This is a genomic window from Acidobacteriota bacterium (assembly GCA_028874215.1).
Taxonomy (GTDB): Bacteria; Acidobacteriota; UBA6911; order RPQK01; family JAJDTT01; genus JAJDTT01.
Window position 1 is genome coordinate 11,022 of the sequence record JAPPLF010000096.1, and the last position, 57,671, is coordinate 68,692.

47 protein-coding genes, 1 tRNA gene, 1 CRISPR repeat array and 1 riboswitch (1 of these 50 only partly in view) are annotated in these 57,671 nt (G+C 62.9%); of the genes, 29 read left to right on the forward strand and 19 right to left on the reverse strand.

Going from position 1 to position 57,671, the window contains the following annotated elements:
• Window positions 1-198 precede the first annotated feature (198 nt).
• The 6 genes from OXT71_18940 (at window position 199) to OXT71_18965 (ending at window position 5,820) form a co-directional block, all read left to right on the forward strand.
• On the forward strand, window positions 199-2,250 hold the full coding sequence (locus tag OXT71_18940) for a type IV secretion system DNA-binding domain-containing protein (GenBank protein MDE2928465.1): 2,052 nt from the start codon (window positions 199-201) through the stop codon (window positions 2,248-2,250).
• Complete coding sequence (locus OXT71_18945; protein ID MDE2928466.1) at window positions 2,247-3,203, forward strand: ATPase, T2SS/T4P/T4SS family; 957 nt, start codon at window positions 2,247-2,249, stop codon at window positions 3,201-3,203. Before OXT71_18940 ends, OXT71_18945 begins: the two co-directional genes overlap by 4 nt.
• 125 nt (window positions 3,204-3,328) lie before the next feature.
• Complete coding sequence (locus OXT71_18950; protein ID MDE2928467.1) at window positions 3,329-3,517, forward strand: hypothetical protein; 189 nt, start codon at window positions 3,329-3,331, stop codon at window positions 3,515-3,517.
• Complete coding sequence (locus OXT71_18955; GenBank protein MDE2928468.1) at window positions 3,510-4,592, forward strand: zincin-like metallopeptidase domain-containing protein; 1,083 nt, start codon at window positions 3,510-3,512, stop codon at window positions 4,590-4,592. Before OXT71_18950 ends, OXT71_18955 begins: the two co-directional genes overlap by 8 nt.
• A gap of 22 nt (window positions 4,593-4,614) precedes the next feature.
• Window positions 4,615-5,499: a hypothetical protein gene (locus OXT71_18960; GenBank protein ID MDE2928469.1), complete on the forward strand. Its 885-nt coding sequence runs from the start codon at window positions 4,615-4,617 to the stop codon at window positions 5,497-5,499.
• Between the two features lie 6 nt (window positions 5,500-5,505).
• Window positions 5,506-5,820 (forward strand): hypothetical protein, encoded by a 315-nt coding sequence (locus tag OXT71_18965; protein MDE2928470.1) that lies wholly within the window; start codon window positions 5,506-5,508, stop codon window positions 5,818-5,820.
• Between the two features lie 378 nt (window positions 5,821-6,198).
• On the opposite strand, the gene OXT71_18970 is transcribed toward OXT71_18965, so the two are convergent.
• Window positions 6,199-7,095: a helix-turn-helix domain-containing protein gene (locus tag OXT71_18970; protein MDE2928471.1), complete on the reverse strand. Its 897-nt coding sequence runs from the start codon at window positions 7,093-7,095 to the stop codon at window positions 6,199-6,201.
• Between the two features lie 246 nt (window positions 7,096-7,341).
• Here OXT71_18970 and OXT71_18975 point away from each other — a divergent pair, with 246 nt between their 5' ends.
• The 8 genes from OXT71_18975 to cas2 all read left to right on the forward strand — a co-directional run bounded on the left by OXT71_18975 (window position 7,342) and on the right by cas2 (window position 16,365).
• A complete protein-coding gene (locus tag OXT71_18975; GenBank protein ID MDE2928472.1) occupies window positions 7,342-7,887 on the forward strand; it encodes a CRISPR-associated protein Cas6 in 546 nt (181 codons plus the stop codon).
• Window positions 7,884-10,856 carry a hypothetical protein gene (locus OXT71_18980; protein MDE2928473.1) on the forward strand — a complete coding sequence of 991 codons (2,973 nt, stop codon included), beginning with the start codon at window positions 7,884-7,886 and terminating at the stop codon, window positions 10,854-10,856. The genes OXT71_18975 and OXT71_18980 overlap by 4 nt, the downstream gene beginning before the upstream one ends.
• A 13-nt stretch (window positions 10,857-10,869) precedes the next feature.
• Complete coding sequence (locus tag OXT71_18985) at window positions 10,870-11,868, forward strand: type I-D CRISPR-associated protein Csc2 (GenBank protein MDE2928474.1); 999 nt, start codon at window positions 10,870-10,872, stop codon at window positions 11,866-11,868.
• Between the two features lie 117 nt (window positions 11,869-11,985).
• On the forward strand, window positions 11,986-12,531 hold the full coding sequence (locus tag OXT71_18990; protein MDE2928475.1) for a hypothetical protein: 546 nt from the start codon (window positions 11,986-11,988) through the stop codon (window positions 12,529-12,531).
• A 9-nt stretch (window positions 12,532-12,540) separates the two neighbouring features.
• Window positions 12,541-14,589 (forward strand): DEAD/DEAH box helicase, encoded by a 2,049-nt coding sequence (locus OXT71_18995; GenBank protein ID MDE2928476.1) that lies wholly within the window; start codon window positions 12,541-12,543, stop codon window positions 14,587-14,589.
• Complete coding sequence (locus OXT71_19000; protein MDE2928477.1) at window positions 14,546-15,088, forward strand: Dna2/Cas4 domain-containing protein; 543 nt, start codon at window positions 14,546-14,548, stop codon at window positions 15,086-15,088. Before OXT71_18995 ends, OXT71_19000 begins: the two co-directional genes overlap by 44 nt.
• A 4-nt stretch (window positions 15,089-15,092) precedes the next feature.
• Window positions 15,093-16,061 carry a CRISPR-associated endonuclease Cas1 gene (cas1, locus tag OXT71_19005; protein MDE2928478.1) on the forward strand — a complete coding sequence of 323 codons (969 nt, stop codon included), beginning with the start codon at window positions 15,093-15,095 and terminating at the stop codon, window positions 16,059-16,061.
• A 4-nt stretch (window positions 16,062-16,065) separates the two neighbouring features.
• On the forward strand, window positions 16,066-16,365 hold the full coding sequence (gene cas2, locus OXT71_19010) for a CRISPR-associated endonuclease Cas2 (protein MDE2928479.1): 300 nt from the start codon (window positions 16,066-16,068) through the stop codon (window positions 16,363-16,365).
• Window positions 16,366-16,497: 132 nt separating this feature from the next.
• Window positions 16,498-17,431: direct repeats of the CRISPR family, unit length 28 nt; unit sequence GTTCCTGATCCCCATGAGGGGTAATGAG.
• A gap of 56 nt (window positions 17,432-17,487) precedes the next feature.
• On the opposite strand, the gene OXT71_19015 is transcribed toward cas2, so the two are convergent.
• The 3 genes from OXT71_19015 to OXT71_19025 form a co-directional block, all read right to left on the reverse strand.
• Complete coding sequence (locus OXT71_19015; GenBank protein ID MDE2928480.1) at window positions 17,488-17,817, reverse strand: HigA family addiction module antitoxin; 330 nt, start codon at window positions 17,815-17,817, stop codon at window positions 17,488-17,490.
• 17 nt (window positions 17,818-17,834) lie between these two features.
• On the reverse strand, window positions 17,835-18,113 hold the full coding sequence (locus OXT71_19020; protein ID MDE2928481.1) for a type II toxin-antitoxin system mRNA interferase toxin, RelE/StbE family: 279 nt from the start codon (window positions 18,111-18,113) through the stop codon (window positions 17,835-17,837).
• A gap of 330 nt (window positions 18,114-18,443) precedes the next feature.
• Complete coding sequence (locus OXT71_19025) at window positions 18,444-19,106, reverse strand: LexA family transcriptional regulator (protein ID MDE2928482.1); 663 nt, start codon at window positions 19,104-19,106, stop codon at window positions 18,444-18,446.
• Window positions 19,107-19,620: 514 nt separating this feature from the next.
• Between OXT71_19025 and OXT71_19030 the strand changes: the two genes are divergently transcribed.
• The 3 genes from OXT71_19030 to OXT71_19040 all read left to right on the forward strand — a co-directional run bounded on the left by OXT71_19030 (window position 19,621) and on the right by OXT71_19040 (window position 21,091).
• Window positions 19,621-19,905: a hypothetical protein gene (locus tag OXT71_19030; protein ID MDE2928483.1), complete on the forward strand. Its 285-nt coding sequence runs from the start codon at window positions 19,621-19,623 to the stop codon at window positions 19,903-19,905.
• Window positions 19,892-20,980: a tyrosine-type recombinase/integrase gene (locus OXT71_19035; GenBank protein ID MDE2928484.1), complete on the forward strand. Its 1,089-nt coding sequence runs from the start codon at window positions 19,892-19,894 to the stop codon at window positions 20,978-20,980. Before OXT71_19030 ends, OXT71_19035 begins: the two co-directional genes overlap by 14 nt.
• 37 nt (window positions 20,981-21,017) lie before the next feature.
• Window positions 21,018-21,091: transfer RNA gene (locus OXT71_19040), tRNA-Arg, on the forward strand.
• A gap of 167 nt (window positions 21,092-21,258) precedes the next feature.
• Here the strand turns inward: OXT71_19040 and OXT71_19045 are convergent.
• Window positions 21,259-22,659, reverse strand: a complete 1,401-nt coding sequence (locus OXT71_19045) for a hypothetical protein (GenBank protein MDE2928485.1) — start codon at window positions 22,657-22,659, stop codon at window positions 21,259-21,261.
• Between the two features lie 270 nt (window positions 22,660-22,929).
• Between OXT71_19045 and OXT71_19050 the strand changes: the two genes are divergently transcribed.
• Together OXT71_19050 and OXT71_19055 are read left to right on the forward strand one after the other, a co-directional pair.
• A complete protein-coding gene (locus tag OXT71_19050; protein MDE2928486.1) occupies window positions 22,930-24,570 on the forward strand; it encodes a hypothetical protein in 1,641 nt (546 codons plus the stop codon).
• Window positions 24,571-24,673: 103 nt separating this feature from the next.
• Window positions 24,674-25,984: a PQQ-binding-like beta-propeller repeat protein gene (locus OXT71_19055; protein MDE2928487.1), complete on the forward strand. Its 1,311-nt coding sequence runs from the start codon at window positions 24,674-24,676 to the stop codon at window positions 25,982-25,984.
• 15 nt (window positions 25,985-25,999) lie between these two features.
• Here OXT71_19055 and OXT71_19060 read toward each other — a convergent pair whose 3' ends face one another.
• Complete coding sequence (locus OXT71_19060; protein MDE2928488.1) at window positions 26,000-27,097, reverse strand: DSD1 family PLP-dependent enzyme; 1,098 nt, start codon at window positions 27,095-27,097, stop codon at window positions 26,000-26,002.
• Window positions 27,098-27,278: 181 nt separating this feature from the next.
• On the opposite strand from OXT71_19060, the gene OXT71_19065 reads away from it, so the two are divergent.
• Both OXT71_19065 and OXT71_19070 read left to right on the forward strand, forming a co-directional pair.
• Window positions 27,279-28,358 (forward strand): hypothetical protein, encoded by a 1,080-nt coding sequence (locus OXT71_19065; GenBank protein MDE2928489.1) that lies wholly within the window; start codon window positions 27,279-27,281, stop codon window positions 28,356-28,358.
• Window positions 28,359-28,384: 26 nt separating this feature from the next.
• On the forward strand, window positions 28,385-29,548 hold the full coding sequence (locus OXT71_19070) for a sialidase family protein (protein ID MDE2928490.1): 1,164 nt from the start codon (window positions 28,385-28,387) through the stop codon (window positions 29,546-29,548).
• A gap of 33 nt (window positions 29,549-29,581) precedes the next feature.
• Here the strand turns inward: OXT71_19070 and OXT71_19075 are convergent, their stop codons facing one another.
• From OXT71_19075 to OXT71_19090, 4 genes are all read right to left on the reverse strand, one after another.
• Window positions 29,582-30,724, reverse strand: a complete 1,143-nt coding sequence (locus tag OXT71_19075; protein MDE2928491.1) for an aldo/keto reductase — start codon at window positions 30,722-30,724, stop codon at window positions 29,582-29,584.
• 41 nt (window positions 30,725-30,765) lie between these two features.
• On the reverse strand, window positions 30,766-32,208 hold the full coding sequence (locus tag OXT71_19080) for a DUF1501 domain-containing protein (GenBank protein ID MDE2928492.1): 1,443 nt from the start codon (window positions 32,206-32,208) through the stop codon (window positions 30,766-30,768).
• Between the two features lie 156 nt (window positions 32,209-32,364).
• Window positions 32,365-34,725 (reverse strand): PSD1 and planctomycete cytochrome C domain-containing protein, encoded by a 2,361-nt coding sequence (locus OXT71_19085; GenBank protein ID MDE2928493.1) that lies wholly within the window; start codon window positions 34,723-34,725, stop codon window positions 32,365-32,367.
• Window positions 34,726-34,756: 31 nt separating this feature from the next.
• Window positions 34,757-38,470: a carboxypeptidase-like regulatory domain-containing protein gene (locus OXT71_19090; GenBank protein ID MDE2928494.1), complete on the reverse strand. Its 3,714-nt coding sequence runs from the start codon at window positions 38,468-38,470 to the stop codon at window positions 34,757-34,759.
• A gap of 291 nt (window positions 38,471-38,761) precedes the next feature.
• Here OXT71_19090 and OXT71_19095 point away from each other — a divergent pair, with 291 nt between their 5' ends.
• Together OXT71_19095 and OXT71_19100 are read left to right on the forward strand one after the other, a co-directional pair.
• Entirely contained in the window at window positions 38,762-40,282 is a 1,521-nt protein-coding gene (locus OXT71_19095; GenBank protein MDE2928495.1) for a hypothetical protein, read from the forward strand.
• A 203-nt stretch (window positions 40,283-40,485) separates the two neighbouring features.
• Window positions 40,486-42,123: a SulP family inorganic anion transporter gene (locus OXT71_19100; GenBank protein MDE2928496.1), complete on the forward strand. Its 1,638-nt coding sequence runs from the start codon at window positions 40,486-40,488 to the stop codon at window positions 42,121-42,123.
• A gap of 33 nt (window positions 42,124-42,156) precedes the next feature.
• Here OXT71_19100 and OXT71_19105 read toward each other — a convergent pair whose 3' ends face one another.
• Window positions 42,157-42,582, reverse strand: a complete 426-nt coding sequence (locus OXT71_19105; GenBank protein ID MDE2928497.1) for a ferritin-like domain-containing protein — start codon at window positions 42,580-42,582, stop codon at window positions 42,157-42,159.
• Window positions 42,583-42,831: 249 nt separating this feature from the next.
• Here OXT71_19105 and OXT71_19110 point away from each other — a divergent pair, with 249 nt between their 5' ends.
• Window positions 42,832-43,614: an SDR family oxidoreductase gene (locus OXT71_19110; protein ID MDE2928498.1), complete on the forward strand. Its 783-nt coding sequence runs from the start codon at window positions 42,832-42,834 to the stop codon at window positions 43,612-43,614.
• A gap of 57 nt (window positions 43,615-43,671) precedes the next feature.
• Here the strand turns inward: OXT71_19110 and OXT71_19115 are convergent, their stop codons facing one another.
• From OXT71_19115 to OXT71_19135, 5 genes are all read right to left on the reverse strand, one after another.
• Window positions 43,672-44,742 carry an iron ABC transporter permease gene (locus OXT71_19115; protein ID MDE2928499.1) on the reverse strand — a complete coding sequence of 357 codons (1,071 nt, stop codon included), beginning with the start codon at window positions 44,740-44,742 and terminating at the stop codon, window positions 43,672-43,674.
• A complete protein-coding gene (locus OXT71_19120) occupies window positions 44,739-45,602 on the reverse strand; it encodes an ABC transporter ATP-binding protein (protein ID MDE2928500.1) in 864 nt (287 codons plus the stop codon). The genes OXT71_19115 and OXT71_19120 overlap by 4 nt, the downstream gene beginning before the upstream one ends.
• Window positions 45,599-46,495, reverse strand: a complete 897-nt coding sequence (locus tag OXT71_19125) for a helical backbone metal receptor (protein ID MDE2928501.1) — start codon at window positions 46,493-46,495, stop codon at window positions 45,599-45,601. Before OXT71_19125 ends, OXT71_19120 begins: the two co-directional genes overlap by 4 nt.
• An 85-nt stretch (window positions 46,496-46,580) precedes the next feature.
• The gene (locus tag OXT71_19130) at window positions 46,581-47,504 is read right to left on the reverse strand and encodes a cobalamin-binding protein (protein ID MDE2928502.1); all 924 of its coding nucleotides are present in this window, start codon (window positions 47,502-47,504) and stop codon (window positions 46,581-46,583) included.
• A gap of 104 nt (window positions 47,505-47,608) precedes the next feature.
• Entirely contained in the window at window positions 47,609-48,385 is a 777-nt protein-coding gene (locus OXT71_19135) for a diphthine--ammonia ligase (protein ID MDE2928503.1), read from the reverse strand.
• An 88-nt stretch (window positions 48,386-48,473) separates the two neighbouring features.
• A riboswitch (cobalamin riboswitch) is annotated at window positions 48,474-48,677 on the reverse strand.
• Window positions 48,678-48,775: 98 nt separating this feature from the next.
• Here OXT71_19135 and OXT71_19140 point away from each other — a divergent pair.
• The 3 genes from OXT71_19140 (at window position 48,776) to OXT71_19150 (ending at window position 53,244) form a co-directional block, all read left to right on the forward strand.
• A complete protein-coding gene (locus tag OXT71_19140) occupies window positions 48,776-50,122 on the forward strand; it encodes a BamA/TamA family outer membrane protein (protein MDE2928504.1) in 1,347 nt (448 codons plus the stop codon).
• Window positions 50,123-50,136: 14 nt separating this feature from the next.
• Window positions 50,137-51,789 (forward strand): hypothetical protein, encoded by a 1,653-nt coding sequence (locus OXT71_19145; protein ID MDE2928505.1) that lies wholly within the window; start codon window positions 50,137-50,139, stop codon window positions 51,787-51,789.
• 81 nt (window positions 51,790-51,870) lie between these two features.
• Window positions 51,871-53,244, forward strand: coding sequence for a DUF1501 domain-containing protein (locus OXT71_19150; GenBank protein ID MDE2928506.1), 1,374 nt, complete (start codon window positions 51,871-51,873; stop codon window positions 53,242-53,244).
• A gap of 110 nt (window positions 53,245-53,354) precedes the next feature.
• On the opposite strand, the gene OXT71_19155 is transcribed toward OXT71_19150, so the two are convergent.
• Entirely contained in the window at window positions 53,355-53,696 is a 342-nt protein-coding gene (locus OXT71_19155) for an RNA-binding protein (protein ID MDE2928507.1), read from the reverse strand.
• 409 nt (window positions 53,697-54,105) lie between these two features.
• On the opposite strand from OXT71_19155, the gene OXT71_19160 reads away from it, so the two are divergent.
• The gene (locus tag OXT71_19160) at window positions 54,106-55,170 is read left to right on the forward strand and encodes a 5-methyltetrahydropteroyltriglutamate--homocysteine methyltransferase (GenBank protein ID MDE2928508.1); all 1,065 of its coding nucleotides are present in this window, start codon (window positions 54,106-54,108) and stop codon (window positions 55,168-55,170) included.
• A 22-nt stretch (window positions 55,171-55,192) separates the two neighbouring features.
• Complete coding sequence (locus tag OXT71_19165) at window positions 55,193-56,098, forward strand: sugar phosphate isomerase/epimerase (protein MDE2928509.1); 906 nt, start codon at window positions 55,193-55,195, stop codon at window positions 56,096-56,098.
• Window positions 56,099-56,142: 44 nt separating this feature from the next.
• Here the strand turns inward: OXT71_19165 and OXT71_19170 are convergent, their stop codons facing one another.
• Entirely contained in the window at window positions 56,143-57,576 is a 1,434-nt protein-coding gene (locus OXT71_19170; GenBank protein MDE2928510.1) for a DUF1501 domain-containing protein, read from the reverse strand.
• A protein-coding gene (locus OXT71_19175) for a PSD1 and planctomycete cytochrome C domain-containing protein (GenBank protein MDE2928511.1) crosses the window boundary here: on the reverse strand, window positions 57,566-57,671 show its 3' portion. 3,392 nt of this gene lie beyond the right edge of the window; the window shows 106 of its 3,498 coding nt (coding positions 3,393-3,498); its start codon lies off the right edge, out of view; its stop codon occupies window positions 57,566-57,568. The genes OXT71_19170 and OXT71_19175 overlap by 11 nt, the downstream gene beginning before the upstream one ends.

Below are 57,671 nucleotides of genomic sequence, written 5' to 3' on the forward strand. Positions count from 1 at the left end.
GCGTGGGGGGTTGGGGGGTGGGGGTGGGCCCCCCCCCCCCTTTGCGGCGCCCGGGGGGGGGGGGGGGGGGGGGGCCCAAAAAACCCGGCCCCCCCCCCCCCGCCGGGGAGGTCGCTCCCATCCCAAATATCCTTGCAGGAAGGCCCGTACCAGGAAATGTCCCACGAATGCCGCGCTGACGCGCTGGAGAGAGACTCGATGAGGTGGCGTCACGTTGTGCTCATTCTGGCCGGTACGACAGCGGTGATCTGGCGGACCCGGTACGACCCCTTTCCCCGGCCCGGAGACAACCCCGTGCTGGACCTGATCGCCTATCACGACCCCATGCTGCACGCCGTGATCGAAGCCTGGCACTACGGCGCCCCCGGCGCCGCCGGCCTGCTCGCCGGACTGGTCTCGCTTTCCGTCTGGCGCGTCTGGTTCGAGCCGCAGCCCGGTGTTGGAGAAATACGAGGGTACCTGCCCGACTGGCCGATCTCCCCCGAGGACGAGGCGCCGTCCGTCGTGGTGGGCGAAGTGCACCATCCGGTGGAAGCGCGGGAGACCGCCGATCCTTCGTGGCTGGTCATTCCCGAGCGGGGCCTCTATACCGGCGTCCTGATCTTCGGGGCCGTCGGGAGCGGCAAGACATCCGCCTGTATGCATCCCTTCGCGATGCAGATCCTGTCCTGGCAGGCGGACCGGACACAGCGCCGGGCCGCCGGCCTGGTGCTGGAGGTCAAGGGCGATTTCTGCCACGACGTGCGCCGGATCCTCGACGAGGCCGGGCGGGGCGAGGACTACCTGGAGATCGGTCTGGAGAGTCCCGTGCAGTGGAACCCGCTGGATGATCCTGCCCTGGACTCCTACTCGCTCGCCTACACGATCTCGACCCTGCTCAACCAACTCTTCGGCAAGAGCAAGGAACCGTTCTGGCAACAGGCCTACACCAACCTGGTGCGCTGGATCATCGACCTGCACCGGATCCTGCCCGGACGGTGGGTCACGCTGCAAGACGTCTACCGGTGCACCATCGACGCCGAACTGTTCGCGTCCAAGATCGGGGAAGCGGAACGCTTGGCGGCCCGGGTCTGCGAGGCGCAGGCGACCATCTCCGCCGAGGACCTGTTTGCCCACAGGGACCGGTTGACCGAGTGGGACTGGGACCTCGACCAGGAGGCGGGGCAGGCCACCTGCGCCCTGGATCCGGCGCTGAGGGACCGCCTGGCCGAGACCGGCGTCACCGTTCAGACGGAATGGGCCAAGGACCGCCCCGGAGCCGAACTGCGCGAGCGGGTCGAGGCCATCGGCCGCTGGTATCGAAACGACTGGGTGGCGCTGGACGCCAAGGTGCGCACCACCATCGTCGAGGGCATCTCCGTGTTCCTCTCGCTGTTCGATCTGCCCGAGGTGGCCGCCATCTTCTGCCCGCCCCCGCCCAAGGCCCGGACCCGTTCACCGGTTCCAAAGGAGAAATCGGGGGCCGAGGAAGACGGGGAAGCCGTCCCGGATGTCCCGGCCAGCCCCATTCGCCGCCGCCTGCCTCCCTTGGGCGATCTCATCGAATCGGGCAAGGTCCTGGCCCTGAACATGCCCGCCGGCGCCAATCCGGCCCTGTCGCGCGCCGTCGGGGTGCTCCTCAAGAACGCCTGGATGCAGGCGCTCCTGCGCCGGCCCGCCCAGATGGCGCGCCGTCCCGGTGCCTACTACCGGCCGGCCGTCTTCATCTGCGACGAATACCAGGCCTTCGCATCGGTCGGCGAGGACGACCCTTCCGGAGACGAAAAGTCCTTCGCCCTGAGCCGGCAGTGCCGCTGCATCCCCATCCTGGCCACCCAGTCCATCTCGTCGCTGCGCTCGGTCCTGGGGGGATCGGAGGGCTGGCGCACCCTGATCCAGACGCTTCGTACCCGGATCTTTCTCTCGCTTTCCGACGACGCCTCGGCCCGGATCGCCTCGGAACTGTGCGGAACCGTACCCCGGATGAAACCCTCCTACACGTTCACCGAGAACACCTCCCGGCCCGAAGTCTCGCTGCTCTCGGCCCGGGCCGGGGGAGGCCGGGGCAGCATCGGCGCCAGCAAGTCCTTCCGCCAGGTCCGGGAGCCCGTGTTCCAACCCCGGGACTTCTCGCTGCTCGCCAACTACCAGGCCATCTGCCTGCCGTACGACGGCGCCCAGTCCCTGCCCGCACGGCGGGTCTACCTCAAGCCCTATTACCTGCCCAAGGAGACCGGTTACTGGCGGATGCGCGAGGAGGGCCGGATATGAACCGGGCCAGCGCCATCGAGCATCTCAAGCCCTTCTTTCCCGGACTGGAGAGCATCCTGGACGACATGGAGGTCTCCGAGCTGATGATCAACGGTCCCGGAAACGTCTGGATCGAGAAGGCCGGCCGGCTCTCTCCCCACGAGGCGCCTTCCCTGGACGCTTCGACACTTCAGCGGGCGGCCATCCACATCGCTCGGCCGCTGGGACTCGATCCGGCCGTGAGTCCCATCATCGATGCGCGCCTCGCCGACGGGTCCCGCGTCGCCATCTGCGTGCCCCCTGCCAGTCCCGAGGTGGCCATCACGGTGCGCCGTTTCGGTGGACGGGCGTTCTCCGCCCAGGATCTGGTTCGGCAGGGCGCTCTGCCCGGGAAGGTCTTCAGGTCTGCCCAGTACGTGCTGCGCAGCCGGCGAAACATCCTCGTGTCCGGGGGCACCGGCTCGGGCAAGACCACCCTGCTCAATGCACTGGTCGAGTTGCTGCCTCGTGAGGAACGGATCGTCGCCATCGAGGACACCCTGGAGCTTCGCATCGACCGCTCCAACTGTCTCCGCTTCGAGGCGGGCCAACTGGAGGAAGACGCCGTCACGATCCGGGATCTGGTCCGGCACGCCCTGCGCCACCGTCCGGATCACATCGTCGTCGGAGAGGTGAGAGGCGGCGAGGCGGCCGATCTGCTGCAAGCCCTCAACACCGGTCACGGAGGATCGCTCTCGACCGTGCACGCCAACAACGCCACGTCGGCCCTGTCGCGCCTGGCCAGTTGCGCCATGCAGGCCGGCGGGGAGATCCCCTGGGACGTGACCTGCCGCTCCGTGGTGGACGGCATCGCCATGGTCATTCACATGACGCGACGAGACGGCCGGCGATTCGTCGAGGAGGCCTTGTTCGTCAATGACTACGAGCCGGGCGAGAACCGCTGGCTCACCACACCGATCTGGGAGGAATCATGAGTGAGGAGGTCATTGTCGTGTTCTTTTACGGGGTTGCCATCGGCGCGTTGGTGACCCTCTTGGTGCGGCGGTGAACGCTCTTACTAATTATTCGGAACTTACGAAACAAGACTGGAGGTGACGCGATGACGGACAACGAGAACGTAATACGGGTGAAGACGCTGGAGGAGTTCGACCGGGAGCTCGCCCGGGACGGGGACGAGACCCTGGAAGTCCCGGCCGAGTTGGCCCGTGAATACGGCATCTTCCCGGAAGACGTGGGCAGCGAGGACCAGATCCGGCAAGCCCAGCGGGAGGCTGAAACCGATGAGTAAGAAGAATACGACGGCCGAGGAATATCACCGGCAATTCGCCGACCGGATCATCGATCAGATCAAGCGGGGCGTCGCGCCCTGGCAAAAGCCCTGGAAACCGGGCGAGCGCGTCCTGCCGCACAACCTCCACACCGACCGTCCCTACGCCGGCGGCAACAGCCTGCACCTGGCCGTGGTGGCCGAGGAACGCGGCTACTCGGACACGCGCTGGGGGACCTACCGGCAGATCCAGCTTCAAGGGGGCCACGTGCGAAAGGGCGAACGCGGCACCCGGATCCTCTCCTACCAAGACCACCGGCGCGTCGCCGTCAAGGACCCGCAAGGGCGTCCCGTCACCGACGAGAACAACCGGCAAGTCTACCGGTACGAACGCCTGCCCAAGCCCTGGATCAAGCGCTACACGGTGTTCAACGCCGAGCAGGCCAACCGGCTTCCGGCGCCCCCCGAACCGACCGAGAAGGCGATCTGGGACGCCCATCTTGAGGCCGACAAGGTCCTGAAGGAATGCGGCGTGGACATCCGCCACGTCGAGGGGGACCGGGCCTACTACCGGCTCAAGACCGACGACATCGTCCTGCCGAAGTGGAAGCAGTTTCCGTCGGCCAACCAGTACTACCAGACGGCGCTGCACGAGGTGGGACACGCCACCGGACACCCGGAGCGCATGAACCGCGAGTCGTTGATCAAAGGCGTCGAGGCCGGGTTCGGCTCCCAGATCTATGCCCGGGAGGAGCTGCGCGCGGAGATCAGCGCCATGATGACGGGCGAGCGGATCGGGGTCGGTCACGATCCCAGCCGGGGAGCGGCCTACGTGGAAAGCTGGGTCGAGGTCCTGGAGAAGGACCCCCGGGAGATCCGCCGGGCGGCGGCCGACGCGCAGAAGATCTCCGACTACATCCTGGAGCACACCCGGCAGCGTGAAGCGGAAAGAGAGCCGGAAGCCGCGAAGGACGTCGCTTCCCCGACCCCGACGGACCCTGCTCGACAACAAGACCAGGACCAGTCCTTCACGGTCGCCGTCCGGCAGGCGAGGACCGTTCCCGTTCCGTCCCGCAACATCAGCCCGAGCCGGTAATCGAAGCGGGAGGCGCTGAACGATGCTTGAGCGGACACTCAATAGAGTCCGGGTACGAAACGCCGCGACTCGCCACCCGGCTCGTCTCAGGGACGGCCACCGCCGGGAGTATGACCCGCGCGCCCGTGGCGAGCGGGTGTCCTTTCGAGAGCGGTCCGAGCGGGCGCTGGCGGATGTCGGCGTCTACCGCAGCGTCTCCTTTCGGGACCTGGCCGAAGCCCGCTTCGGCGGTCACCCGTTCACGGCCCGGCGAGCCGTGAATCGCTGGATCCGTGCCGGACTGATGCGCGAGCACAAGGCCAGGGGGCCGAAGGGTGGGACCTTCAAGGTGTTGACGCTGACCCGGAAAGGCGCCAAACAGGCCCGTCGGGCCGCCGTCAACCGGGGCCTTGACCCGAACCAGCGAACCTGGTCCGGGTTGGTGAAGCGTTCCGAACTCAGCCACGACACTGAAGTCTACCGGGCCTGTGGGGTGGAGCGGCGGCGGCTGGCCGGTCAAGGGGCCACCGTCAGGCGCATCCGTATCGACTCGGAACTCAAGAGCGCCGTCGCTCGACGTAGCGAGAGGGCACGAGTGCAGGAGGGCAAAGAGGCAGCTGACTCAACGCGGCGAAGGTTTGCTGAGGAACTGGGCCTGCCCATCGATGAGCAAGGACGGGTGCTCTATCCGGATGCCCAGATCGAGTACACGGACCACCACGGGCGCACCGGAAGGGTCAATGTCGAAGTCGCTTCCAACCAATACCGGGACAAGGCCATTCTCGCGAAGTCCGCCGCGGGGTTCGCGATCCACGCCACGGGCTCGGCCAAGGCACGGGTGCTCCGGGCGCTCAGTGGTGGGCAGGGCGAAGGAAACGACGGCACCAGAGGCCCCGCCCAGAAGGACCGGGCCGCCTTCGATCTGTAGGAGAAGATGCAAGCCTGGAGAGTCAGCGTCGGCTTGACCGTCTCCGTAACAGGGGTGGCGATTCTGCTGGTTGGTTCCCGGCTCAACTATCTCGCGCCGTACTGGAGGGTGATCCTGGCCGAGTACGGCGGGAGCATCGCCGTGCACGTGGGACTGGCTCTGGCGGCCGTCGCCGCCATCTTCTACGGGGCGGCGCGGTCCGTCGGACTCGCCGATCTGGGTCGAAAGGTGGATCTCGTCGAGCGCTCGATCCGGCGAGGAGAGGGAGACCAAACGCTCGCTCGCGCACTCCAGCGTGATGCAAGAGGCGATTGGGAATAGCAGCGCAACCGCAACTTACTCTTTCCTTTGGAGCGCGGCTCGGTTGCCACCTGCTAGGACGCGGTGCCGCAGAAAAAGCACCCGACCATGATGAGAGAGTACAGGGCGGTGGTGCTAACGGATACGAATTACGGGAACGAGCGAGATCTGGCGGAAATGGAGACGCGGGGCATCGACGGGTACGTGGCACTGGGCCAGGCAGGAAAGAAGCCTACGAAGAGCGGGGATCCGAAGACCGCACCGGCAACTTGACGGAAGGCGAAGAAGCTGACGACAACGGCGGGTCGGTCTCTCTACGCGACGCGAAATTGGCGGTCGGAAGTGCCCACAATGACGAGTCAACTCCACTTAACGGGATTGTGGTGAGTCAGAATCAACCTACGACACCTGTGTCTTATCGGAGGCCGAATGCGAAATCATCCAGATTGGAACCGACGATCCGTCGCGACGCCAGCATCGGCGCTCCGACAGCTCCTGCAACACGTAACGCATGAGTGCTCGGCGTGTCCGAACAACGAGCACACCGCGATCAGCTATGCCGTATTCGTGCTCATAGGAAAGTCTTTCCTCCTTGGACAGTTCGGGCGACAGGAAGAGTCGTCGCTTTTCGATCATCTTCCAACTCTCGTCACCTTTGATTCCCACGTAGCGTGTCCCCACGGCCCGCCAGGCTTCGATCGCACGGGCAGGAACTAAATCGACATACCGGTCGTCCACCCGGTTGCCTAACCTGTCTCGGCCATCTTCTCGGAAACCCCGAAAATGATGCCTTCCCCGAGCACGAACGATGGCTGACGGGGAGAAGGTGAACTCCTGGACCCCTGTTTTCGAGGCATAGATCAAATGGGCAGCTTCGCGATCAAGACAGGCAGCTAGAAGTTCACGACTCGCCCGTGTCGAAACTGTCGCCGAGATGGACAGATCGTGCGCGCCTCCGTTAGGTGAAGTACGGGAAAACGGGTTTCCGGGGAATTGATCGGCAAGCATGAGCATGGCGTAGGTGACTGCGGGATCCGTTACAACTGGACCCGGATCAAATTGTTCCGCTGGCACGAGACGTCGCTCAGCGGTTGGACGGTAACGAGGCAAGATCCCCAAAGTGCGCCAGTCGGAAATCAGGCTGCGAGCCGTGCGCTCCGAGACGCCTAGGAATGCCGCGACCTCGGCCGCTCGCAGATGACCACGCCAGTACAGCATGGTTTCGGCATAGCGGCGTGCAATATCGCGAACGACTGCCACAAATCCAATATTGCATCTACCCTGCAAATTTTGCAAGTTGAACCTCGTTAGTGATTATTACTAAACTGCGATTGTATTGGCACTTCGGGAGGAAGGTGAATGCGGGTGAGACTTACGGCACCGCGAGGCGTACGTTTGAGGTTTCGCTATCTCGACAGTCTACATGGGGCACTCGTGAACGCTTGGACAGCGTGCGGGGCGCGCGGGAAGCACGTCGTCGGTCCCAATGCCGGTAACTGGTCGTTCGGAGCGGTTGGCCTGGCCACATCCCGGGGATTTCTTATGAAGTCTCTGGCGATCGGAGCGGTGGGGAAAAGGCTGGAGCCAATACTAGCTCGTCTACTTCCCGAGACCGTTCGCAAGACATCGGCCAATGGCGATGTAGTGGACCTCTCGACCTGGGATGTTGCCGTCGAAGAACTTCCAGTCGTCGCTCGGCCCGGGGAAACGGCTATGCTCCCCGCGATCATGCTTTCGCCATTGGCTATTTCCGTGCGTGGCAAGAAAGGACGTTGGCACGATAACCTGATGAACGCCGGAAAAGACGTGGAAGAGGCCGCGAACTTTCGCCTTTCGCATCTGACCGGCCGACAGGTGCGCTTAAGGATCGAGCCTGACAGACTCTACCTGCGGGCTAATCCGAATCACTCTACCTTAGTCCGAACGCGCGCCGTCAGCGGTCATAAGCCCGCATTCGTGATCGGAATGATGTGCCCGCTGTTCATCAGCGGTCCAATAGAAGATCTGCGCGTGGCCTGGGCGCTGGGAATCGGTGAGAAGAACCGCTACGGATTCGGTTGCATCGGATACGCAGGAAAACGCGCATGAGCATTCCGTCCCAGGATTTCGCCCATCTGACAGCCGTCGAAGTGTACGGGGCGTTCCTGGAAGAGTGCGTTATCGCGCGTGTTTCCAACGACCGCATTGGCCCTCCGCCAAAAACCTCCGCCAAGAGAATCGATGGCCGGCCCGTTCGCTTGGTGGCAACCAGTGGCAAGGGCGGTTGGTCGAGTGATCCGGTTCTTGAAGAGCGGTGGGCGGAAAACGACAACATCAGCCTGTTGGATCACCTGCTGTCAGTGGCTCGTGGTGCACTCATGTTCTGGCTGTCAGATGCCCCTCGTCCCTGGTCGAGCGAATCGGACCTCTCTCAGATTGAGCAATTGGCGCACGCCGTCGTGTGCATCGCCTTTCTCCACGACATCGACAAGGATTTGGAGTTGCCCCGGGGAGGAGAGATCACGGTGGCTGACGTGGCCGATCGGATGGACCGCTATGGAATCGACGACTTCCTGCTGAAACGAGAAATCCGCGTCTCACCGGCCGCGATGCTCAACTACATCGAGGAGGTCGAGGGAACCCAGGCAGCCGGAAGCGCTGCCGCTCCAGACTATGACCTAAGGATCGCCGCAACATGTGCCTACATCGAATTGGCAGACAAGCTGGAGGGGAAATTCACCAAGCGGGGACCCGACGGTGGTGTCGACGGAGTGGTCGGGTCCTTACGCGACGCCAATCAGTGGCCCGTACTCAAAGACCGTAGCCTGAAGAAGTGGGAGAAGGTCGAATTCCATGACCATTTGCATGTTTTCCTTCTGGACCGCTTTCAGCGTGCGTTGTCCGCCAAGTGCAGGGAGGTCACCGGCCGACTTCCCTTGATCGAGATCGTGCACGATGGAAGGTTCTTGTGCATCATTCCCCAGGAGCAGGCAGACCGGATCAAAACGCAAGCTCTCGACACATTTCTAGAGGATCTACCGTACGGTCTTGGCTTTTCGGTGAACAACCGCTTGGCATGCGAGTTCGTTGGTGGCGCGGCTAATTGGGATGCCTGTCGTGCTGTGATGCAGCGTACGTACGACTGGCGACGGTTCGTAAACCTGTTCGCGCTTCCTAGACAATTTGCGCAGGCCCACAGCCAGGAGATCGACGATCTTTTTCACGTCGCGGGCATGAACACGTCGTGGAGCCCGCTCAACGAGGGCCCGAGCGCCACGGTCAAGCCGGCTCTCGAACATCCCGGAGGAGATTTTCACCGCCTGGACATGGAGCCCGCTCATGCGCTCGCCTTCTTAACGATCACGCTAAACCATGCCGACTTCAGGGGCAAAAAAGCAGCGCCCGACGCCGAGACGCGGGAACAAGAACTCCGAGATCTCCTTGCAGTCAAAGGGAGGGAACTACCGACGGTCGTGGCGAAAGCACCTGCGAAAGACGGGCGGGCGCGCCGTATCTTGCTGGCATTGAGCACAATCGCGGAAGTGTGGCGGCTGGCAGAAGACGATCCAATCGAAGCTCAAAGACTCCTGGATTGTGTCGTGGACCGTTCAGGTCTCATCGGACTCTGGCTGGAGGGCGCGGACGGCCGTATTGGACTCGCCGAACAGATCGAAGACGTGTCCAGCGATATTCTCGACGCGCTGTGCTCACGTTTTTCTGCGTATTTGACCGGGATTGCCGCGCAACCGTTCGACGTAGGTGCACGAAACAAGCATTGTATCCTTTGTAACGAGCCAGTCGAAACATCACGCAACGTCAAGACTGCCTCGCGGGCGCATGGCATCAAGGCTTCGGCGTTCTCGGGTCGCGACGGCCGCAACGACCATCTGGCGTCACCGTCGGGGGATACCCACCTGTGTCCAGTCTGCTTGGCCGAGTTGCAGTTGCGCCACAAGGCACAAGAGGAATTCAAGGGTAGCGGGGATCTGCCACCACTCATTTCGTCGCCCATGAGTACCGGACTCTTCGCGGGCCTTGCGTTCCAACAGGAAGACGCCGACGTGTCAATGGGGTTGAATGACCTCAATCGCCTAGACGTCAGGAAGGGCGTCGTCTATGAGGGACTGGATTGCCAGAGAAAGCGGATTCGATTGGCGCGTCTGGAGACACTGCCGAACAAGGATGCCGAGCTAGTGGCGCAACTTCGCATGACACTCAATGCTATTCAGCGGGTCGGTCGTCCTGTCCATATCTTCCGTGGGTCGCCGCACCGGCACCCGTCAATCTTTTATTCGGATGCACTGCCCTCATGGTTGGAGCGAATGCTCGGGGGCGACAGCATACGAATAGAACAGCTTCCCGGTGCGCTTTCCAGCCTGAAATTGTTCGAATACCTGGCAAACAAGCCCGGTCTGGGAATCGAGTGGGCCAGACAACTTGCTGATCCTGATCCGAACGTCAGACTCGGGGCACTCTGTGTCGCTTGGGGGTTGGCGGTAGACCGGAGGGGCGTCGGTGATCAGGATCATGCTTGGTTCGTTATCGAAACAGAAACACGCGAGCGAGCCCTGGCGCTCATCAGAAACATCGGAGGTGGACCAGTGAACCTGAAAGGCAGTGAGGATCCATTGATTCGGCTGGCCTGGCTCGCGAGTCGTATCCAGAGGCGCCGCAGTGCGCGGGACTCGACCAACAAGCAGCTTCTCTGTTGGAAGACGGCACTTGAGTTCTATCCCGGCGCAGATCGGTCGGTGAGTCAGGACAGAACGGCTCTGATCCTGGGATTGGCGGGAACGCTTGAGGAGGAGCTCGCGAGGAAGAAAGATGCGGCTGCAAAGAAGCATCGCAACGATCTTCCGCTCAGTAACGCTTGCATCGAGTTCGCAACTCACTTCGCAGACGAGGTGTGGACCAAAGTCTTTCGGTCGAAAGAACCGACATCGCAGGACCAGCGCCGGGCAGCACAAATCTACCGATTCGCCCTGCTGGAGACCTACCGAGAGCGCGGTATTCATGAGACAGGGGATGACAACCCGGATCGCGACAAGTCCAGGGTGTTGAACGGACCCACAGTATGACAAGGAGAGGATAATGATCGACAAGTTCAAGCCGTACCTCAACGACAGAGATCTCTTGGAGGAGGTGGTCGCAGCGAACGGCAGGAATACCTATCTGATGCCGTCGCGCCGCAATGCGGGGCACGTGGCCCTTGCTCTGGTCCGCGAGATCATAGCTCCGACCGTGTTCCGAAACGCGGAAGAGGAAATTACGGACATCGAAGATCGTGACGGCGTCCGCCGGGTGCGGGCAACCCCAAGCAAGTTCAAATTCGGCGAGCGCGGCCGGGGATTGCTCGTCCTGCGCGCATGGAACGTGGGCGGCCGACTCCCACAGAACCGCACTGCTGTCGGCATCCGGATGCCGATTCGGAATGCGTTCGACTTGAACACCTTGGTTTTCGGCGACTCCGCCATGTTGGGTACACGTGTACTACCGGTGAAGGCAACGGTGCAGTACTCGGACGCGCTCAGCACGGTTGCGTACCGCGACGCCGTGGGGGAAAGCTTCCACCATCGCGGAGACGAGACAGGAACCCTCTGGGACGCGGAGAAGCATAGAAATACGGAAAACTTGTTCTCTAGGCACTTCGTGCGGCCCGGCACCTTTCTGATCCAGATTCTATCCTGCAACGGTCGGCAACTTCCTCCGATCGGGCTCGATCACCTGCTGCTGAGCATCGGTTTAGCCGGATCCTACGGTGGTCAGACCTCGGTCACCGGCATCAACGTGCGTACCCATATCGCCGGAATATTCGCTGCGCGTCTAGAAGCACCAATTTCTTCGCCTTACGAGTTGCTCCGGCATTTGCCGCCGAAGTCCAACTCGGTGGAAACCCTAACAGCTGCTGTTGAGAACGTGATGTCGCAACACTACCGAGTCCACTCCGCTTCGGATGAAGCGTGCGCTTACCAACGACAGTTGATTGACGCGTTCGAGCGCGACGAGCCTAACCTACGGTCCCGCTACGAAGCTGCAGCCCCGAGGATCGCCGATCTATTCGAGCAGTACTTTGACCCGAAAAAGGCGTAAACAATGCCTGGAGCTATATTCCCGTTTCGACTGACCGCACTGTCTCCCTGGGCATGGCACGGGCTCGCCGTACCCTCCGGAACTTCGACTCTCAATGACATAGTGACCGACACGGCTATGGCGTTCGGCACGGCCACCGCACTTGGCATGGCTTCCCGATCGCCGTGTTTGCCCTCAGCACCCGACTACCGTGGGCACTTGGCCGCCTTGCCGTTCAAAACGACACTGTTTCTGGGGTATGGGAACCGGCTCAATCGGCCGCTGGCCCGCCGCCTCAACCTTGACGCCGAATGCGGCATGCCAAAGAGCGTCGACACGGCGCGCAAGAGTGGCAATATCAAGGACTACTACCACATCCAGGAAGTCGCGGCGGGTTCAGTCTTTCACGGCTGTTTTCTGCATGAGGATCCTCTCAGGATCGTGCAAGAAGCATACGGGAAACGGGCCGACCGGCTCGTCATCCGTCTCGGGCTCGGCCGAAACGGTGCCGGCCTTCTCGAACGCTGTCCCAAAGGCCATGATATCTGCCTCAACCTGCATACGGCGAGGCTATTCGATTTGGATGTCGACCTTGGCGCCGGGCCGTACCGTCTGCATAACATCCAACCCAGCCAACCCCTGGAACCGGAGATAGCATTGCAGGTTACGGGTGGCTGGTCATAGATCAAGTCGATGATCATCAGATCACACTCTGTACCGATACTGCCCAGCGGGCTGTCGCCGATGCAGGAGCGCCTCCTGCGGTCCGAGAAGCATGTTCGACTTGTGTCGGCGCCGACCGGCTCTGGAAAGACCTACGCATTTTTGCGAGCCGTCCTCGACCTGGAGACCCATGTATTGTTCATCGTTCCGACCAAACGACTGCTTCAGAACTTGATCAAGGACGCCCGCGACCAAGCTCGGAAGCACCTTGCCGAGCGCGGCTTGGATACCCTTCAGATTGACTCCTGGCTCGACGATCGAATCATCGAATGGTCTGGCAACCAAACGAGAGACGGGCGTGAGAGGCTCGCTACAACGCGGGTGCGCCAGATCCTGGACGGCGCGCATTTGGGTGGACGGGTCATCTTTGCCATACCCGAGGTGGTGGTCAAGATGATCTCCGGAATCCGGGTAACTGGGGCGGGAGCGATCAATCCGTTTCTCTACCTGCGCCGCTTCGACCACATCGTCTTCGACGAGTTCCATACAATCGATGATCGATCATTTGGCTTGGCCTGCCTGCTATCGCTGCTGGCTGTCTCGGAACGTCAGGGAAAGGTGTCGCTCCTGTCGGCCACGCCTATCGACGTCACAAAGATATTCGAACAAGTCGGTGTAGGACCGCATGATTGCGAGACGATCAGCGAGAGGCTCGCCGACGGACATCCGCCCGGGCATCGACCCATCCATGGCGACGTTTCCATCACCTTGCGCGAGTGTTCCCTGCTCGATTCGGTCCCACCGCACCTCGACGCCGTCTGCGCGTCAATCGCCGACGGTCACACCGTCATCGTGATCTATGACTCGCTGGCACGACTCAAGCTTGAGGAACCTGAATTGCGGAGGACACTGAATGCCGCCGGCATTCCGGACTCCAAGATCCTCGCGATCAACTCGATCGACGACTCGGAACGGAAACCGGGCGAACCGCGCCGTGGACGAAAATACGAAGATCCACACGATTACGACGTGCTCGTGTGTACTTCTTCAGTTGAAGTTGGCGTCACTTTCCGATGCACGCTCATGTTCACGGAACCCGGACACGGGCTCGCCAGTTTCGTGCAGCGTATTGGGCGTGTCTCGCGCGGCTCCGAAGGCGGAAGAGTCGTCGTTTCGTTGTATCGACAGCGACGCAATCGCAAAACGTGGACTCGGCGGGTTGCGGATGTCCTCGAGCATCACGACGATCTCGATGTCCGCGTATTCATCGATGAGATCCTCCGCGACGTGCGGAGTCGTCTTGAGCCCACGCGGAAGGAAGTTGAAGCCGACTTCTCGAAGGTAGGCGCGTCGGTACCATTCTACCGCCGTGCTTCCTGGCGAGGAGCCTTCTGGGCAGCCCTGTTCGTAGCTGCAATCCGGCGGACGAAGATGACCGTACAGAAGGAAGCGAGAAATCGACTTTGGAAAATCGCTCCCGAGATCGTGAAGTTTGTCGAGGCAAAGATCGGGGAAATACTGTCGGTCGGTGTAGTGAACCACAACCTGAGGCGGCAGTCCCAGCCGCACAAAAGATGGGTGAAAGCGCTTCTCGCAAGCGCTCTCACCTACCGTGAAATCGGTGCTACGATCATAGTCGTGGACCCGAACGGCACGCGCCACACGGTTACAGAATCTTTCTTGCGAAGAGCCACGGACATCCTTAACCGTCACATCGCGACCGAAACGGATGGCGAACGGATCATCCACCTCATGTCGCGACCTCTCGATGAGGAAATCAGAGCGTTCCCGGGGAAACTGCATGCACAGCGGTTGACTCTGTATGTCCCTTCGCCGATCGATGAAGGTAGCTTTTCAATATCGATCCGTGAACTGGAAAAGGGTAGCGAACAACTCAACTTGCGTTTAGTCGGCGAGTGGCGTCACCGGTTCGGTCGATTCATCCCAGGACCGGGAGAAAGTCCCCGAGATCCTCGAAAAAAGGTGATGGCAGCGGCCACCGCACTGGTCGAGAAACTCGGCAGGCCACCCCTGGATGAAGACTACGAGGATTCTTCACAAAGCGCGCTTTTTGCGTGAATTGGCTGAACAGCACGGGCTCCACGGGCTCTATTTCCAACACGTCGCGTTGTGTCGGCGGCGCGCGTGGCTTCATCTGATGGGCGCGACCCACGCCGTCTATCACGACCGAGTCCGCAGAGGACTTGCCCTTCACCACACGGAAAAGCGACCCAGCAAGGTGCCAAAGGGTCTCGGCATCGTGCCCGATGCAATTGATTTCGAGCGACGGATCGTGATCGAGAGAAAAGGCGGTGCCGGGGCGCGTCATGCAGTCTCGCGACAAGCTCTTTTCTATGCGGCATTCATGACGGGCGCCACCGGAGACCTGTGGCAAGCTGAAGTCCATATTTACGGGTCTCAGAAAAAGACGACCTACGAGTTGACCGAGAATGTAATTGGCCAGCTCATTCGTGACGCGCAGGATGCCCCTGCCCTGATGGATGGCCCTCCGCCCGCGGCACACGCCATCCCTCTGTGTGAAGCGTGTAGCTGCAATCTGATTTGCTGGGATGAGTAGCAATATGGATGTCGTCATAATCCCACGCGATGCGCGCCTGAACCGACACGAAAACGCACTCGTCGTGACCTCTGACTCCAGACGCAAGACCATTCCGCTGAACGGCATCAAGCACATCGTGTGCATGGGCAACGGTTCCATTACTATTCCCTTGCTCAAGGATATGGGGCGTCGGGGAATCCGATTTACGGTTCTCGACGCAGGCGGGCGCTTTCTCGGGGCATTCGAGCCGGAGGAGGAAACACCGTCCGGGAGGGTACGCGTGGGCCAAGCTCAATTGTTCCTGGACGAGATTGCCCGTTTGACGATTGCTCGGGCAATCGTGGGATCGCAAATAAAATCGATGCGCGGATTGTTGCAGCGTTACCGCCGCAACGGCACAACAGGTCTCGACCTGTCATTGGAAGGTTTGCAGAGCGCAATCGGTATTTCCGATGGAGCGACTAGCATTGAGATTCTGATGGGTGCTGAAGGGCATGCACGAGCGTTCCTGCACGACGCATTTGGGCGAATCTCTCCAGACGCGAAGCTGGCACGCCGCGTCCGGCGACCGCCCCCCGATCCGGTCAATTGCCTCATGTCTTTCTTCAATATGTTGCTCTATTCCGCGTGCGCGAACGAACTTGCAAAGACGCATCTTGACCGAAGCGTCTCGTTTCTCCATTCACCAGGGACAGGGCGTCGTTCGCTGTCGATCGACATGGCGGAAACTTTCAGGCCAATTCTCTCGGATGCACTTCTGCTGTCGATTTTTCGCCGCCGTCAAATTGACGAATCCTGGTTGAAACGCGCTCCTGGAGTGTGCCTACTCAGTGAGAAGGGAAGGATCAAAGCGACCGAACGTTTCTGGTCACGCATCGAGGAACGACATGGAAATCTGACCCTTCGCCAATTGATTCACCGGCAATGTCTTTCGCTAGAGCGCGAAGCGCTAGGCATCGGGCAGTTCAGACCATTCATGTGGAGAGGGTGATCCTGTGTTCGTGATAATCACCTACGATGTCCCCGCCAAAAGAACGGGGATTTATAGAAAGCTCCTCAGAGAATTTCTGACACACGAACAGGCATCCGTGTTTATGGGTGACCTGCCTGAGTCTGAGATTCTCAGAATGGTGGCCAAGATCTCTGAGAAGATAGGCCCTGATGACCGTGTGCTGAAGCTCGTTTGTCGAAATCGGCACAACGTCGAAGTGTGCCGACTCAGCAAAGAAGCCCTGGGAGGTCAGATGCGCGAGGAGAGGGACAACTGGCATGGTAATAACTGGGCACTTGTCTAAAATCCCGAACGTTTGCGCCTGAGGATGAAACTGGCACCGGTCCAGTGTCCAAGCGCAAATTTTTGCCCAACGGCCAGCATTTCATGTTTAGTTTATAGATCAGCGTGTACGAGAGTCCTTAGAGAATAAGGGGTTCCTGATCCCCATGAGGGGTAATGAGCATTGATCGTGTACCCCTTTCGGAGCGACTACTAGAAGTTCCTGATCCCCATGAGGGGTAATGAGAACCGGTCCAGTTCGAGCAGCCGGTCCAGCTCTTCCTGTTCCTGATCCCCATGAGGGGTAATGAGCTGTAGTCCTGGTACGAGACCGGCGTCTGCCCGGTGTTCCTGATCCCCATGAGGGGTAATGAAACCTTGCCGACCATCGCCCTGTACGCGATCAACAAGGTTCCTGATCCCCATGAGGGGTAATGAGTTCTTTTTGCGGGTTCTTCTTACAACGGGCAGTTGGGTTCCTGATCCCCATGAGGGGTAATGAGTTCCTCGCCTCCGCTCTGCTCTGGCAGATGCACAAGGGTTCCTGATCCCCATGAGGGGTAATGAGGTTTGTACTGTCTGCTCCTTCATGCGTTCCTCCTCGGAGTTCCTGATCCCCATGAGGGGTAATGAGTTCGGCGCCCTGGACGGCGCTATAGCGTTGCTTATTCGGGTTCCTGATCCCCATGAGGGGTAATGAGATGTGGGCAAGAGTAATCAGAATCGCCCCCAACATAGTTCCTGATCCCCATGAGGGGTAATGAGTTTATTCTTACAAGACGCCATGTTCTCAAAATCTGACCGTTCCTGATCCCCATGAGGGGTAATGAGCTCCGTGTGGTCGCCCTTCAGCCGTGCGTTGATCGCGTTCCTGATCCCCATGAGGGGTAATGAGGTGACCGCCGCCTGGATGAAGCTGGACACCGGTTGAGGTTCCTGATCCCCATGAGGGGTAATGAGTTCTGCCTGGTCGCCATGATCGTCGCCGAGAACCGCGTTCCTGATCCCCATGAGGGGTAATGAGGTGACTGCCGCGAGGCGGCGACGAGCAGGTTCCGTGGTTCCTGATCCCCATGAGGGGCAGTCAGTCTTCTCAGACTGACTGCCCCTCATTCTATCCGTAATTGCCAAGGCGAGGATACCCTCACCTCGGACCGTCTACCATCGGCGGCCGAGCGATGTCTACCGATTGTGGCTCGTAGCGCTTGACATCGATCTCATCCTCTCGTGCTTGCGCCTGGGCGACATCATATGCCGCCTGTAGCCGTACCCAGGTCTCCGTCGTTGAGCCAAAAGCCTTCGCAAGTCGGACCGCCATGTCGGCTGAAATACGGGCATGGCAATTCACCAGATTCGAAAGTGCCTGGCGACTGACGCCGAGGATCCTTGCGCCTTCGGTGACGTTGAGGCCAAGCGACTCTAGACAGGAAACACGCACGACCTTGCCAGGATGCGGCGGGTTCTTCATAGGCATATCGACTTCCCCTTCATTTAATGATAGTCGATCAATTCGACATCGTAGACATCCTCGCCTTCAAAACGGAAAATGATTCGCCAGTTGGCTTTCACGGTCACGGACCAATAGCCTCTCAGCTTGCCTTTGAGGGCATGCAGCCGGTATTGCCGAAGTCGCATCGCTTCAGGAGACCTGGCGACATCAAGCTGGGCGAGCATGACTTCCACCCGATCATGCAGATCGGGACGGATGAGGCTGCGGTTTCCGCGTTCGTAGAAACGCTTGAGCCCACGATGTCGGAAGCCTCGTATCATTTAGAGAATGTAGAGTGTCTAGCGACACTTGTCCAATAGATGCTGGTGCCTCTTTCTGCGAACCATCTAATCATTTGATGTGCCGGGCTCTTTGTGAACTTTTTTGAGTTTCCGACCGTGATGTGGCCAAACGGCGGTGAGGTAACGATTGCTTCCGGATCGCCACTACAAAAAAGGCGGCGCACCTCATTGAGAGTTACGTGTTTATCAGTCATCTAACGAGTTGCCCAACCATCCGTGGCACAATTATCCGATGGGGCTGCTCCATGACACTGCCGCCAGGAATTTGGTAGGCTCCTCCTAACCCAAAATAGCCGGAACCGAAAACAGTCACAGTTCCCTGGCCATCCACTTGACTTCGCCGATCACCTCGGCCTCGCCCCATGGCTCAGGCTCCCAAGCCGGGTGATCGCTGACCAGTAGCCAGTTGCCTGAATCGTCCTGCCCGGCTCGCTTGACCACCAAGCCATCGCTCTTGCGAACCACGAAGATGTGCCCGTTCAGATGTCGTTTTCGGCTGTGGTCGACAAGGATCACGCAGTTTTCCGGCAATGTCGGCTCCATCGATTCACCCGTAACGCTGATGACGCTGCATCGGTCGGCGACAAGACCTTGCCGAGACAACCATTCGTGCCGAAAGTAGGCGTAGGCCTTCACGTCTTCGTCCAGATCCAAAGCTCCACTGCCGGCTGCCGTCCAAAGCCGTCGCACCGGTACGGGCCGGGCGCCGGGGAGTTGGCGGACCTCCGCCGTAATTCCCTTGATCGAGAGTTCTGCCGACGGCGTGGGGTCATCCGTCAGGCCGACCAGATAGTCGAGGGAGACGCCCAGCTTACGCGCGGCCTTGACGGCCCCATCCAGTAGCAGCGCCGAGTGTCCCGATTCCACATGAGAAATCATCGTCTGGTCGTAACGATCACCCAGCGCAACCGCGAGATCCACCTGCCGTAGACCGGCCCGATTGCGAGCCGCCGCCAATCGTTTTCCCAGCATGGCGGTCAATCTAACAGATTAAGATTTTTCTTGACGGATGAAACCAACTCATTTATTGTCTATCTATGAAACGAGTTCATGTCGTTCTCCGGCTCCGGGCTCGTATCGCCGCTCTGAGCGTTCCTCAACGAATGCCGGGAACTCTCCTCCGACTTCGAGAAGCGGATCACGGAGGCTGTGGATCTTCTGGAGGAAGCCGAAAGGGCGGCACGGAAAGCCCGCGATCGGGTGCTGGAAGGACACGGGGCGTGATGGCTGCCTTGGACGAACGCTGTGCCTGCGGTGAATTCGCGAAACTAATGCCCCGTCCTGATCCGCTTCGTCGCAGCCCTAAACAAGCGTGGGTCGGTCCGCCACCGAAGGTACGCCTTGGGGATGAAGTATCTCGATGAGACTCCGGAGCATTTACGAGGATCCAAAACGACCCATGCTCAGGTCGGCGACTTCCGGGATCTGAGTTCGCTTTGTGGCGGAGGCCAAGACCACGACGCTCTCGCGTGAAGGAACAGGCGTCATGATGATCGGCAAGCCGGTCGCACTGATCCAGGTGCCCAACCGGAGGCTCTTCAGTGTTGCGGCCGCTGCCCAGTACCTGGGGAAGGCCATCGGCACGGTTCGCAAACTGGCCGATCTGAACATCATCAAAGCCAGAACCGAACTGGACACCGCCGGACGGCGCCGTCGCGTCTTCGCCCTGGAGGATTTGAACGCCTACGTCGATTCTCTGGAGCCGTGGTACGATTCGCCGCATGGCGAAGAGCCCGGATCCAGAAAGGAGGAGAGAGATGGGCATCTATAAGGCAAAGGATCGCCGTGGACGACAACGATACGTCGTCAGCAAGTATTGGCCGAACGGATCCGGCCGGCTCAGAATGTATGCTCCCAACTACCGGAGTGCGAAAGCCCTTCACACTCGTGTGGAGGCCAGCATCCTGGACGGCACCTGGGAGCAGCTCAAGCAGGAACTGTCCGGCGGCAAGCGGGAAGTTTGGACGGTGCGTCGCTTCTACGAGCGTTTTCGCGAGGAGTATTGCAAACCTCGTCTGCGCTCCTGGCGGCGCTACGAACTCTCGTTCAAGAGCCTCAACACCGCGCTTGGACACATTCCCCTGAAGGAGTTTCAACGCAAGGACCTCCACCGTTACGTCGCCAAGCGGAAGCGGCAGGTCAAGCCAGCCACGGTGAACCGTGACATCGCCGCCATCAGCAAGCTGTTTTCCTACGCGCTGGAGTGCGGGGAAATCGACACGCATCCACTCGTTCGGTTCCCCAAGCTGAAGGAGCCCAAGAAGGTCTTCCGACCCTTGACGGTCGAACAGTTCCGGGACTTGGTTGACGCGGTGGACAACCCGTACATGCAAGCCATGATCGCGGTGATCGGCGAGACGGGGATTCGGAAAGGAGAAGCTCTATCGCTCACGTGGAGCCGGGTGGATTTGCGCCGTGGATTACTGTGGGTGGAACTCACCAAGGACAACGAGCCGAGGGAGATTCCGCTGTCGAAGTACGCCACCAGATACTTGGCCGGACTAGTACGCTACCTGCACACTCCTTACGTCTTTGTCAATGCCCGGACCGGAACAAGATGGGCGAATCCGACCAAACCGCTACGGCGTGCTGCCGACCGGGTCGGACTGAAGTTGGGTTTTCACGATCTGAGGCGATTCCGCTGTAGCCAGTGGCTGATGCACGGGGTGGACGTGAGAACGGTGCAGCAATTGATGGGGCACTCGGACATCAGCACAACGATGCGCTACGCAGGATATGTCAGTTCGCATGCGCTTCAGAGCATTCGAGAAGCACAGGCCGCCGAAGATTCACAAAGACAACAGGCAACAAACAGGCAACGGTTAGGAAGTCGGACGGATGGCTAGAGGGAAAATTCGGGTAAACTATTGAAAAGTAAAGGATGCGCCCGTAGCTCAGCTGGACAGAGCAACGGACTTCTAATCCGTGGGTCGGGGGTTCGAATCCCTCCGGGCGCGCATTCCCCGCCGGGAGCACGGCGGAAAGAAAGCCGGCGTTCCCCTCAGGAGCTGCCCCACCGGCCCGGTAGAAAAAGGAATGGAGCGGCGATTTCCAATCGCCGAACTCCTCACTGACAAATTTGGCGACGAAGACCGGGCGATTGGAAATCGCCCCTCCTAACTTCTCAGAAGTTGTATCCCATGGCGACGTTGAACTGGTCCAGACCAGTCTTGGACCGGTTCCGGTTCCACTGATAGTCGGCCTTGACCACGATGTTGGAAATCGGCTTGAGCTCCAGGCCCAGGGTATGAAAGGACCGGTCGCGCGCGGGGTTGCGAAGGTAGCCGGCCGGCACCCGAGCCTGGGTGTCGAGAGTCTCGGCCCGGTAGTAGGGCATCAGCCTCACGTCTTCCCGGACCCGGGAAAGCAGGTTGTAGCCGAATTGGAGATAGCCTCCCTGTTGAGTCTCGCCCACCGAGTTCTTCCCGGTGAAACCGAGGGCCTGATTCAGTTCGGCCACGTCGTCCAGGGAGGCCCGGGCATAAAGGCCCCTCAGGTCGAAGCCCTCCATCTGGATCTGAGCGTGGAGCTCCCCGATCCGGGTCCCCACATCCAGGTCCTGTCCGTGGAAGGTCAGCCCCTGTCCGGACCCTCCGTTATAGAAGGATCCGCCGAAGAAGACTCCCGGAGTGGGGTTCACGTCGACTCGCGTGACCACGGCCATGTGAGAGGACTTCGCCTTGTACCCCTTTTGCCGGCCGCCACGCAGGCCGTCGGAGCTGAACTTCGATCCCAGCAGGCCGTTCACCACGTAGACCCGGTAGTCGAACATTCCCGCGGATCCCACCACGCCGAACCCGTTCTCCCGCCAGGTGCTGGGCATGATCCGGCGTTCCGTCTCCGGTCGATTGGCGCCGATGAAGACCGTGGGTTCATGAAGCTCGTTGACCAGGCCCATGGGGACCAGGAGCAATCCTCCGCGAAGGGTCAAATGGTCGTTCACCAGGAAGTCCAGATAAGCGAACTCGACCGAAGTGGAACCTCCAAGGCTGGTGGATCCGTGCTCGATCTCGATCTCCGAATTGAAGACGAACCGGTCGTTGAACCGATAGCCGGCGTAAAGGATCCACCGCAGGAAATCGAACTGGGTGGTCTTGGAAACGGAATCTCCTGACTCGTTACTTCCGCTGTAGTTGTTGTAGAGCATCTCGCCGTAGCCGGCGATGGAGACGCCCTGCCGCTTCCGGTAAACGCTGGCGGCCGCCGGGCCGAGTCCTTTGCTTCGAGCCTGGTCATCCGTGACCTCAAGCTCCGGCTCGCCGCTCCGGAGCAGTTCCACTTCGGTGGCGAGGATGTCCAACTGGCGGCGGATTTCCGCCAGTTCGCCAGGCTGGGACGCCGGCTGGGGCTGATGATCTTGGTCCCTCTCGAGCTTTTCCAGCCTCCGTTCGAGCTCCTCGAGCTTGGCCTTGAGTTCGTCCTTCCCGGCCTTCATGAGAGTCGGCCAAAGAACCATCAAAGCGACGCCGGCCACGAAAACCCTGCACCATCGTTGGCGCGTCCTTGATCTTGTCTTCCGCTGCATGCGAATCTCCCTGTGTTCCATAGGTGGAACTCAATCACTTCCGGTTGTCGCTCTTGATGTCGGGAAGCTATAGTGAGGATTGGTCTTTGTTCGAAGGCCGCTATATCGAATTGGGGTGCACCGATGCCACCGGTGTACCCCACCCCCTCAGTTCATTCCCCCCGGTTTTTCCAACATTCAACGCCTCATGGCTTCGTGCCGCGAGCATCTTATTGAAAATGGAATTCAACATCAACCCAGGTCGCCATTTTATCTCGGAAAGGTCGAACCATGAACAGGCTGCTTGTGATCGCACTGCTGTTGATCCCCGTCTCTGAAGCGGAGGCCGGAGAGGAGGTCAAAACCTCTCCCTTCACCGAACCCCAGAAACGGGCCAAGCGAATACGGGTCAACAACGGGGCATGGAATCCCATCGTCGACGTGACCGACGTGTTTCCGGGAAACCGGGCGATGGACCGCCAGGGCGTTTTCAGGCTCTTCGATGGAGCCATTGGGGTCAAGCTCCGAGTCGAACGGGCGGAGAGCTCCGAACCCCTCCTGGAGGCGACGGCCGATTGGGAGCAGGGAGAATTCATCGGCCCCTTGTTCATCTGGAGGGCCGGCGGGCTTCTCCACATGATCTACGAATGCTCCCGGGCCAACGCCACCGCCTACGCCACCAGCACCGATGGCTACAACTGGACGCGTCCGGAAATGGGCCAGGTCGAATTCGACGGGTCGTCGGCCAACAACCTCCTTCGAAACGGCATCCGGGGCGCCACGGGTGTCTTCATCGACCCCCAGGCGCCGGCGGCGGAACGCTTCAAGGCCATGGGGGGCGACATGGCCTGGTACGACCCGGCGACGCTGCAGCCCCTGGAAGGCGAGGAGGCCATGCGCCGTTGGAACCGGGAGACCTATGAGGAGGATTACAAGGGACCCCGAGCCGAGATCTGGGGGCGCACCCTGGGGTGGATCTCGGCGGACGGCCGGGACTGGAAACCGCTGGAGAAGGCCCTGGGCATGCGTCCCGTCAACGGCGGCATCTCCGCCCACTACGACGAGGCCAACGGCGAGTACATCGCCTACCAGCAGATCATGGGCAACACGGCCGAGCTGATGCCGGGGATCGGGACCGCCCGCATCGAGGAGGAGACCCAACGCCGCGTCATCGGGTTCTCCCGCACCAAGGACTTCAGAACCTGGCCCGCCCCCAAGCTGATTCTGGCTCCCGATGCCCTGGACGACCTGGACATCTCCTTTTACGGAGCCAACTACTTCCCCTATCCGGGGCGCACCGATCTCCACGTCATGGTCATTCCCGTCTACCACCAGCAAAACGACCACGTGGACACCCAGATCGCCTTCAGCCGCGACGGCCTCTTCTGGATCCGGCCCGAGCGGCGGCCCATCCACACGGTAGGCCCGCCGGGCAGCGGGGACGATTGCCAGGTGCACACCTGGCGCAACGGCATGCTGGAGCTGCCCGACGGCCGCTGGGCCGTGCCCTACACGGGAATGTCCAGCCTCCACAACGTCTACGGACACGACCATCTCTTCCCCCAGGGCCGGCCCATTCAGATCCGTTACATGCTGTGGCAACCGCATCGCTTCATCGGGATCGAGGCGGAGAGCGAAGGCCGGTTCACGATTCCCACCATCTACCGGCACGGCAACGAACTGCGGTTGAACTACCGCTGCGCTCCGGGCGGCTGGATCAGCGTGGAACTGATGACCAGGAGCCCCTCCATGAATCAGGCCGATCTGCCCCCCATCGAGGGCTTCACCTTCGCCGAGTCCGACCGGTTGACGGGCGACGAGTCCGACCGGGTCGTGACCTGGAAGGGCAAGAGCGATCTCTCCGGGATCGGGGAGACGGCGGCATTCCGCATCCGGATGTTCCAGGCCAAGCTCTTCGCCTACAAGTTCTGATGCGCTTCTCCGGCGTGCGGACGCGGCCGAACGCCGTGACGCCTCGTGCCGCGGGCTGTTATGATGCAAGTGTTCCGATCCAACGACTTCGGAGTTCAAAACCATGAAATATCTGCCTTCCCTGGTGCTGATTCTCTCCACCGCTGTCCCCCTCCACTCCGGCAACTGGCCTCACTTCCGGGGTCCGAGCTACAACGGATCGACGCCTGAGCAGGCCCTGCCCACTCAGTGGTCGCCGACCGAGAACATCGCTTGGCGCGCCGCCCTGCCCGGACCCAGCGCGGCCACGCCCGCCGTCTGGGAGGATCACGTCTTCGTTTCCAGCACGGACCCGAATGCCGATTCGCTGAAAGCCCTCTGCTTTGACCGGACCAGCGGCAAGCTGCTCTGGCAACGGGAAGTCTCCACGGGAATCAGCCGGGACACCCGGAGCGATTACGCGTCGCCGTCGCCCGCCACCGACGGCAACGTGGTCGTCTTCTTCTATGGCAACGGAGAAATGGCGGCGTTCGACTTTTCGGGGCATCAGCTCTGGCGCCGGCACATCGGGCATGACTACGGCGAATTCGCGTTCTTCTGGACCTTCTCCTCCAGCCCCCTGATCTTCGACGGGAAGCTCTACCTCCAGGTACTGCAGCGCGACGTCCCCATCGAGGGACGCGGCTTGAAGGACCGCAAGAACCGGTCTTACATCCTGGCCATGAAACCGGAGACCGGCGAGACCTTGTGGCGCAGCTTCCGCCCCAGCCAGGCGGTGGCCGAATCCCGCGAGGCCTTCACCACCCCGGTCCCCTTCGTTCACAACGGGCGGCGCGAGCTGCTGGTGGTGGGAGGCGACGACCTCAGCGGCCACGACCTGGAGACCGGAAAGGAGCTGTGGCGCTGGGGAACCTGGAATCCCACGCGCATCCGGCACTGGCGCCTGGTTCCCTCCCCCGTGGCCAACGAGGACGTGATCCTGGCCTGCGCCCCCAAGCGGGACCCCATCTACGCCATCAAGACGGGCGGGGTCGGACGGCTGGACGACAGCTCCATCGCCTGGGTCAGCAAGGACGTCCGGGCGGTGACCTCAGACGTGCCCACTCCCGCCTACTACGACGGAGACTTCTTCGTCCTGAGCGACGTGCGGAAGTCCCTCTCGCGAGTCGAACCCAAGACGGGCAAGGTGAAGTGGACGATTCAGACGCCGGGACGCAGCAAGTACGAGGCTTCGCCCCTGGCCGGCGACGGCAAGCTCTACCTGATCAATTTCGACGGGGACGTGGTGATCGTGGACGCTGCGGACGGTGAAATCCTCAACAACATCGCCATGGGCGACGCGGAAGAAGCCCCGGTCCGCTCCACCGTGATCGCAGCCCAGGGGCAACTGTTCGTCCGGACCAACAACACCCTGTTCTGCATCGGCAGGAACTGATCGGACTCCGGCCGATTACTGGAGTTTCCCCCGGCCCACCAGCGGCCAGACCGTCTCCACGCGACCGCTGCGGATTCCGTACAGGACATCGTGCAGGAACACCGTCGAGTCCGAGTATCCGGGGATGATCTCGATCTTGTCCCCCACCCGGGGCGATTCGCCGGGCTCGGCCAACCGGATGATTCCGTGCTCCGCTGACATCACGAACTCCTTGGCATCGATCCCTCCCAGGACCTCGGGATCCGCGTCGACCCGGCCCATGGTCTTGAATCCCGCGTCGCAGATGATGCGGGAGGGGTGGGGCCGGCTGGTCACGGTGGACAGGATCGTCAGTGCGAACTCGTGTTCCACGCCGAACTGGCGGCGGTAGGAGATGTCGCAGTAGATGCCGCCACCGGCCTCGATCTCCGTGACGCCGGGAACGAAAGCGCTGATCCAGTAGGTCCCGGTGCCGCCGCAACTGACGATCTCCACCGGAATCCCCGAATCCCGGATGGCCTGGGCCGTGCCCGTCAGCTTCCCCAACGCCTCCTCGATCATCCGTTTCTTCTTGCCCATGTCCGGTTCGAACAGCGCATGGGCCTCCCAGGTCTGCAATCCGGCGAAGCGGACGTGCCGCAACCGGGCGATCCGGCGGGCCAGGGAGATGGTGGGTTCTCCCGGCAGGACTCCGGCGCGCTGCATTCCCACGTCCACCTCGATCAGGACCCGGGGACGAACGCCCCTGGCTGCGGCGGCGCGGTCGATCTCCCGGACGTTTTCGAATTGGTCCACACAGACCATCACGTCGGCCCGGCGGCAGACGTCGACCAGACGGTCGATCTTCGTCGGACCCGCGATCTGGTTGGCCACCAGGATGTCGCGGATGCCGGCGTCGGCCATGACCTCCGCCTCCCCCAGCTTGGCGCAGGTGATGCCATGAGCCCCCGCTTCGAGGCACAGTTTCGCCAGGGCCGGCGTCTTCATGGCCTTGGTATGGGGCCGCCAGCCCACCTTGGCGTCGCGAATGATGGTCCCCGTCATGCGGCCGATGTTGCGCTGAAGTACATCCAGATCCACCATCAGGGCCGGCGTGTCCAGCGCCTCCCGGGGTTGTCCCACCAAACTATTCACGGGAAATTCCTCCTGCCTGAATTCCGCTTCGTCGGCCGCGGCAGCGAAAAGAGTCGCGTCAATCCCATCAGTTTACTACGGCGCAGTCCTGCGGCGGGCAGTTGGACAAGATTCATCGTGCGCGGCTTGGCATCCTGGCCCGGATGGACAGTCTCCGGACCGGAGAAGTAGAATTCCGGCCATGTCACGCCTGACTTTCATCGTTGCAATTATTCTGGCCCTCGGGACCATGCTCCCGGGCCAATCCGAAACCCGGCGTTACCTCTACATGAGCACACCGGACGGAGCTCAGGTGCAAGGCCGCTCCGGCACCGGAATCCTCATCTTCGATATCGACAACGGCCACAAGTTTGTCCGGAGGATCCACGTCCCCATCTTCCAGGAAGGGCTTCGAGGATTCACCGGAAGCCTGGTCAACCACGCCGTCTATTACTCCACGACCAACCATCGCTTGGGCGCTTTCGACCTGGAGACGGAGAAGATCGTGTGGGAGAACACCTTCGCGCCGGGATGTTGCGACCGTTCCTCCATCACCCTGGACGGCAAGAAGATCTACGCTCCCACCGGATTCTGGTACACGGAGGAAGACGCCGGCTTCGTGGTGATCAATGCCCGAAACGGGGAATTCATCAAGCGGATCCCCGTGGGCCCCAACGCCCACAACAGCATCGTGGGCCTGGACGGACGGCACGTCTTCCTGGGAACCCGGACCATGCTGACCATGTTCGACATTCGGGACGACAGCATCGTCCGCCAGATCCCCGACGTGGGCGAGTACATGATCTTTCCGTACACCGTCACCCGCGACCACAGCCTGGCCTTCGTCTGCCTGGGGAAGCACGTCGGGTTCGACGTGGTCGATCTGAAACAGGGCAAGCTCCTGCACCGGGTCTTCGCCGGCAAGGAGAAGATTCGCCATCGGACCCACGGCGCCGGTCTGACACCGGACCACAAGGAACTGTGGATCAGCGACCAGGCGGGCCGGAAGCTCTTCTACTTCGACGCCACCCAGATGCCGCCCCGGGAGATGGGTCACGTGAATCTCTCCATGGGAGGCCACGGCTGGGTCACCTTCAGCCTGGACGGCAAATACGCCTATTCCCACGCCCCCGACATCTTCGACGCCAGAACCAAGAAACGTGTGGGAGTCTTCAGGGACGAAAACGGCCGCCCCTTCGCCAGCTCCAAGTTCATCGAGGTGCACTTCCGGGACGGCAAGGTCGTCACCATGGGGAGCGAGTTCGGACTCGGCCGCCGTTAGTCCGCATTTTCCACCGGAGGTTCAGCATGAAACGACACTTCCGTGCCCGCACGCTCACCCGCCGCGGGATGGTGGGCTCGTCCCTCCTGGGGCTGGCCGGGATCGGAACGGCGAAGGCGCCAGCCTTTGGAGCACCGGCGCCGGCATCGGCCGAAAGCGGCGATACCGGCCACCTCGTCCACATGGACCGGGTGGAGCGCTTCGTCGCCATCGACAACAAGTGCGCCTGGCCCAACCTGACCCTCATGCCCGACGATTCCATCGTCGCCACCATCTTCGGGAGTCCCTGCCACGGCTTCTGCGACGGAGCCGCCGAGTGCTGGAGAAGCGTTGACGGAGGCCGCATGTGGAGCTTCGTGAGCGTCCCGGCCCCCAACGAACCGGGGACCAACCGGAAGGACCTGGCGGCCGGCCTCACGCCAAAGGGCTCCTTCGTGGTCCTCTGCAGCGGTTCCAAGGTGGCGCCTCCCGATCCGGTCACCAAGATGAGGCCCGTCCTGCAATCGGTGGTCTGCCGGTCCACCGACGGCCTCAGGACCTGGACCTGCCGGAGCAGCCTGGAACTGCCCCCCGGCGCGGATCACGTCATTCCCTTCGGCGACATCGTCGCCCTGCCCGACGGCCGCCTGGCCGTTACGGGCTACACGGGCGACCACATCCGGCACAATACGGCCTGGATCTTCTACAGCGACGACGACGGGCGCACCTGGGGCAACCCCCGCCCCATCGGCGTGGACGACTTCAACGAGTCGACCCTGCTCGTCACCGGCGGAACCCGGCTCCTGGCGGCCACCCGGACCCACCGGAACAGTCATACCCACATCTCGGTCTCGGAAGATGCCGGACAGACCTGGAAGCATCTGGGCCCCGCATCCCTTCCGGGGCAGATGCCGGCCAACCTCATCCGATTGCAGGACGGGGGGATCCTGCTCACCTATGGTTCCCGGCTGCGGGGAATGTTGGGGGTCTTCGCCCGGATCAGCCGCGACGAGGGCCTGACCTGGCGCGCGCCGCGAGTCCTCTTCAACACGACGGTGCGCCGGGCGAACACGCGGCCGGGGGGCGTCGACGGCGGCTACCCCTCCAGCGTGCAACTGAAGGACGGCACCATCGTCACCGCCTACTACTGCCAGCAGATCCCCATGCACCAGCGCTACCACATGGGTGTCGTCCGGTGGCGGGTCTCCTGAACTGCCGTTGAAGAAGCCGGGGCGGGGGCCGCCTTACGCCGGCGCCGGCCTTCCGGAGCGGTCGCCGAATCGGTGGGTGGCCGCCTGCTCCTGGATCATTCGGACGGCGTAGCCTGCCGCCGCAACGTTGAGCTTGTCCATGGCCGGGGCCGGCAGAGTCAACTGGGTCCCCTTGAGGTTTTCCTCGACGTGCTCCGGTTTTTCCGCGCCGGAGAGAACGCTGGCCACCTCGGAATGGGCGGCCACCCAGGCAACGCAGACCTGGGGCCGCGTGACCCCCAGCTCCCCTGCCACCTCGTCCAGGACCGTCACCACGTCCATGAGAGCGGATCCGTCAGGGACCTCCCGTCCCGGCACAAGGCTGCCCCCTCCCAAGGGGCTGAAGGCCATGAGTCCCAGGTTTCCGCGCCGAATCAAGGGGAACAGCCCGTCGACCATGAGGCTTCTGCGATCTCCGGCCACGATGGTGAAATAGTCCTGCAGCCCCGCCAAGGGAGCCGTGCCGGGTTGATTCCCCGATTCCAAGAGTTCCTCCACCTGCCTTGGCAGGTGATTGGAAACCCCCCAATAGCGGATCTTGCCCGACTCGACCAGGGCGGTCATGGCGGCGGCGATCTCTTCCATATGAGCCCGCGTCGGAGCATCCCGGCCCGGCTTCTCGTCATGAAAGGAGGGAGTCTTCCGGTCTGCGGCGTGGAGGAAATAGAGATCGATGTAGTCGGTTCCCAGGCGCTTGAGACTGCCTTCCACCCGGGTTCTCAGGATCGGCTCGGTGACGGCGATCCTCTCACCATCGACGCGCGGATTGGCCTTGGTGGAGATCACCACCTCGTGCCGGCGGCCCGCAATTCCGTGGCCCAGGGCGATCTCCGACTCGCCCGACCCATAGGCCTCGGCCGTATCGAAGAAGTTGATCCCCACGTCGATGCAGTGGCTCAAGAAATCGTGGGCCTCTTTGCTGTCCCCCCGTCGGGAGAGATGGCTCCGGAACGCGGTTCCCTGGCACAGCCGGGAGACCCACAGGTCGGTGTGTCCGAACCTCACCAGGTGGGAGGGACGTTCCGGACCGGCGTCCGGCGGCGGCGCGCACCCGGCCTTGGATAGGCCCAGGGCGGCCGTTCCGGCGGCGGCTCCCAGAGTCTTGAGAAAGTTCCTGCGATCCGTGTCAGCGACCATTGTCAACTCCGTGGGAAAACCGCGGCGGCCGCCGCGGGCGCTCAAGCGATGATGTCGTGGACCACCTTCCCGTGCACGTCGGTCAGGCGGAAATCCCGGCCCGAATAGCGGTAGGTGAGCCGTTCGTGGTCGATGCCCATGAGGTGGAGGATGGTGGCGTGCAGGTCATGGACGTGCACCCGGTTCTCCACCGCCGTGAGCCCGAACTGGTCGGTGGCGCCGTAGCTGAAGCCTCCCTTGACGCCGCCGCCGGCCATCCAGACGGTGAAGCCGTAGTGGTCGTGGTCCCTTCCTTTTTGCCCCTCCGACGTGGGCGCCCGGCCGAACTCTCCGCCCCAGATCACCAGTGTCTCGTCCAGCATGCCCCGCTGTTTCAGATCTTTGATCAGGGCCGCGATCCCCCGGTCGCAGGCATCGGCCAGCTTCTTGTGACCACCGGCGATGTCGCTGTGCCCCGTATCCCACGCGATGTCGTAGTGGTCGATGGAGTGGGAGATCTGAACCATCCGCACTCCCCGCTCCACCAGGCGCCGGGCCAGCAGGCAGCCCTTGGCATACTCGGTGTCGCCGTAGAGTTCCCGAGTGGCCTTGCTCTCCTGGGAGAGGTCGAACGCCTCCGGGGCGGCAAACTGCATCCGAAAGGCCATCTCCATGGCCTGGATGCTGCTCTCCAGGTTCTGGTCCCGTTGCTGCCGCTCCAGGTCGAGCCGGTTGAGGCGGGTCAGGAGATCGACCTGCTGGCGCTGCTCGGTCCGGGGCAGCCAGTTGTTCTTGAGGTCCCTCAAGATGCGGTCCGGCTTCATCTCGTGCAGGTTCACGTAGGTTCCGGCATACGCCCCGGGGAGGAAGGAGTTCCCCCAGTTCGCCAGCTTTCCGCGCGGCTGGCCCCGGGGGCTCATGGCCACGAACCCGGGAAGATCCTGGTTGTCGGAACCCAGTCCGTAGACCAGCCAGGAACCCATGCTGGGCCGGCTGGGCTGCAGGTGGCCCAGATTCATCATCAGGATGGCCCCGGCGTGCTCCGGTATGTTCGTGTGCATGGAGTGAATGAAGCAGATGTCGTCGACGCACTCGCCCACGCGCGGGAAAATGTCGCTGACCCACTTGCCGCACTCGCCATACCGCTTGAATCCGAAAGGCGACGGAAAGAGCCCGTTCTTGGTGTTCCGAAGGGATTTCCGGTCCACGATGGCGGGACGCTGTCCCTGGTACTTCCGGATCTCCGGCTTGTAGTCGAAGGTGTCCACCTGGGAGGGCCCGCCCGGCATGAAGAGCTGGATCACGTGCTTGGCCCGGGGAGCGAAATGGGGCGCCCTGGGCGCCAGCGGCGAACCCGTTGCCGAGAGCGGCGCTCCCGAATCCCCGGTCCCCAGAACACGCTCGTCAGCCAGGACGCCCGCCAGACCCAGGACGCCGAATCCCGCACCCAGCCGGTGCAGCATGTCGCGGCGGTCCAACGGCGGAGGGTGCGGCGGGTGAAACATGGCTTCAATCTCCTGAAAACTTTGAGTTTATTGTCTCACGATCTCGCTGACATCGGAAGGGGCGTCGTAACCACGCAGCCACGGCCTGAATCAACTGCAACGAAGTAAGAACGTTTCAAAAGGAGAGATTGTCGCTGAAGGACACTCGGCGAGAGGCTACCGCACGTACATGAACTCGTTGGAGCTCATGAGGACCTGGCCGTAGCGCTCCCAGGGAGTCAGTTCGGAACCGGACGGGGAATCGGATTGCAAGAACCGGAGGCCCATGAGGGTTTCCTCCTCGGTCGGGAACCGGCTGAACAGGAGCCGGTAGGCACGGCCGATTCTCTCCGAGTCATCGGCGGACTCGCTCTCGAGCCTTTTGGAGAGCGCCTTGGCCCGATCCACCATGAAGGGGCTGTTCATCAGGAAAAGAAACTGTTGCGGGACGATGCTGGCGCTCCGCTCAGGAACGGTGGCCCTCATGATGGGGAAATCGAAGAGCCGCAGGAACTGGTCGGAACCGGACTGGTCGCCGTTGCGGCTGACCTTGGCGTAGAGCGTGCGCCGATTGCTGCCGGTGATGTCGTCCACCGGCGGGCCGCCCATCTCCAGGTCCAACTCCCGGGTCACGGCCAGCAGGGAATCCCGCCACGATTCCACGTCCATTCTGCGGGGGTTCATGCGCCAGAGCAGCTCGTTGTCGCTGTCGACGGCGAAGGCCCGGGCATCGAACCGGCTGCTCATCTGATAGGAGGCCGAGGTCATGATCAGCCGGTGCAGCGACTTGATCGACCAATTCGACTCCATGAAGCTGGCAGCCAGCCAGTCCAGCATCTTCCCATGGGTCGGATTCCGGCCCAGCGTCCCGAAGTTGCCGGGCGACCGGACCAGCGCCTTGCCGAAATGATGCATCCAGACCCGATTGACCATCACCCGCGCCGTCAGCGGATTGGACGAACTGGCCACGGCCTCGGCCAGCTCGACCCGCCCGCTCCCCTGGTTGAACCGGGGTGTGCCGGTCCCGGACAGGACCTTCAGGAAACGCCGCGGCGCCATATCCCCCGGTGTTCGCAGGTTGCCCCGAACCGCCAGAGGCATGTCCTGATTCCCCGCCTCGGCCAGAACCTGGAGGAAATCGTACTTGGCCGGCGCCTCCTCCTTGAGCTTCTCGACCTCCGCCTTCAACTGCTTGATCAGCTCTTTCTCTTCGGGCGACAGCTCCCTCATCTCCTCCCGGGCCAGAGCCCCGAGGTCCCCCTGTTTTTTCTGCAGCGCCTTGATCTTCTCCTGGTGGGCCTCATAGGCATCGACCACCCCCTCCGGGACCAGGGGCAGCTCACTGGTCACGGTGTTGTCGAAGATGCCGGCCAGGGAGTAGTAGTCCTGCTGGGGAATGGGATCGAACTTGTGGTCGTGACAGCGGGCGCAGGAAACCGTGACCGCCATGAAGCCGCGAGTCAGAGTGTCGATCCGGTCGTCCAGGGTCTCGCCCCGGGCTTGGGCCACGCTGTCGGGGTCGCCGCCGTCGGACGTATAGTACGGTCCCAGGGCGAAGAATCCGGTGGCCACGGCATCCCCGGTTTCCCCTACCAGGTCGCCGCTGATCTGGAGCTTGACGAAACGGTCGTAGGGCAGGTCGTGGTTGAAGGCGGAGACGACCCAGTCCCGGTAGCGCCAGGCTTGGGTCAGTTCCCGGTTCCGCCGATCCAGGAATCCGCCGAACCCGTCGCTGTACCGCGCCACGTCCAGCCAATGGCGGGCCCAACGTTCGCCGTAGCGGACGGAGCCCAGAAGCTCGGTGATCTTCTGATCGACGGCTCCTCGCCGGTCCCGGCCAAACGCGCTCACGAATTCAGCCACCTCGTCCGGCGTGGGCGGCAGACCGACCAGATCCAGGTGCATCCTTCGGACCAGGGTGCGGGAGTCCGCCGCCGGAGCCGGCTCCAGTCCCGCCGATTCCAGTTTCGCCAGCACGAAGGAGTCGATGGGATTCCGAATCCAGGACTCCGCCGGCATCTTGGGAGGCGCCGGCTTTCGGACCGGTTCCCAGGCCCAGTGGCCGGCGCGGATCTTTTCCCAGTCCGGCTCATCCCCTTCGGCCACCGGCGGGGATGCGGCCGCCTGTGCCTCGGGCCAGGGCGCGCCCAGCCGGACCCACTCCACCAGGTCGGCGACTTCCCGCTCCTTGAGCCTGCCTCCGGGCGGCATCTGAATCGGCTCCCCCCGCACCGCTTGGATCAGCAGACTCTCGTCGGGCCGGTGCGGAACGATGGCGGGTCCGCGATTGCCGCCCTTCAAGAGTTCCGCACGCCCGTCGACCTTCAGATTTCCCTGGGGTTGTTCGATGGCGTCTCCGTGGCAGGCGAAGCAGTGCTTCGCCAGGAGGGGGCGCACCCGGCGCTCGAAAAACTCGATCCGGGCCGATTCTTCGGTCTGGGCGGCCAGTTGATCACCCCAGCCGAACCACCAGGTCGAGAGGACGGAACAGACCAACAGGGACCGGATCCGGGAATGGCTCTCCATGACCGGGGACATTTTACCATTCGCCGGCTTCGATGTGCCTATGCTAAAACTCGTAGCGCAGGCCGAACTGCATCACCCGCGGTGGAATCATCACCGAAGAGTAGTTCCCGAAGCTCCCCGGAAAAGTGAAGGAGAGAGTCTCCCAGACGTCGGCGTTGAACCGGACGCTGTTGGTCAGGTTGAAGGCCTCGGCCCGAAACTGAATGCTTTGACCCTCGAACGGCAGGGGAAAACGCTTTCCGATGGCCATGTCGATGGAGAATATTCCATCGCCGCGCAGATTGTTGCGCTGCCCGACTTCGCCGGGCAGGACCTGTCTGAAAGACGCCAGGGCCGCCGCCGGATCGCTGAATACATTGGGTCCGCTGCCCCCTCCGATCAGCCTCGCGTTCTTGGTGTTCGTCTGCTCCGGTAGCGCTCCGTCGACTTCCGCGAAGTGCTGATAGCAATAACAGGTCGGCCACGCCAAGCCGTTCAGCACGCTCAGCGGCAGGCCCGACGTCAGGCGCATCAGGCCGCTGACCTGCCAGCCGCCGAGCACAGCCTGTCCCGCCGGCCCCAGGTCGGGAAGCAGGGCCTTCCCTTGGCCGATGGGCAACTCGGCCACCCAGTTGGCGTTCCATTGGTGGCGCATGTCGAAGTCGGAAACGGCCCGCTGCGACTCCCGGTCCCAGGAGTTGATGACGCTGAACGCAGACCAGTAGGTGTCTCCCGGAATCTGACCGAACCGTTCACCGACGCCGCGGCGCGCGCCGACGGAGACCAGGTCCATGGACTTGGACAAGGTGTAGTTCAGGTGGAATTGGAACCCGCTGGAGAAGGCTTTGCGCAGCGACACCTGCATCGAGTGGTAGGTCGAGGTCCCGAAAGACCGGAGCGCGTCGAAGGCCCAGAACTGGGGATTCATGAACGCGCCCGCCCCCAGATCGCTGCAGAACGGGGCGCAGGCGTAGTCAATGTAGTACATGGCCGTTCCGGTGTCGGGACTGCTGGCCCGGATGACGTCGTAGACGGCTTGAGTCGCGGATACGTCCGCGGTAGCCGCGCCGGAATAGAGGTTTTCAAAGAACGGAATTGCCGGCACGGACTCGGTCGGCGTTCCGCGCCGGACCATGAGTTCCAGATCCTGGAGCGCATCCAGCAGATACGCGCCGGACACCGGGTCCTTGAAGTTGACGTACTGGGCCGAGGCAGTGTCGTTGACCAGCAGTCTGCGGCCCAACCGGCCCACATAGCCGACCTCGAGCAGAAATCCTCCGTCGAACTCGCGGGCCAGAGAAAAGGTGGGGTTGATGGTGTAGGGGGGCCGCACGCTGGAGTCGACTCCCTGGCTCCATCCGAGTCCGGTCGGGTTCGGCGTGCCGGGCCCTCCCGGCGGCGGAGGCAGAATCCCTGCCGCAGGGGGAGTGGAAAGACCGGTGAAGCGAGGCGAACCCGCCACCGTGGCGATCTGGTTGGTCACCTTGCTGGTGAGGCCGAACGCGTTCCGGTCCAGCATCTGCATGATGCCCATCCCGAAGCTGCTGTAGAAGATGCCCGCCCCGGCCCGGATCGATGTCCGGCCCAGGCCGCCGAACAGCTTGCCCAGAAAACCGTCGGCAAAGTCCGGGGAGTAGGCCACGGCAAGCCGGGGGGAGAAATTCTTGTAGTGGGTGGTCCACAGCGGGCCGCCTCGCGGGTCGTCCGCCGGCACGAAGCCGATGGCCCCGGCGTCGCGGGTGGGCCGGCCGTTGGCCGCCAGGTCCAGACGGCGCGCAATGTACTCGTCGAGACCCGGGGTGATGCTCACCTGCAGTCCATTCACTTCCCGCACCGGCGGCATCATCGACCAACGCAGGCCGGCCGTGACCGTCAAGCCGGGTTTTACGCGCCAGATGTCCTGCGCATAGAGTTCAAACTGCTCCGCTCCGAAAGTCCGGCTGACGGGCTCTCCGAAGGGCAACGGATTGCCTTGCAGGTCGTAGTTGTAATTTGCGTCGAAGAAGTTGAGGACCCCGAGAGCGGTCGCCATGGTCTCCCGGTAGACACCGGGGTTGGCGGGGGCCGCGGGAAGCGGCGTGTCGAATACGGCGGGGCCGTCGGCGAACGCCCAGGCAGCCTGTTTCGCGAAGTGAAAGCTGTTGCCGTAGCTCTCACGTTGGTTCCGGACCGAGAACAGCACCCCGCCGAACTGGAGGGTGTGCGAACCGCGGATCACCGAGAAGTCCGCCCCGGCGGTCTGCGTCGGCAAGTAGCTGTCCCGGGGTGTCGTCGACCCCTCGATATCGTCGATGATGCTGTCTCCGATACTTGCCCGGGATGCCGACTGGACTCCCGAAAAGTTCAACTTCTGGCCAGTGAAGCCATAGCGGAAGGTGCCGATGACGTTGGGTCCGAAGGAACCGTCGTACCCGACCGCAAACCCGCGGCTGGTGTCCGCCGTCTCCGTGTTCGGAGGCTGGCCGGGAAACTGGGGCAGACTGGTGATCCGGTCGTTCTGATAGTTGAAGCGCAGGAACATGCGGTGTGACCCGGTTCCATCCGCGTTCCAATCCAGCTTCGAGATGAGCGTGTTCCAGACCAGGGGTGTCGAGGCCGTGAACCGGTACCCGGCCGTGTTGAGACCATCTCCGACGGTGGTGTCGTTAGGCTCGGGAAAGGACCTGAAATAGTCGAGCGTGGCCGAATTGGGACCGGTCCCCAGCGGATCGATCCTGGTGCGGATGAACTCCGGGCTGAGGGTCTGGACCTCCCCGCCGACGGTCTTGTACCGGACGATTCCGTTACGCATGGAGGCCGTCGGCACCCGCCGCACCGCGCTGCCCTCGCTGGCGTCCCGGCGGCCTTCGTAATTGAGGAAGTAGAAGAATCGATCCTTTTTGATGGGCCCTCCGACAGAGGCGCCGAAGACGTTCCGAATGAGCTTCGGACGATCGACGCCGGCCCGGTTGTTGAAGAAATCGTTCGCCGCCGTGACCGTGTTCCGGTGGTATTCATAGAGCGACCCGTGGATGTCGTTGGTCCCGCTCTTGGTCACCAGCGACACTTGCGCTCCTGACGAGCGGCCCTGGTCGGCGTTCGCCGTGGTCGTCACCACCCGGAATTCCTGGATCGAATCCAACGTGTTGCGAAGGACGCTGGTAAAGGGCAGGCGGCCGTTCTGGTCGTTTACGTCGACCCCGTCAAGCGTGACGTTCGACTGGTCGCTCTGAGCTCCGTTGACGGTTCCGTTCCGGATGTCTCCCGACAATTGGGCGTCCAGCGGGTCCGCGGTCAGGAACGTGACCCCGGCTTGCAGCGAAAGCAGCCCGGCCGGATTTCGCGCATTGAGCGGCAACTGTCCGATCGGCTTGGTTCCGAACGCATTCCCGACCGACGCATCGGTGGTGTTGAGTTGTCTGGCCGCGGCGGAGACCGTGACGGACTCGGTGAGCGCCTCGACGGCGAAATTCACGGGAATCTCGAGGTTGGTGTTGACGAGCAACATGATGTCTTCAACGGTCACCGGATTGAAGCCCGGCTGTATCGCCGACAGCGTGTAGGAGCCGGGAGGGAGCTGCGGAAAGACGTAAAGTCCCTCATCGGTGGAGATGACCGTTCGCTGGAGCCCGTTGGCCTCGTTCACGATCGAAATCTCGACGCCGGGAAGCACGCCGCCGGTCTCGTCGGTGACGACTCCGCTCAGACTGCTCGATTGAGCGTGGGAATAGGGCATGGCGAGGAGGATCGCCACCACTAGGGCCGGGAAGAGTAAGTAGACGGATACCGATTTCATCATGTGGAATCTCCCTGGGCAATCTGAGGAAGGGATCTTGAACCCCCGCGGAACTGCCGGCCCCTCAGTTGATTCGAATTGTGAAATGCGCGACATGAATTGTGACTCGATGTACACACAAGGATATCAGACCTTCTCCGACGCCACACCTCACGACGACCCTGGCCACGCGGGTCGGCTCGACGCAGGTGAGAGTCCGCTCCTCATCGCGGCTTTGCAATAGGGGACACGCTGTACGATGATGAAATCCGCTGGCCGTCGTGACCCTTTCGACTTGGTAACCGAGGACGACCGTTGTCCCTGAGACTGGTGAGATCCTATCCCAAGCTGCTCCTCTTGATATTGGCGGGCGCCGGCCTCCGCGCCGCACCCGAGACCATCGACGTGGGTTCCCGCAAGCAACTGTTCGTGGATGAACGTTTCATCGAATCGAGTCACGGAGTCCGGCTCACCATGAACCCTCCCTGGCAGGATCGGAGAATCCTCCTGAAGCCGGACCAGACCTGGGAAGGCCCCGGCCGGGGCGGCTCCATCGGCCTCTACTCCAGCGTGCTCAGGGAAAACGGAAAGACTCGCCTCTGGTACGACCAGCGCCAATACGGCGAAGACCGCTTTCCGGACGTGTTGAGAGTCTGCTACGCCGAGTCCGAAGACGGATTGTCGTTCGTCAAACCACGGCTGGGACTTCACGATTCGGGCGGGTCCCGCCAGAACAATATCGTGATCCCCGGCAAGGTCGGTGGCTCGTCCGTCTGGATCGATCCCTACGCTCCGCCGGAACACCGGTACAAGACGCAAGCCAAGGTCTACCCGTCCGCCGAACTCCATCTTCACACCTCGCCGGACGGCATTCGATGGAAGCTGTTTGCCAAGTTGGATCCGGGTCCAGGCGGCTGGGACACCCAGAGCATCATCTTCTGGGATCCGCCGTCGTCGCGTTACCTTCTGTTCACCCGGTACTGGACCCAGTTCGACGACCGGAACCGGAATTTTCGTTCGGTCCGCCGGCTGGAATCCCCGGATCTCCTCCATTGGACCAATCAGAGCATCGTGGTGGGGCCCGACGCTGTCGACCGGGCGACCCATGCCACGCCCACGGGCCAGCCGCCGGTGGACTACTACGGCGCCGACGTCTTCCGGTACGAAGAAGCGGATCAGGTCTACGTCATGCTGGCTCAAGCCTTCTGGCACTGGAAACCGAGGCCTCCCGTGTCCGGACTGGGTCCCAGCGCCATGGACGTGCGCCTATTGGTGAGCCGGGACGGGAAACAATTCCGGAGGGTCGGCAACAGGGAGGCATTCCTTCGGATGGGTCCGCCTGGAGGCTTTGACTCGGCCCGGGTCTGGGCCCTGCCCCACCCCGTCCGCATGGGCGACGAATTGTGGATCTATTACAACGGGTCCAACCGGGACCATGACTCCCAGTTGGATTCCGAGTCTTCCAGTCACCGGACCGGCATCAGCCGCGCAGTACTCCGGTTGGACGGCTTCGTTTCGGTCGACGCGCCGTACGAAGGCGGCCAATTCACGACGCCTCCGATCCGCTTCGGTGGATCTCAACTGGAACTGAACCTGGACACGGGAGGCGGAGGCGAAGCCCGGGTGGAGGTCCTGGATCAAACGGGGCAGCCCGTACCAGGATTCTCGCGGGACGAGGCTCTGCCCTTGAATGGGAACTCGGTCCGCCTTCCCGTACGCTGGAAGGGGGAGCCGGACTTGAAGAAGCTGGCGGGGGAATCGGTTCGGCTCCGGTTCCACCTCCAGGACTGCAAGCTCTATGCTTTTCAGTTCAAGGAGATGGACGGACCGAATTGATGTTCAGGGGTGACACCGATGCCGTTGGGCCGGCCCTGCAAGCGCTCTCCGACTTTCGGCGCGTCCCGAAGAAGCAGATCGTCTCGAACCTGGACGAAGCACGGCGGGTGGCCGCGGATTCCGTCCATCATTGACACGGGCGCATCGAACCGGGATGCAGTATTCTTTCGCCCGTTCGATTTCCGTCCCGGACCTGACGCTTCATGACGAACCGGCGGCGCCAGAAGATCTACGGCCTGCAACGTTTCAGAGGGGATCTCTCCGGCGGATTCACCTCCGCAGTGGTGACGCTGCCGGTCGCCCTGGCATTGGGCGTGGCGTCGGGCCTGGGAGCGGCCGCCGGCGTGTACGGCGCAATCGCCGTCGGCTTTTTCGCGGCCTTGTTCGGCGGTACGCGGGCTCAACTGTCCGCGCCCACGGGTCCCACCACCGTTGCCCTGGCGGTCATCCTCGCCAGCCTTTCCGCCAACCTCACGGAAGCCTTGACCGTCATTGTTCTGGCCAGCCTGCTGCAAGTGCTCATGGGCGTCTCCGGAATCGGGCGATTCGTGGCCTACACGCCCTATGTGGTGGTCTCCGGATTCATGTCCGGCGTCGGCATCATCATGATCCTGATTCAGGTGTTGCCGTTCCTCGGCGCGCCGGCCGTACCGGGCGGGCCGCTGGATGCGATTCACGCGTTGCCCGAGGCGGTGGCAAATATCAACACCAGCGCTTTCGCCGCCGGTGTCCTGACTCTTGCGCTCGTATCGCTCTGGCCTCGTCGCCTGGCGAGAGTGATGCCCGCTCCCCTGGCGGCCCTGATCGCCGGCACTCTCGCAGGCGTTCTGTGGCTGAGCGAGGCTCCCGTCGTCGGGGACGTGCCGGCGGGACTGCCCGATCTGCATCTGGAATTGCCGTCCGCCGGTTTTCTGGCGCGGGCCCTGCAGCCGGCCATCATCCTGGCCCTGCTCGGCGCCGTGCACAGCCTCCTCACTTCGCTGGTTGCCGACTCACTCACCGGCGGACGTCATAACCCGAATCGGGAACTGGTGGGCCAGGGCATCGGCAACGTGGCTTCGGGACTCATCGGGGGCCTGCCCGGGGCCGGGACCACCATCGGGACGGCCGTCAACATCCGGGCCGGCGGCCGGACCCGGGCCTCGGGGGCTTTTTCCGCCATCGTCCTGCTGATGTTTCTGCTGGGCCTCGGCCAATTCGTCGAGCCGATTCCCCGCGCCGCGCTGGCCGGCCTCCTGATCAAGGTCGGCTGGGACATCATCGACTGGCACCTCCTGGCCCGGCTCCACCGCATCCGGCGCGAACACCTGGTGGTCATGATGATCACCTTGGGCCTGACGGTGTTGGTCGATCTCGTCACCGGAATCGCCATCGGACTGATCGCCGCCGCAATGGCCCACGCACGGCAGTTGGAACGCCTTGAGATGGACAGTGTCGTTTCCGTGCCGCTGCTGGACCAGGCGTTCTTCTCCAATCGACAGGACGAGTCCGGCGGCGACGTCCACCTGGCGCGCGTGGGTCTGTTGGCGCTCAGGGGAAGTTTCACCGTCGCCTCCTCCAACCGATTGGCCCGCGCCATCAGCGCCGACATCAGGGATCACGAGGTGGTCATTTTCGACTTCTCTCGAGCCACCTACCTCGATGACAGCGCGGCCATGTTGATCAAGAAGCTCATGGACATCGCCCGGGAAGAGCGGACCGAGTTCGTGGTGATGGGGCTTTCCGGCCCGGTTGCCGAAACTCTTCATGCCCTGGCCGTTTTGCGGCAGGTTCCCGCAAGCCAGTTCGTCGCGACACTGGACGAGGCGCGGCAGGCGGCCAAAGATCTTCTCGGCGGTTGAAACGGGCCGGCCGGCCGTGGCCATCCGGCGCTCTCAGAGAGGCCAATCGCGGAGGAGCCGCTCCGTCTCCTCCGAATGGGTGGTTTCGTCGCGCACCATGTCTTCGAGCTGGACCACCAATCCCTTGTCACCCAGTTCTTCGGCCTGCCGGGCCCGCTCCGTGTAGTCGCGCGTCGCCTGCCGCTCGGCCGCCAGGACCTGCTCGACCATCTGCCTGTTGGTGGCAGCCGCCGGGACCGGGCGGGGCACCGTGGTCGGCTCGCCGCCCAAGGCCACGATCTTGTTGGCCAGGTACTGGGCATGCAGCTGCTCGTCGGCCACTTCACCGAGAAAAAACTGAGACAACTGAGGCCTGTAGGGACCCGTCGTCTTGGCGGCGTAGGTCAGGTATTGAATGATCGCACCCAACTCTCCGGCCAAGTCTTCATTCAGATTCTCGATCATCTCCTGCTTGGTCATGTCCCGCTCCCTTCCTGCCTCACAGACCAGTCGTCGCTCCTCTATTCATGATACATCCGCGGTCGCCATGCTTGAGGCGACGGCGATGACTTCCCCCCTTTCCGCTTCGGTCTCCCGGGCCGGACGGCCTCCCTCTTCGCAGCACAGGTTCGCGGAACAAGGTACAGTTCTTCAGATGCCGTTCGACGGGACGGTTATTTCAGGCGGGAGCCGGACCTCTGGTCATCCCGCGGTTTGAAGGGTCTTGAAATGAATGAGAATCCAGGATCGGTTCCCATGGTCGTCGATCTCGAAGGGCGAACAGCGGTGGTCACCGGCGGCGGCACCGGCATCGGACGCGCCGTGTCCATCGGTCTCGCCCGTTGCGGAGCGTCGGTGGTGGTGAACTACAGCCGAAGCGCCCGGGAAGCCGCCGAGACGGTGGAGAAGATCGAGGAAGCGGGAGGACGGGCACTCGCCGTGCGGGCGGATGTGACCGACGAGCAACAGGTGGCGGATCTCATGACGGCCGCCGTGAACGCATTCAGCGGCCTGGACATCCTGGTGGCCAACGCCGGAGCCCCCGGTCAAGGCGGCCTGACCAGCGAGCTGACCGGGGAGCAGTGGGAGCATGATCTGGCCACCAACTGCCGGAGCGCCTTCTTCTGCGTCAAGCACGCCATGGCTCATCTGCCCGGCGGGCGGGGCCGCATCATCCTCACCGGCTCCATGAGCGCCCGCACGGGCGCCACGGCAGGCGCGCTGACCTACGTGGCCTCCAAAGCCGCCCTCGAAGGCATGACCCGCAACTGGGCCCAGGAATTCGGGCCCCGCGGCATCACCGTCAACACCGTCGCACCCGGCATCATCCGCACCCGCCTCCAGGCCCGGGCATCGGAGGAACGTTATCGATACCTGATCGGGCGGATTCCCCTGGGACGCGACGGACTGCCCGAGGACTGTGTCGGCGCCTATCTGTTGCTGGCCGGGGACGACGGGGCGTTCATCACCGGCCAGGTCATCGAGGTGGGCGGCGGAATGCTGGCGTCCTGAACGGCCCTCGTCCACTCGCGTCCCTGCCCCGCCGAGACTCGCGCTTGCGGCGGCACCTTACCGGCGGGAGCGAATCAGCAGGTAGAGGAACGTGGGGCCGCCCAGCAGGGCGGTCAGAACGCCCACCGGCAACTCCACTCCTCCCATGAGCCTGGACCGGACGATGCAGTCGCAGACGAGCAGGAACCCGCCCCCCACCAGGAGCGAAGCCGCCATCACCAGCCGCTGATCGGTTCCCACCAGGCGGCGGACCATGTGCGGCACGATCAGCCCCACGAATCCGATAGGCCCCACCGCCGAGACGATTCCGGCCACGGCCAGGGAGCCGAACACGAAGACCAGAAGCCGGACCCGGCGGACCGGCACGCCGCGACCCGCCGCGTAGTCATCGCCCAGAGCCAAGGGGTTGAGCCGGTGCGACAACCAGACGATCACGGCCACTCCCGGCAGAACAAAGGGGAGAATGCTCCAGAGATCGCTCCAGGTGTAAAGCGAGTTCAGACTCCCCATGAGCCAGTGGTCCAACACCTGCAGGTCATAAGGGTTCTCGGCCTGGTGACGCATCAGCAGGATGAGAGCGCCGCAGATCAGGTTCACCGTGACCCCGGCCAGCAGCAGGGTCGCCATGCTGAGGCGTCCGGCCAGTCTCGCGATGCCGTAGATCAGGAGGATGTCCAGGACCGCCGCCAGGTAGGCGGCCACCTGGATCGGCGAGAAGGGGCCCCAGGTGAGTCCCGACCCGAATCCGATGATGACGCAGAAGGCGCCGACGGCCGCCGCCGTCGAGACCCCCAGAGTCGACGGCGCTACCAGGGGATTGCGCAGGATCGCCTGCAGCGCCGCTCCGATCACTGCCAGTCCGGCGCCGGCAACGACCCCCATCCAGGACCGAAGAATGCGATTGGAGACGATGCTGCGCAGGACCTGATTCTGATCCCTTTCGGGCAGTTCCTCCGGCAAAGGGGACGTGAAACCGTGCCGGGAGATCAATTTCAGCCCCGACAGCGCGTCGACCTCTTCGGCTCCGAAGAACGGCGAGATGGCCAGAGCCGTGAACAAAAAGAGGAAGCACAACCCCACGGTTCCCAAGACCTGGCCCGTTCGACCCCCGGAGCCGTTCCTGGTCATTTCCGGATACCGCCGGGCTTGTCGGACCGGGAACCGGGCAGGACCACGGGAAGTCCGCTTCCGGCATCCCGCATGACCTCGACGTCGCTTCCGTAGGATTCCTCTATCAAGTCCTGGGTCAACACTTGCCGGGGCCGGCCCCGAGCGCGGATCCTCCGGTCCGAGAGCAGGTAGATCACGTCGGCGAAACGGGAGGCCAGATTCAGGTCGTGGGTGATGCAGAGAATGCCCCGGCCGGCACGGGCCAAGCGCCGGAGCCTCTGTGAGAACGTCGCCAGATGGTGGACGTCCAGCCCCTTCCCCGGTTCGTCCAGCAACAACAGCGAACTCTGCTGGGCCAGGACCCCCGCCAGGAGAACCGCCTGCTGCTCCCCGCCGCTGAGCGATTCGAACACCCGATTCCTCAGCTGCGCCACTCCCATTCGCTCCAGCGACTCCCCCACGATCTCCCGGTCCTGCTCACCAGGGAGAGTCCACCATCGCTGGTGGGGAAAGCGGCCCAGTAGGACCACCTCCTGCACAGTGTAACCCTCGGGAGGAAGGACTTCCTGGGGCAGATAGGCGACCGTCCGGGCCCGGGCCAGAAGTGACAGGCCGGCCAGGTCTTGCGAGCGTGTTCCAGGCCCCGCCTGGAGTTGGACGGTCCCCTGCGCCGGCTCCAGCAGACCGGCCAGGATCTTCATCAGAGTGCTTTTGCCGGCGCCGTTGGGACCGATGAGCATGGTGAGCGAACCCGGCTCGACCGAGAGTTGCACGTCCTCCAGCAACGGCTCCTGCCCGGCGTAACGAAACGCCACTCCCTGCGCCGTCAGTGAAAAAGAAGCGTCCAGTTTCCCCTCCTCTTCTGCTCTCCTACTCATTCCTCGCCGCCGTGGATGGCCCGGGCGATGAGCCGGGCCGCCTGGGGAAGGCGTGGACCCGAACGCATGAGAAAACTGCCGTTCAGCACCCGGACCCGTCCGTCGCGGACCGCCGGCAGCGTGGGGTGCATCCGCCATTCCGCCAGGAACCGGTTCTTCACCTCCTCCGGAAGATGGTCCCGTGAGTCCAGCACCAGGATGACCTGAGGACGGCGCACCAGAACCGTCTCCAGGCTCACCATGGGCCACGGTTTCTCCAAGTCGGCGGTGATGGAGCGCGAGCCCGCCAGTTCCACCAACCCGGTCAGGAAGGATCCCTTCCCCGCGGAGAACACCTGGTGGCTCTTGCTGCCCATCGCCACCAGGACGTCGAGACGGGGACGTCCGGAATAAAGTTGCCGGATTTCGTCCAACTCCCGCTTCAGGCGCGTGGCCACGGGCTCGCCGGCCCGGGGATTTCTCAGCGCATCGCCCAACCGGACCGGCGCTCGGAGCACGTCCCCGACCGATGTCGATTCCAGGGCCAGGAACCGGATTCCCTGCCGGCGAGCGATGCGCTCCAGCTTGAACCCCTTCCCCAGCGCCACGATCAGGTCGGGCCGGAGCGCCAGGATCTTCTCCACGTTCGGTTCGACCGCGGTCCCGACTACAGGCAAACGGCGTGCCTCGGCAGGGTGGTCGCAGTGGGGCGACACCCCGACGATCCGGTCCTGCAGACCCATGGCAAACAGGAACTCCACGATGCTGGGGCCGTAGGCGATGACTCGCCGGACGTCAGATTCCGGTGCCGAAGCGGGAGACGCGCTGTTCGGACGAGGTGCCTGCTCTTCCCGGCATCCTGCCAACAGCAATACGGGCAGGAGGATCCGCAGGGCTCGCCGGGCTCGATTCATCTGCACTTCTCAAGTCCATCCGCTGACGGCTCTCCGCCCGCATTCCTCCAAGCGATTCACAGGATCGCCGGGCGAATGCCGATTCTTAACCTTCCCAGCGTTTCCACCCGGTCCCGCGGTGCCCGAAATCGAAGAGTCCGGGATGCAGGATCTCCGCCAGGATCTCGGCGGACTCCACGACTCGCGGTCCAGGCCGGTTGAAATACTGATTCCCGTCCGTCACGAACACGCGTCCGTTCCGGACCGCGGCCAGTTCCGGCCATCCCGGATGGGTCGCCAGCGGGGGCATTTCGCGGCAGGTGCGCTCGATATCGAAGCCGCACGGCAAGAGGGCGATCACGTCGGGATCGGCAGCCGCAAGCTGGTCGAAGTCGAAATAGCCGGAGTGTTTCCCCGGCTCACCGAAGAGGTTCCGGCCGCCGGCGCATTCGACGAGCTCGGGCATCCAGTTGGCCGCGGTCATGAGAGGATCGATCCACTCGATGCACGCAATGGAAGGACGGGTCCGCACCGGCTCCGTCCGTGCGCGAATCCCCTGGAGCCGATCCTTGAGGCCGGTCACGAGATCGTCGCCGCGTCCCGGGTCTCCAAGCGCCGCCGCCACCTTGCGGACGTCCTCCCAAACGTCGCACAGGGCCATGGGTTCCAGGGAAACGATCGCAGGCTGCGAAGTCACGAGTTCGCACACCGCCTCCTCGACATCCCGCAGACTGACGGCGCAGACCTCGCACTGCGTCTGCGTGACAATGACCGTCGGCGCCAGGCGATTCAGAAGGTCGGGATCGACGCGGTAGACGGACAGGCCGTCGGAGACGATGGTCCGGACCTGATCGTCGATGGTCCGGCTGACGGCCTCCAATTCCACCTTCGAACTCGAGCAGGTCGGAAGCCGGGACACGAAGGCGGGATAGTCGCATTCGTGGGAACGGCCGACCAGCTCGCGCTCGAAGCCGAGTGCGCACACGATCTCCGTTGCGCTGGCGATGAGGGTGATGATCCGATGAGACATTACGACCCGTTATGAGCCGCCGAACCGGTATGCCTGAGCCGGCACCGGCTGTTTCAGGGACACGCCGCTGAACAGCAGCGCCAGCATCGGGGAGCGCCGAGGTTTCATTCCTCTCCTCCTGGGTTGGGGGACGGTGGAGCCGATCGCCGGGGCGGCGACGCGGCCAGCAGGTCGCAGAAAACGAAGGAGTCCCGTTGGACGACTTCGCCCGTAGACACGCGCACGGACCGGCGGAAGACCGGTCCGTCGTACACGAAAGTGTGGAATTCTCCGTTCTCGCCGCACGGGTCGACGCCCGGCGGAAGGTCGGACAGCAGGGCCTCATCGAAGCGGCGGCCGGCAAAGGTCGAATCCAGGACCTTCAAATTCACGCAGACCAGGACGGCCTTGAACCCACCCTGGATGAACCGGCGCGCCAACTTCCCGGTGTCCTGCTTCCAGAGCGGAAAGAAGCATTCCAGCTTCGAGGCGGCCAACTGCTCTTCCCGGTAGGTCCGCAGGTCTTCCAGGAAAATGTCGCCAAAGGCCACGCGCCGAATTCCGGCGGCCGCCAGCCGCGCGAACGCCGCCCCCATCTCCCGCTCGTAGACGGCGTTGGTGCAAACTCGGGGCACCGGGACCTCCGTCATTGGAATCCCGATGGCGTCCGCCTGTTCCCGCAGCAGCTCACGGCGAACGCCGTGCATGCTGACCCGGTCGTACTCGGCGTTGACCGTGGTCAAAAGGGTCTCGACCACATACGTCTGCGCGCGGCGAATCTCCCACAGGGCGAGGGAACTGTCCTTTCCCCCGCTGAAGCACATGGCGATGGACTCGCCGGCACCGTTTAGCGGCAGGGTGTCTTCCTCCCCCGGTTTTTGTTGCGGTTCCGCGCCGTTCATGGTCCCTCGGCCACGACCCGGGGTTTCGATGAGGAAGAGGAAAGCCAGGCCGGCCGGCGCGACCCTGATCCTTCCCTCGAAGGCACAGGTCAATGGATATGGTGCCGGCAGGTCTTCGGACTCACGGGCATTCGGCTCTCGCCGCTCCTACAGGCCGTCGCTTCCCAACTCCCCGGAGCCAGTGCTAAGACGGCGGTCGTTCCCGTTTACCGCTGCGGGGCAGCCCCGGACTCTCACCGGGTTCCCTCTCGCCGCTCCGGATGGCCGGAGCACCGACGCGGGATCAACGTAGCCGAGGCGACGGGCCGGGTCAAGTCCGCCGACATCCCTGAGTGGAGCCGCACCGGCCCGTTACCCCCAAGGCGGCCGGCTGCGATAGAATGCCGCTTCGTGCTCGGCTTGCGAGTCCTCTGCTCGGCCTACCTGCTGCTCTCCTTTCCAGGCGTTGCTGCCGGGAGTGCGGAATCCGGCGATTCCGGCGCCGGGAAAGAAACCCCAGGCACCAAGTCCGCTTCCCCCCAGGACACCCGGGCCGGCCGCTGGAAGCAGAAACGGATCGAGAAGCGATCCCGCGTCACTCCGCCTCGTGCCGGCGGACTCGAAAAGGCTCTTCTCTGGGTGGAAAAGAGAGGATTCGGTACGCTTGGCGGTACCGGTTCACCGGGACTCAAGCCGGTGGTGGGCGTCCTGGGGCCCCGGTCCGCCGTCGCCTTCGGCGCACGGTACTGGCAGCCGAAGTTGAGGCGCAGCCGGCTCGGCGCGGCCCTGACGGGCGGCTATTCCATCCGCGGCTACCAACTGGTTGACCTGCAGTTCGGCCGGCTCCCGAACATCGGCCCCGGTTTCGAACTCGACCCGGAAGACCACGGGTTCCGCCAGCGAGCCGAGCCAGGTCGAACGACGGAACGGCTCAGCGTCTTCGGCCAGATCCGGTACCGCAACTTTCCCAGGCTGAACTACTTCGGACCCGGCGCCGACTCCAGGGAGGGAGACCGCAGCGATTACCGCCTCGAGGAGGTTTTCTATGGGAAGACCGTCCGGTACCGGGTGGGCGCGTGGTTGCTGGGAGAGTCGGAAGTGGGAGTGCTACAGGTGAACACCGGTCCCGGAACCGACCCCGGCGCCGTTCCCGTCGCAAGTGTCTTCGACGATGCCACGACCCCCGGCCTCGCCCGCCAACCCGGTTTCCTTCGGACCCGCGCCACTCTCTCCCTGGACTTTCGGGACCGGCCGGAAAACACCCACTCGGGGAGCGTCGTTGACCTGTCCTGGTCCCGCCACGCCCAATTGGGCGGGGCCGACTACCATTTTTCGGGCTTCGCTATGCAGGGGCGTCAATACCTGTCGTTGGGATCCCGCCAGCGGGTGCTGGCCCTGCGTTTCCTGACCTCGACGACTCAACCCGAGAGCGGAAGCCGGGTGCCCTTCTACTATCAGCCCACGTTGGGGGGGCCGCATGTGCTGAGATCCTTCAGGGATCAGCGTTTCCGGGACCGGAATCTCATCTACTTCTCGGCCGAGTACCGCTGGGAGGCGGCGCCCGCTCTGGAACTGGCCCTCTTCTACGACGCGGGCAAGGTGTTTCGGGACCGATCGGACTTCAATCTGACGGGCCTCCGGAAAAACGTGGGGTTCGGGTTTCGATTCAAGAGCCGGGACCGCGTCCTCTTCCGGGTGGACCTGGCAAGGGGCCGGGAAGGTGCACGGGTCCGGGTCAGTGTCGGGCCGGCGTTCTAGCGGGAGGTGCGGAGTTGCCACGCCCACGGGTCACGCATTTGGTTCTGCTTCTGGGCTGCCTGACGGCCAACCTCCCCCCGATCCACGGGCAGCGGTTTCTTCCGGACGATCCGATCCGGGCCGATGCCGACGATCTTCCCATTCCCATGCCCGAGCCGCGCTCCCTGAGCCGTATCGCGGACCTGCTGGAGAATTCGTTCTCCAACCGTCCCGCCAAGGGGGAGGCCGTCCTCCCGGCGCAGAACGTGAACACGCTGGGAGAGGTTCCCGATTCCAGTTGGTTTCACAATCGGCTGGGAAGCCGGCCCATGAGTCCGGCCGAGTTGGCGCGAGGACCCAACCGGCAGCCGCCCGACGTCTCGAAGCCCTGGCGGATCGTCTCCGCAAAAACGGAGGGAATCACTCCCGGTTTCACCATCCGAGACAGCCGGGGAGAAACCTATTTCATCAAGTTCGACCCCCTGGAACACCCTCAACTGGCCACCTCGGCTGAGGCCATCAGCACTCGGTTCTTCCACGCCTTCGGCTATCACGTTCCGGAAAACCACCTGGTCCGGATCCTGCCCGCGAATCTGCAGGTGATGTCCGAGTCCACGCTGCGAGAGGGACGGGGCAAGAAACGGGCCATGGCGCAGGCGGATGTGGATCGGATCCTTCGCCTGGTTCCCAGACTGCCGGACGGAAAAATCCAGGCGCTGGCGAGCCGGCTTCTGCCGGGCCGTCCCCTGGGCCCGTTCGAGTACTTCGGAACCCGGAGCGACGACGCAAACGACATCTTCCGGCACGAGAATCGGAGAGAGTTGCGAGCGTTGAGGATCTTCGCGGCCTGGTTGAACCACGACGACTCCCGAAGCATCAACACGCTGGACATGTACCTTCCCCGGGACGATCAGGGGTATGTGAAACACCACCTGCTGGATTTCGGCTCCTGCCTGGGAAGCGGCAGCATCGAAAAACAGAGCCGCCGCGCCGGCAACGAGTACCTGGTGGAGTGGCCTCCCATCTTCAAGGCGGGACTGACTCTGGGCCTCTGGGACCGGCCCTGGAGACATGTGAAGTACCCGGAGCATCCCGCCGTCGGCCGTTTCGAAGCGGATTACTTCCAGCCTCAGGATTGGAAACCGGAGTATCCCAACCCGGCCTTCGAACGCATGCTCCCGGAGGACGCCTTTTGGGCCGTCCGCATCCTGATGCGGCTGAACGAGGAATCGATTCGGGCCGTCGTGCGGACGGGGAAACTGGTCGACGACGAGTCGGAGGAGTACCTGGTCCGGACGCTCCTGGAGCGGCGCCGGAAAATCGTTCGGCGCTACCTGGCCGGGATCAATCCTCTGGATGAATTCCGGGTCCGGAATCGAGACGGCGCCCCGGTCCTGGAGTTCTCGGATCTGTCCCGAAGGGAGGCCCCGGCCCCGAGCCCGACCTACCTCTACGAATGGTCCGAATTCGACAACGGGACCCGGCAGAGCAAGTCCCTCGGCCCGGCCGGGTCGTCCGCCGGTTCTCCCATCCCGCTGCCCCCGGCCAGACCGGAATTCCTGAAGGTCCGCATTCGACCCGTTACCGACCCGGCGAACGGCGGGTCCCACCCGGTCTGTGTCTATCTCCGGACCCAGCCCGGGCTGGCGGTGGTGGGCATCGACCGCGGGAAGAGCGCCGAGCGATAGCAAGGCGCTCGGCGCCCACCGGAATTCGCCGCAATGGGGATGCCCATGGCGGAAGTCGCCGCAGGAACCTATACTGGTTCCATGAACCGCCGTGAGCTGCTGTCGATGATGGGCGCCGGCTTCGGCACGGTGGGGTTGTCCGGTTCCCTGGGCGCCGCCTCCCGGAGCATGCCCGCCTCGGCGGGAACCCCGCACTTCCCGGCCCGCGCCAAGCACGTGATCTTTCTCTTCCTCAACGGCGGCCTCTCACAGGTGGACAGCTTCGACCCCAAACCGGAACTGGACCGGCACGACGGAAAACCCATGCCGGGCCCCAAGATCCGGACCGACAGCGCGACCGGAAATCTGATGAAGTCCCCGTTCCGATTCCGGCCTCGGGGTGAGAGCGGCATCCTGGTGTCGGAGATCTTCCCCCGGATCGGGGGACTCATCGACGACTTCTGCGTGATCCGGTCCATGTATTCGGACAATGGCAATCACGTGCCGTCCCTGTACCTCATGAACTCCGGCCACCAGTTGGCCGGGCACCCCTCCATGGGCTCGTGGATCACCTACGGACTGGGCTCCGAGAACCGGAATCTGCCCGCTTTCGTGGTTCTCTGCCCCGGGTATCCGGTGGGTGGCCCCCAGCTCTGGTCCTCGGCTTTCCTGCCCAACTCATATCAGGGCACTTACGTCCCAAACAACGAGATCGACCCGGAGAAATTGGTCCGCAACGTCCGCAATTCCGCCTTTACCCCGAACCAGCAGCGGCGCCAACTGGCCCTTCTGGACCGGCTCGATCGGCGCTACCTGGACCGGGTCGGACACCAACCGCAACTGGAATCGGGAATCCAGGCCATGGAGGTGGCTTTCCGGATGCAGATGGAGGCGCCGTTGGCGCTGGACGTCACCCGGGAGGAACAGTCGACTCGCTCCAGGTATGGCGACACCGACTTCGCCCGCGGCTGCCTGATGGCGCTTCGCCTCGTCGAACACGGGGTGCGCATGGTCCAGATCTTCTACGGCAAGTCCCAACCCTGGGACAGCCATGACGACATCCTGGACCACCGGATCCTGGCGGCGGACGCTGACCGGGCCATCGCCGCCCTGATTCAGGACCTGAAGGCGCGGGGCCTGTTCGAAGAGACGCTCCTCATCGTGGGCAGCGAGTTCGGCCGAACTCCAATGATTCAGAACAGCGGACTAGTGAAGTACGGCTACGGCCGCGACCACAACGTCCACGGCTACACCACGCTCCTGGCCGGCGCCGGCGTCCGGGGAGGCATGACGTACGGCGCCACCGACGACTTCGGCTTCAAGGCGGTGGAAGACCGGGTCCATCCCCACGACCTGCACGCCACCGTCCTGCACCTCCTGGGGTTGGACCACACGAAGCTCACCTATCGCTACGGAGGGCGGGACTTCCGCCTGACCGACGTGGGGGGCCGGGTGGTCGAGGAGATACTGAGCTAACCCGACCTGCTTGCAGAAATGTATGGGGGGAGAGGCATTCCGGCGACCCCGGCCACCGGTCATAGACCGGAAGCCAGGGAACGCCCCGAATCACGCTTCGCCGTCGAAACCTACCAGCGGCCTCGACCGCGGTTTCCGTAACCGCCGCCGCCGCCGCCACCGCCGCCGCCGTATCCGCCGCGGCCGCCGTATCCGCCGGACCGTCGCTCACGAGGCCTCGCCTCGTTGACCGTCAGGGTCCTGCCGCCCAACTGACTGCCGTTCAAGGCGCTGATGGCCTTCGCGGCGTCCGCCTCGTCCATCTCGACGAAACCGAATCCACGGGACTGTCCGGTCATTCTGTCAGTGATGACGCGGGCCGACTGCACCGGACCGAACTCTGAAAACACTTCCTCCAACTGGTCGTCGTCGACCGCATAGGGCAGGCCGCCGACATAGATGTTCTTCCTCATTTTCTCCTCCTAAATGCATGAAATGTAGCCATCCACCCTGAGGCGCCAACTGCAAATGGAGAGGAGCCGGGCCCGATTCTCTTTGGTTCCACGATCCGATCGGTGATTCCTTAGGGAGTCTTTCGCAGGGATGAAACTAGCTCGGGCTCTCAACAACAACTTGCGACGCTATCCGTGGAGCCCTCTGTTGAACAAGACGGCGAGAGTATATTGCTTCTTTCGATTCGTGTCAAAAGAAGCGGGCGCCAGACTGCCCCCATTTTTCTGGTGGTTCGGTTGTAGGGGACCCCTTGTGTGGGTACCCTCCAACGTGCCCGCATCGATCGACGGTCCTGGGAGGGCGACCACAAGGTTCGACCGCCTTGGAGGCTCCTTGTCTTCAGGACCGCCGGACCCGAGAATGAACCGCATGAAGGGCTCTCTGCTGACCCAACTCGTGGGAAGCTACAGCAAGCCCCGCTGGCTTATTCGTCACCACCGGGTCACGACCCCCTACGGCGATGAAACGTTTTGGAGACCGGAGCCGGAAGTGCTCGAAGACGCCCAGGATGACGCGACCCGCCTCGCCATCGCCGATCAGGAACGCGCCGGTCTGGATGTGATCACCGACGGGGAAGAGCGGCGGCATCGTTTCGATTCCTATTTCCTTCGTTTTCGCGGACTCGATACAACCCGGCTGGGCCAGTGGTCCATGGATGACCGGGACATGAGCTTCATTCAACTCGATCCGGCATTGAAAGGCCGTCTGGGCCAAGCCTATGCTCCCCGGGTCGTGGACAAGCTGGGCTGGCCGGGCCCGGCCGCCCTCGAAGATCTCCGTTTTCTGAAACGGCATGCCTCGCGTCCCGTGAAGATGACCGTCATCGGTCCCCTGACGGCCGCCGCCCGCCTGGTCAACGAGTTCTACGCGGACGAGGAGGCGCTGGGCATGGACCTCGCTTCCGTCATCAACCGGGAACTGCGCGCCTTGGATGAAGAGGGCGCCGACGTCCTGCAGTTGGACGAACCCGATTTCCACTTCCGGGCCGACCAGGCCTGCCGCTGGGGAACCCGGGCCCTGGACGTGGCCCTGGAGGGAATCCGTTGCACCACCGCCGTCCACATCTGCTACGGCTACGCTCTGATCGGGAAGAAGCAGGTGAATCCACGCTACACGCAGGCACTGGAGGCGATTGCCGGTTCCCGCGCTCAACAGATCAGCCTGGAATATGAACAGCCCGGTCACGAGCCGGACCTCTTGCGTCACTGCGGAGACAAGGAGGTCATCCTGGGACTGCTCAATCTGGGTTCGCGGCAGGTGGAGACACCGGAACACATCGCCCGGCGCCTCCGGGATGCGCTGGAAGTCGTCCCGGCGGAAAGGCTGCGCGTAGCGCCGGACTGCGGCATGTGGTTCCTGCCGCGCGACGTGGCCTACGCCAAGCTGGAAGCGCTGGTGGCCGGGACCGCCATGGTGCGCGAGTCTCTGCCCTGACCCAAAACGGACAGGAGTCGACATGGAGCGGTCCGAGCCATCTTCCCTTCTGGCCCGGGCGCGGTCCCGGACGCCGGGACTGACCGTCGCCGGGACCATGCCCGTAAGCGGTTCCACCTGGTCCTTCGTCGGCGCCACCCTGCCTGAGGCGGTTCGGATTTATCGTGCATTGGGGATCGGGGCCGCAGATCTGATCGCCGTGCCGGGCAATCCCGATACGCCCATGTTGGCGAGCGAGCAGATCCTCCGCCGGCCCCGAAAACTGGCACGGGAGATCATGGACCTGGGCGCTCCCGTCTCCAACCTCAACTACAACTTCGCCGCCAACTTTCACGAACGGGCCATCAACCACAAAGACGCGGGCGTCAGGAAACGGAATCGGAAAGACTACCGGTCCGTGATCGAGTTTTGCAGGGCCTGCCGGATTCCTTCCGTCACGGTGCTCCCGGGAATCGCGCAGGAAGGATGGACGCGGGAGAAGGCCCTGGCGCTCACGGCGGAAGAGCTGCATCACATGTCCGCCATGTCCCGGAAAGAAGGAATCACCACCACGTTCGAGGCCCATGTCGGGTCGATTCTGGAGTCGCCCCTGGACACGCTGACCTTCGTGCAGACCAATCCGGAATTGAAGTTGACCCTGGACTACGGCCACTTCATCTGTCTCGGCTACGCTCAGGAGGAGGTGGACCCCCTCGTCCCCTACACGGCCCACGTCCATCTCAGGCAGGCCGCCCCTGAAAAACTTCAGGCTCGATGGGACGAGGGAACGTTGGACTTCACCGGAATCATCGGCAAGCTCGCCTCGGCGACCTACACGGGATTCCTGTCCCTGGAATACGAGCACCTGGAGGGGTGGATGGACCTGGACAAGGCGGACGTCTTCACCGAAACGGTGAAGATGCGCAATCTGCTGCGGTCCCTGGCCTGATTTCCCGCGGACGACGACCGGGCCCTAAATCAGACGACCGGTCCCTAAATCAGAAGTTCCTTGAGGATCTCGCCGTGCACGTCGGTGAGACTCATGTCCCGCCCGCCGAACCGGAAGGTCAGCTTGTCGTGATCCAGTCCGAGCTGATGGAGAATCGTGGCGTGGACGGAGTGGATCGACGTGGGCTTCTCGACGACCGAGTTTCCGAATTCGTCCGTCGTCCCGTAGGTGAAACCTGGTTTGAAGCCGCCGCCGGCCAGGAAGATCGAGTACCCGTTCACGTGATGGTCCCTTCCCATCCCCTCTTTGATCTTGGGGGTATGGGGGGTCCGGCCCATTTCGCCGCCCCAGAGCACGATGGTGGAGTCGAGCAGCCCCCGTTGCTTCAAATCCTGGATCAGCGCTCCGACGCCCTGATCGGTGATCATGGCGTTTTCCTCGTGGTACTTCTTCAGATTGCTGTGCTGGTCCCAGGGAGAGTTGTTGGCATGGGTCAGGGGACAGGCGACCTCCACGAAGCGCACGCCTCTTTCCACCAGCCGCCGGGCACGGAGACACTGCAGGCCGTAGAACTTCTTGTACTCGTTGGTGCTGTCGAGCCCGTACATCGTGCGCGTGGCCTCGGACTCGCCGCTCACGTCGGCCAGTTCCGGCATCGCCGTCTGCAGGTGGAACGCCGTTTCATAGTTCTTGATCACCGCCTCGATGGCGCTGTCGCCGGTCTTGGCCGCGAATCGGAGGCTCTGTTCCCGGAGCAGGTCGAGCTTGCGCCGCTGCACGGCCGGGTGATCCGCCGGCATGATGTTTTCCATCACCGGGTTTCGCGCCCGCAGCACGTTGGGCGCATGCGAAGCGGGCAGGAAAGAATTGCTGAAGTTCTCCCAACCGCCGTTTGGAACTCTCAGTCCGTTGTCCAGCAGGACGTAGTTCGGCAGGTTGTCCCGCTCGCTGCCGAGCCCATAGGAGACCCACGATCCGAAGCTGGGAGACCGGCCCGTGAGGCGTCCCGTGTGCATCAGCAGATTCTGCTGGCCGTGGAGGGGAACCTCACCGACCATGGAGCGGACCAGGCAGATCTCGTCCACCACCTTGGTGATATGGGGAAACAGATCGCTGACCCAGATTCCGCTCTTGCCGCGCCGCTGGAACTCCCAGGGGGTCCCCAACCAGACCCGGTCGGCCGTCGATTGCGATTTTTCCGAGACCGCCGATTTCCCGATCTCCTCGCCCTGCCGTTGATTCAGCATGGGTTTGTAGTCGAACAGGTCGATGTGGCTCGGTCCTCCGTCCATGAAGCAGAAGATGACGTTCTTCGCTTTGGCGGGGAAATGGGTCTTGCCGTCGATCAACGGCGCCGCCAAGCCGTATTCTTCGGCCAACAGCGCCGACAGGGCCAGAGCCCCGAAGCCGGTGGAGGTCTTGCGCAGCAATTCACGGCGGCTGATGGGTGAGTATTCGTTCCATCCTTTAGCGTACATAGATGAACTCCGTCGTATTGAAGATGGCGTGGGCCGTGTCCTTCCAGACCGCCACCGACTGCAGGAGGTCCTCCGAGGACGGCCTGCCGTCAGAG

Excerpts from the sequence above, each read along its gene's own strand:
- OXT71_19125 (MDE2928501.1), bottom strand. The coding sequence starts at position 46,495 with ATGAATCGAGCCCGGCGAGCCCTGCGGATCCTCCTGCCCGTATTGCTG.
- OXT71_19025 (MDE2928482.1), bottom strand. The coding sequence starts at position 19,106 with ATGCTGGGAAAACGATTGGCGGCGGCTCGCAATCGGGCCGGTCTACGG.
- OXT71_19045 (MDE2928485.1), bottom strand. The coding sequence starts at position 22,659 with ATGCAGCGGAAGACAAGATCAAGGACGCGCCAACGATGGTGCAGGGTT.
- OXT71_19115 (MDE2928499.1), bottom strand. The coding sequence starts at position 44,742 with ATGACCAGGAACGGCTCCGGGGGTCGAACGGGCCAGGTCTTGGGAACC.
- OXT71_19070 (MDE2928490.1), top strand. The coding sequence starts at position 28,385 with ATGAAACGACACTTCCGTGCCCGCACGCTCACCCGCCGCGGGATGGTG.
- OXT71_19130 (MDE2928502.1), bottom strand. The coding sequence starts at position 47,504 with ATGTCTCATCGGATCATCACCCTCATCGCCAGCGCAACGGAGATCGTG.
- OXT71_19030 (MDE2928483.1), top strand. The coding sequence starts at position 19,621 with ATGATGATCGGCAAGCCGGTCGCACTGATCCAGGTGCCCAACCGGAGG.
- OXT71_19085 (MDE2928493.1), bottom strand. The coding sequence starts at position 34,725 with ATGTCCCCGGTCATGGAGAGCCATTCCCGGATCCGGTCCCTGTTGGTC.
- OXT71_19120 (MDE2928500.1), bottom strand. The coding sequence starts at position 45,602 with ATGAGTAGGAGAGCAGAAGAGGAGGGGAAACTGGACGCTTCTTTTTCA.
- OXT71_19055 (MDE2928487.1), top strand. The coding sequence starts at position 24,674 with ATGAAATATCTGCCTTCCCTGGTGCTGATTCTCTCCACCGCTGTCCCC.
- OXT71_19050 (MDE2928486.1), top strand. The coding sequence starts at position 22,930 with ATGAACAGGCTGCTTGTGATCGCACTGCTGTTGATCCCCGTCTCTGAA.
- OXT71_18955 (MDE2928468.1), top strand. The coding sequence starts at position 3,510 with ATGAGTAAGAAGAATACGACGGCCGAGGAATATCACCGGCAATTCGCC.
- OXT71_19155 (MDE2928507.1), bottom strand. The coding sequence starts at position 53,696 with ATGAGGAAGAACATCTATGTCGGCGGCCTGCCCTATGCGGTCGACGAC.
- OXT71_19080 (MDE2928492.1), bottom strand. The coding sequence starts at position 32,208 with ATGTTTCACCCGCCGCACCCTCCGCCGTTGGACCGCCGCGACATGCTG.
- OXT71_19165 (MDE2928509.1), top strand. The coding sequence starts at position 55,193 with ATGGAGCGGTCCGAGCCATCTTCCCTTCTGGCCCGGGCGCGGTCCCGG.
- OXT71_19090 (MDE2928494.1), bottom strand. The coding sequence starts at position 38,470 with ATGATGAAATCGGTATCCGTCTACTTACTCTTCCCGGCCCTAGTGGTG.
- OXT71_19075 (MDE2928491.1), bottom strand. The coding sequence starts at position 30,724 with ATGGTCGCTGACACGGATCGCAGGAACTTTCTCAAGACTCTGGGAGCC.
- OXT71_18965 (MDE2928470.1), top strand. The coding sequence starts at position 5,506 with ATGCAAGCCTGGAGAGTCAGCGTCGGCTTGACCGTCTCCGTAACAGGG.
- cas1 (MDE2928478.1), top strand. The coding sequence starts at position 15,093 with ATGGATGTCGTCATAATCCCACGCGATGCGCGCCTGAACCGACACGAA.
- OXT71_19100 (MDE2928496.1), top strand. The coding sequence starts at position 40,486 with ATGACGAACCGGCGGCGCCAGAAGATCTACGGCCTGCAACGTTTCAGA.
- OXT71_19035 (MDE2928484.1), top strand. The coding sequence starts at position 19,892 with ATGGGCATCTATAAGGCAAAGGATCGCCGTGGACGACAACGATACGTC.
- OXT71_19020 (MDE2928481.1), bottom strand. The coding sequence starts at position 18,113 with ATGATACGAGGCTTCCGACATCGTGGGCTCAAGCGTTTCTACGAACGC.
- OXT71_19170 (MDE2928510.1), bottom strand. The coding sequence starts at position 57,576 with ATGTACGCTAAAGGATGGAACGAATACTCACCCATCAGCCGCCGTGAA.
- OXT71_18980 (MDE2928473.1), top strand. The coding sequence starts at position 7,884 with ATGAGCATTCCGTCCCAGGATTTCGCCCATCTGACAGCCGTCGAAGTG.
- OXT71_18975 (MDE2928472.1), top strand. The coding sequence starts at position 7,342 with ATGAAGTCTCTGGCGATCGGAGCGGTGGGGAAAAGGCTGGAGCCAATA.
- OXT71_18960 (MDE2928469.1), top strand. The coding sequence starts at position 4,615 with ATGCTTGAGCGGACACTCAATAGAGTCCGGGTACGAAACGCCGCGACT.
- OXT71_19135 (MDE2928503.1), bottom strand. The coding sequence starts at position 48,385 with ATGAACGGCGCGGAACCGCAACAAAAACCGGGGGAGGAAGACACCCTG.
- OXT71_19150 (MDE2928506.1), top strand. The coding sequence starts at position 51,871 with ATGAACCGCCGTGAGCTGCTGTCGATGATGGGCGCCGGCTTCGGCACG.
- OXT71_19160 (MDE2928508.1), top strand. The coding sequence starts at position 54,106 with ATGAAGGGCTCTCTGCTGACCCAACTCGTGGGAAGCTACAGCAAGCCC.
- OXT71_19065 (MDE2928489.1), top strand. The coding sequence starts at position 27,279 with ATGTCACGCCTGACTTTCATCGTTGCAATTATTCTGGCCCTCGGGACC.
- OXT71_19110 (MDE2928498.1), top strand. The coding sequence starts at position 42,832 with ATGAATGAGAATCCAGGATCGGTTCCCATGGTCGTCGATCTCGAAGGG.
- OXT71_18995 (MDE2928476.1), top strand. The coding sequence starts at position 12,541 with ATGATCATCAGATCACACTCTGTACCGATACTGCCCAGCGGGCTGTCG.
- OXT71_18945 (MDE2928466.1), top strand. The coding sequence starts at position 2,247 with ATGAACCGGGCCAGCGCCATCGAGCATCTCAAGCCCTTCTTTCCCGGA.
- OXT71_18990 (MDE2928475.1), top strand. The coding sequence starts at position 11,986 with ATGGCGTTCGGCACGGCCACCGCACTTGGCATGGCTTCCCGATCGCCG.
- OXT71_18985 (MDE2928474.1), top strand. The coding sequence starts at position 10,870 with ATGATCGACAAGTTCAAGCCGTACCTCAACGACAGAGATCTCTTGGAG.
- OXT71_19000 (MDE2928477.1), top strand. The coding sequence starts at position 14,546 with ATGAAGACTACGAGGATTCTTCACAAAGCGCGCTTTTTGCGTGAATTG.
- OXT71_18950 (MDE2928467.1), top strand. The coding sequence starts at position 3,329 with ATGACGGACAACGAGAACGTAATACGGGTGAAGACGCTGGAGGAGTTC.
- OXT71_19015 (MDE2928480.1), bottom strand. The coding sequence starts at position 17,817 with ATGCCTATGAAGAACCCGCCGCATCCTGGCAAGGTCGTGCGTGTTTCC.
- OXT71_18940 (MDE2928465.1), top strand. The coding sequence starts at position 199 with ATGAGGTGGCGTCACGTTGTGCTCATTCTGGCCGGTACGACAGCGGTG.
- OXT71_19105 (MDE2928497.1), bottom strand. The coding sequence starts at position 42,582 with ATGACCAAGCAGGAGATGATCGAGAATCTGAATGAAGACTTGGCCGGA.